Source organism: Achromobacter maghribensis, from assembly GCF_057334215.1.
In genome coordinates this window covers 624,396-677,858 of the sequence record NZ_JBHFII010000061.1, presented here as the reverse complement: position 1 = coordinate 677,858, position 53,463 = coordinate 624,396, and the positions used below count along the sequence as shown (strand labels likewise).

67 protein-coding genes and 1 tRNA gene (1 of these 68 cut by a window edge) are annotated in these 53,463 nt (G+C 62.7%); 20 read left to right on the top strand and 48 right to left on the bottom strand.

What is annotated here, in order from left to right; translation table 11 throughout:
• Window positions 1–297, top strand: partial view of an MFS transporter gene (locus tag ACE039_RS29190; protein ID WP_485824077.1) — the 3' portion only. The gene continues 975 nt to the left of window position 1, outside the view; the window shows 297 of its 1,272 coding nt (coding positions 976–1,272); its start codon lies beyond the left edge, outside the window; the stop codon is at window positions 295–297.
• On the opposite strand, the gene ACE039_RS29185 is transcribed toward ACE039_RS29190, so the two are convergent.
• Together ACE039_RS29185 and ACE039_RS29180 are read right to left on the bottom strand one after the other, a co-directional pair.
• Window positions 257–889 carry an FMN-binding negative transcriptional regulator gene (locus ACE039_RS29185; protein WP_448711576.1) on the bottom strand — a complete coding sequence of 211 codons (633 nt, stop codon included), beginning with the start codon at window positions 887–889 and terminating at the stop codon, window positions 257–259. The genes ACE039_RS29190 and ACE039_RS29185 overlap by 41 nt on opposite strands.
• Before the next feature lie 124 nt (window positions 890–1,013).
• On the bottom strand, window positions 1,014–1,208 hold the full coding sequence (locus ACE039_RS29180; protein WP_105557440.1) for a hypothetical protein: 195 nt from the start codon (window positions 1,206–1,208) through the stop codon (window positions 1,014–1,016).
• A gap of 78 nt (window positions 1,209–1,286) precedes the next feature.
• Between ACE039_RS29180 and ACE039_RS29175 the strand changes: the two genes are divergently transcribed.
• The 5 genes from ACE039_RS29175 to ACE039_RS29155 all read left to right on the top strand — a co-directional run bounded on the left by ACE039_RS29175 (window position 1,287) and on the right by ACE039_RS29155 (window position 5,084).
• Window positions 1,287–1,523, top strand: coding sequence for a hypothetical protein (locus ACE039_RS29175; protein ID WP_485824076.1), 237 nt, complete (start codon window positions 1,287–1,289; stop codon window positions 1,521–1,523).
• Between the two features lie 91 nt (window positions 1,524–1,614).
• A complete protein-coding gene (locus tag ACE039_RS29170) occupies window positions 1,615–1,782 on the top strand; it encodes a hypothetical protein (RefSeq protein WP_199196813.1) in 168 nt (55 codons plus the stop codon).
• Window positions 1,779–2,396, top strand: a complete 618-nt coding sequence (locus ACE039_RS29165; protein ID WP_485824075.1) for a YiiX family permuted papain-like enzyme — start codon at window positions 1,779–1,781, stop codon at window positions 2,394–2,396. Before ACE039_RS29170 ends, ACE039_RS29165 begins: the two co-directional genes overlap by 4 nt.
• Before the next feature lie 24 nt (window positions 2,397–2,420).
• Window positions 2,421–3,410 (top strand): Lnb N-terminal periplasmic domain-containing protein, encoded by a 990-nt coding sequence (locus tag ACE039_RS29160; protein ID WP_485824074.1) that lies wholly within the window; start codon window positions 2,421–2,423, stop codon window positions 3,408–3,410.
• Window positions 3,411–3,419: 9 nt separating this feature from the next.
• Entirely contained in the window at window positions 3,420–5,084 is a 1,665-nt protein-coding gene (locus ACE039_RS29155; protein WP_485824073.1) for a hypothetical protein, read from the top strand.
• Window positions 5,085–5,098: 14 nt separating this feature from the next.
• Here the strand turns inward: ACE039_RS29155 and ACE039_RS29150 are convergent, their stop codons facing one another.
• From ACE039_RS29150 to ACE039_RS29030, 25 genes are all read right to left on the bottom strand, one after another.
• Window positions 5,099–6,661 carry a sensor domain-containing diguanylate cyclase gene (locus ACE039_RS29150; protein WP_448711584.1) on the bottom strand — a complete coding sequence of 521 codons (1,563 nt, stop codon included), beginning with the start codon at window positions 6,659–6,661 and terminating at the stop codon, window positions 5,099–5,101.
• A gap of 163 nt (window positions 6,662–6,824) precedes the next feature.
• On the bottom strand, window positions 6,825–7,289 hold the full coding sequence (locus ACE039_RS29145; RefSeq protein ID WP_485824072.1) for a carboxymuconolactone decarboxylase family protein: 465 nt from the start codon (window positions 7,287–7,289) through the stop codon (window positions 6,825–6,827).
• 219 nt (window positions 7,290–7,508) lie between these two features.
• On the bottom strand, window positions 7,509–7,775 hold the full coding sequence (locus ACE039_RS29140; protein WP_313457173.1) for a hypothetical protein: 267 nt from the start codon (window positions 7,773–7,775) through the stop codon (window positions 7,509–7,511).
• A complete protein-coding gene (locus ACE039_RS29135) occupies window positions 7,759–8,253 on the bottom strand; it encodes a hypothetical protein (RefSeq protein WP_485824071.1) in 495 nt (164 codons plus the stop codon). Before ACE039_RS29135 ends, ACE039_RS29140 begins: the two co-directional genes overlap by 17 nt.
• Window positions 8,243–8,722 (bottom strand): hypothetical protein, encoded by a 480-nt coding sequence (locus ACE039_RS29130; protein ID WP_485824070.1) that lies wholly within the window; start codon window positions 8,720–8,722, stop codon window positions 8,243–8,245. Before ACE039_RS29130 ends, ACE039_RS29135 begins: the two co-directional genes overlap by 11 nt.
• A gap of 109 nt (window positions 8,723–8,831) precedes the next feature.
• Complete coding sequence (locus ACE039_RS29125; protein ID WP_485824069.1) at window positions 8,832–9,494, bottom strand: tail fiber assembly protein; 663 nt, start codon at window positions 9,492–9,494, stop codon at window positions 8,832–8,834.
• Complete coding sequence (locus ACE039_RS29120) at window positions 9,479–11,896, bottom strand: tail fiber protein (protein WP_485824068.1); 2,418 nt, start codon at window positions 11,894–11,896, stop codon at window positions 9,479–9,481. Before ACE039_RS29120 ends, ACE039_RS29125 begins: the two co-directional genes overlap by 16 nt.
• Window positions 11,896–12,561: a baseplate wedge 1 family protein gene (locus ACE039_RS29115; protein WP_313457186.1), complete on the bottom strand. Its 666-nt coding sequence runs from the start codon at window positions 12,559–12,561 to the stop codon at window positions 11,896–11,898. The genes ACE039_RS29120 and ACE039_RS29115 overlap by 1 nt, the downstream gene beginning before the upstream one ends.
• Complete coding sequence (locus ACE039_RS29110) at window positions 12,561–14,012, bottom strand: hypothetical protein (RefSeq protein ID WP_448711594.1); 1,452 nt, start codon at window positions 14,010–14,012, stop codon at window positions 12,561–12,563. The genes ACE039_RS29115 and ACE039_RS29110 overlap by 1 nt, the downstream gene beginning before the upstream one ends.
• A gap of 23 nt (window positions 14,013–14,035) precedes the next feature.
• Complete coding sequence (locus ACE039_RS29105) at window positions 14,036–14,404, bottom strand: contractile injection system sheath initiator (protein WP_105557427.1); 369 nt, start codon at window positions 14,402–14,404, stop codon at window positions 14,036–14,038.
• Complete coding sequence (locus ACE039_RS29100; RefSeq protein ID WP_105557426.1) at window positions 14,404–15,099, bottom strand: Gp138 family membrane-puncturing spike protein; 696 nt, start codon at window positions 15,097–15,099, stop codon at window positions 14,404–14,406. The genes ACE039_RS29105 and ACE039_RS29100 overlap by 1 nt, the downstream gene beginning before the upstream one ends.
• Window positions 15,096–16,034 carry a phage protein gene (locus tag ACE039_RS29095; RefSeq protein ID WP_485824067.1) on the bottom strand — a complete coding sequence of 313 codons (939 nt, stop codon included), beginning with the start codon at window positions 16,032–16,034 and terminating at the stop codon, window positions 15,096–15,098. Before ACE039_RS29095 ends, ACE039_RS29100 begins: the two co-directional genes overlap by 4 nt.
• Entirely contained in the window at window positions 16,021–16,353 is a 333-nt protein-coding gene (locus tag ACE039_RS29090) for a phage baseplate plug family protein (RefSeq protein WP_448711598.1), read from the bottom strand. The genes ACE039_RS29095 and ACE039_RS29090 overlap by 14 nt, the downstream gene beginning before the upstream one ends.
• Window positions 16,350–16,937 (bottom strand): phage baseplate protein, encoded by a 588-nt coding sequence (locus ACE039_RS29085; RefSeq protein ID WP_448711599.1) that lies wholly within the window; start codon window positions 16,935–16,937, stop codon window positions 16,350–16,352. The genes ACE039_RS29090 and ACE039_RS29085 overlap by 4 nt, the downstream gene beginning before the upstream one ends.
• 9 nt (window positions 16,938–16,946) lie before the next feature.
• Window positions 16,947–19,319, bottom strand: a complete 2,373-nt coding sequence (locus tag ACE039_RS29080) for a tape measure protein (RefSeq protein ID WP_485824066.1) — start codon at window positions 19,317–19,319, stop codon at window positions 16,947–16,949.
• Between the two features lie 2 nt (window positions 19,320–19,321).
• Window positions 19,322–19,471, bottom strand: coding sequence for a hypothetical protein (locus tag ACE039_RS29075; protein ID WP_199196821.1), 150 nt, complete (start codon window positions 19,469–19,471; stop codon window positions 19,322–19,324).
• On the bottom strand, window positions 19,468–19,953 hold the full coding sequence (locus ACE039_RS29070; protein ID WP_485824065.1) for a phage tail assembly chaperone: 486 nt from the start codon (window positions 19,951–19,953) through the stop codon (window positions 19,468–19,470). Before ACE039_RS29070 ends, ACE039_RS29075 begins: the two co-directional genes overlap by 4 nt.
• On the bottom strand, window positions 19,953–20,381 hold the full coding sequence (locus tag ACE039_RS29065; protein WP_105557420.1) for a phage structural protein: 429 nt from the start codon (window positions 20,379–20,381) through the stop codon (window positions 19,953–19,955). The genes ACE039_RS29070 and ACE039_RS29065 overlap by 1 nt, the downstream gene beginning before the upstream one ends.
• Window positions 20,382–20,394: 13 nt before the next feature.
• A complete protein-coding gene (locus ACE039_RS29060) occupies window positions 20,395–21,753 on the bottom strand; it encodes a hypothetical protein (protein ID WP_485824064.1) in 1,359 nt (452 codons plus the stop codon).
• 60 nt (window positions 21,754–21,813) lie between these two features.
• Window positions 21,814–22,338, bottom strand: a complete 525-nt coding sequence (locus ACE039_RS29055) for a phage neck terminator protein (protein WP_485824063.1) — start codon at window positions 22,336–22,338, stop codon at window positions 21,814–21,816.
• A gap of 88 nt (window positions 22,339–22,426) precedes the next feature.
• Complete coding sequence (locus ACE039_RS29050) at window positions 22,427–22,708, bottom strand: hypothetical protein (protein ID WP_105557418.1); 282 nt, start codon at window positions 22,706–22,708, stop codon at window positions 22,427–22,429.
• Window positions 22,705–23,166: a hypothetical protein gene (locus tag ACE039_RS29045; protein WP_485824062.1), complete on the bottom strand. Its 462-nt coding sequence runs from the start codon at window positions 23,164–23,166 to the stop codon at window positions 22,705–22,707. The genes ACE039_RS29050 and ACE039_RS29045 overlap by 4 nt, the downstream gene beginning before the upstream one ends.
• Complete coding sequence (locus tag ACE039_RS29040; RefSeq protein ID WP_485824061.1) at window positions 23,163–23,846, bottom strand: hypothetical protein; 684 nt, start codon at window positions 23,844–23,846, stop codon at window positions 23,163–23,165. The genes ACE039_RS29045 and ACE039_RS29040 overlap by 4 nt, the downstream gene beginning before the upstream one ends.
• Window positions 23,833–24,666 carry a YdaU family protein gene (locus ACE039_RS29035; RefSeq protein ID WP_105557415.1) on the bottom strand — a complete coding sequence of 278 codons (834 nt, stop codon included), beginning with the start codon at window positions 24,664–24,666 and terminating at the stop codon, window positions 23,833–23,835. Before ACE039_RS29035 ends, ACE039_RS29040 begins: the two co-directional genes overlap by 14 nt.
• On the bottom strand, window positions 24,663–24,902 hold the full coding sequence (locus ACE039_RS29030; protein WP_105557414.1) for a transcriptional regulator: 240 nt from the start codon (window positions 24,900–24,902) through the stop codon (window positions 24,663–24,665). The genes ACE039_RS29035 and ACE039_RS29030 overlap by 4 nt, the downstream gene beginning before the upstream one ends.
• 71 nt (window positions 24,903–24,973) lie before the next feature.
• Between ACE039_RS29030 and ACE039_RS29025 the strand changes: the two genes are divergently transcribed.
• On the top strand, window positions 24,974–26,047 hold the full coding sequence (locus ACE039_RS29025) for a S24 family peptidase (protein WP_485824060.1): 1,074 nt from the start codon (window positions 24,974–24,976) through the stop codon (window positions 26,045–26,047).
• 135 nt (window positions 26,048–26,182) lie between these two features.
• Here the strand turns inward: ACE039_RS29025 and ACE039_RS29020 are convergent, their stop codons facing one another.
• Window positions 26,183–27,547 (bottom strand): glycosyl hydrolase family 28-related protein, encoded by a 1,365-nt coding sequence (locus ACE039_RS29020; protein ID WP_485824059.1) that lies wholly within the window; start codon window positions 27,545–27,547, stop codon window positions 26,183–26,185.
• A 117-nt stretch (window positions 27,548–27,664) separates the two neighbouring features.
• Window positions 27,665–28,522, bottom strand: a complete 858-nt coding sequence (locus ACE039_RS29015) for a hypothetical protein (RefSeq protein WP_485824058.1) — start codon at window positions 28,520–28,522, stop codon at window positions 27,665–27,667.
• 370 nt (window positions 28,523–28,892) lie between these two features.
• Here ACE039_RS29015 and ACE039_RS29010 point away from each other — a divergent pair, with 370 nt between their 5' ends.
• The 4 genes from ACE039_RS29010 to ACE039_RS28995 all read left to right on the top strand — a co-directional run bounded on the left by ACE039_RS29010 (window position 28,893) and on the right by ACE039_RS28995 (window position 32,756).
• Window positions 28,893–29,924 (top strand): XRE family transcriptional regulator, encoded by a 1,032-nt coding sequence (locus ACE039_RS29010; RefSeq protein WP_485824057.1) that lies wholly within the window; start codon window positions 28,893–28,895, stop codon window positions 29,922–29,924.
• Window positions 29,925–30,403: 479 nt separating this feature from the next.
• Entirely contained in the window at window positions 30,404–30,946 is a 543-nt protein-coding gene (locus ACE039_RS29005) for a hypothetical protein (protein WP_485824056.1), read from the top strand.
• Window positions 30,947–30,995: 49 nt separating this feature from the next.
• The gene (locus ACE039_RS29000; protein ID WP_485824055.1) at window positions 30,996–31,661 is read left to right on the top strand and encodes an SOS response-associated peptidase; all 666 of its coding nucleotides are present in this window, start codon (window positions 30,996–30,998) and stop codon (window positions 31,659–31,661) included.
• A 450-nt stretch (window positions 31,662–32,111) separates the two neighbouring features.
• Complete coding sequence (locus ACE039_RS28995) at window positions 32,112–32,756, top strand: DUF6988 family protein (protein WP_485824054.1); 645 nt, start codon at window positions 32,112–32,114, stop codon at window positions 32,754–32,756.
• Between the two features lie 48 nt (window positions 32,757–32,804).
• Here the strand turns inward: ACE039_RS28995 and ACE039_RS28990 are convergent, their stop codons facing one another.
• The 11 genes from ACE039_RS28990 to ACE039_RS28940 form a co-directional block, all read right to left on the bottom strand.
• Window positions 32,805–33,014: a lysis system i-spanin subunit Rz gene (locus ACE039_RS28990; RefSeq protein WP_485824053.1), complete on the bottom strand. Its 210-nt coding sequence runs from the start codon at window positions 33,012–33,014 to the stop codon at window positions 32,805–32,807.
• Entirely contained in the window at window positions 32,974–33,273 is a 300-nt protein-coding gene (locus ACE039_RS28985; RefSeq protein ID WP_485824100.1) for a hypothetical protein, read from the bottom strand. The genes ACE039_RS28990 and ACE039_RS28985 overlap by 41 nt, the downstream gene beginning before the upstream one ends.
• Complete coding sequence (locus tag ACE039_RS28980) at window positions 33,252–33,746, bottom strand: lysozyme (RefSeq protein WP_485824052.1); 495 nt, start codon at window positions 33,744–33,746, stop codon at window positions 33,252–33,254. The genes ACE039_RS28985 and ACE039_RS28980 overlap by 22 nt, the downstream gene beginning before the upstream one ends.
• Complete coding sequence (locus tag ACE039_RS28975) at window positions 33,743–34,027, bottom strand: hypothetical protein (protein ID WP_485824051.1); 285 nt, start codon at window positions 34,025–34,027, stop codon at window positions 33,743–33,745. The genes ACE039_RS28980 and ACE039_RS28975 overlap by 4 nt, the downstream gene beginning before the upstream one ends.
• A gap of 84 nt (window positions 34,028–34,111) precedes the next feature.
• Complete coding sequence (locus ACE039_RS28970) at window positions 34,112–35,302, bottom strand: acyltransferase family protein (protein WP_485824050.1); 1,191 nt, start codon at window positions 35,300–35,302, stop codon at window positions 34,112–34,114.
• A gap of 47 nt (window positions 35,303–35,349) precedes the next feature.
• Complete coding sequence (locus tag ACE039_RS28965; RefSeq protein ID WP_485824049.1) at window positions 35,350–35,760, bottom strand: hypothetical protein; 411 nt, start codon at window positions 35,758–35,760, stop codon at window positions 35,350–35,352.
• Window positions 35,761–35,980: 220 nt separating this feature from the next.
• Window positions 35,981–36,526, bottom strand: coding sequence for a hypothetical protein (locus ACE039_RS28960; protein ID WP_485824048.1), 546 nt, complete (start codon window positions 36,524–36,526; stop codon window positions 35,981–35,983).
• Window positions 36,516–36,902, bottom strand: a complete 387-nt coding sequence (locus ACE039_RS28955; RefSeq protein ID WP_485824047.1) for a baseplate wedge 1 family protein — start codon at window positions 36,900–36,902, stop codon at window positions 36,516–36,518. The genes ACE039_RS28960 and ACE039_RS28955 overlap by 11 nt, the downstream gene beginning before the upstream one ends.
• Complete coding sequence (locus ACE039_RS28950) at window positions 36,839–37,564, bottom strand: oxidoreductase (protein ID WP_485824046.1); 726 nt, start codon at window positions 37,562–37,564, stop codon at window positions 36,839–36,841. Before ACE039_RS28950 ends, ACE039_RS28955 begins: the two co-directional genes overlap by 64 nt.
• On the bottom strand, window positions 37,557–37,967 hold the full coding sequence (locus ACE039_RS28945; RefSeq protein WP_485824045.1) for a phage terminase large subunit: 411 nt from the start codon (window positions 37,965–37,967) through the stop codon (window positions 37,557–37,559). The genes ACE039_RS28950 and ACE039_RS28945 overlap by 8 nt, the downstream gene beginning before the upstream one ends.
• A complete protein-coding gene (locus tag ACE039_RS28940) occupies window positions 37,936–38,487 on the bottom strand; it encodes a helix-turn-helix domain-containing protein (protein ID WP_485824044.1) in 552 nt (183 codons plus the stop codon). Before ACE039_RS28940 ends, ACE039_RS28945 begins: the two co-directional genes overlap by 32 nt.
• A 64-nt stretch (window positions 38,488–38,551) precedes the next feature.
• Between ACE039_RS28940 and ACE039_RS28935 the strand changes: the two genes are divergently transcribed.
• The 4 genes from ACE039_RS28935 (at window position 38,552) to ACE039_RS28920 (ending at window position 41,023) form a co-directional block, all read left to right on the top strand.
• On the top strand, window positions 38,552–38,845 hold the full coding sequence (locus tag ACE039_RS28935; RefSeq protein ID WP_485824043.1) for a hypothetical protein: 294 nt from the start codon (window positions 38,552–38,554) through the stop codon (window positions 38,843–38,845).
• A 420-nt stretch (window positions 38,846–39,265) separates the two neighbouring features.
• A complete protein-coding gene (locus ACE039_RS28930; protein ID WP_485824042.1) occupies window positions 39,266–39,496 on the top strand; it encodes a hypothetical protein in 231 nt (76 codons plus the stop codon).
• Window positions 39,497–39,632: 136 nt separating this feature from the next.
• Window positions 39,633–39,887 carry a hypothetical protein gene (locus ACE039_RS28925; protein WP_485824041.1) on the top strand — a complete coding sequence of 85 codons (255 nt, stop codon included), beginning with the start codon at window positions 39,633–39,635 and terminating at the stop codon, window positions 39,885–39,887.
• 311 nt (window positions 39,888–40,198) lie between these two features.
• Window positions 40,199–41,023 carry a tyrosine-type recombinase/integrase gene (locus ACE039_RS28920; protein WP_485824040.1) on the top strand — a complete coding sequence of 275 codons (825 nt, stop codon included), beginning with the start codon at window positions 40,199–40,201 and terminating at the stop codon, window positions 41,021–41,023.
• Between the two features lie 15 nt (window positions 41,024–41,038).
• On the opposite strand, the gene ACE039_RS28915 is transcribed toward ACE039_RS28920, so the two are convergent.
• Window positions 41,039–41,114, bottom strand: a tRNA-His gene (locus ACE039_RS28915).
• A 220-nt stretch (window positions 41,115–41,334) separates the two neighbouring features.
• Here ACE039_RS28915 and ACE039_RS28910 point away from each other — a divergent pair.
• Entirely contained in the window at window positions 41,335–42,792 is a 1,458-nt protein-coding gene (locus ACE039_RS28910) for a phospholipase D-like domain-containing protein (RefSeq protein ID WP_485824039.1), read from the top strand.
• Between the two features lie 32 nt (window positions 42,793–42,824).
• On the top strand, window positions 42,825–43,739 hold the full coding sequence (locus ACE039_RS28905) for a LysR family transcriptional regulator (protein ID WP_485824038.1): 915 nt from the start codon (window positions 42,825–42,827) through the stop codon (window positions 43,737–43,739).
• Here the strand turns inward: ACE039_RS28905 and ACE039_RS28900 are convergent, their stop codons facing one another.
• The 4 genes from ACE039_RS28900 to ACE039_RS28885 all read right to left on the bottom strand — a co-directional run bounded on the left by ACE039_RS28900 (window position 43,740) and on the right by ACE039_RS28885 (window position 47,345).
• The gene (locus ACE039_RS28900) at window positions 43,740–44,531 is read right to left on the bottom strand and encodes an enoyl-CoA hydratase (protein ID WP_485824037.1); all 792 of its coding nucleotides are present in this window, start codon (window positions 44,529–44,531) and stop codon (window positions 43,740–43,742) included.
• 9 nt (window positions 44,532–44,540) lie between these two features.
• A complete protein-coding gene (locus ACE039_RS28895) occupies window positions 44,541–45,512 on the bottom strand; it encodes a Bug family tripartite tricarboxylate transporter substrate binding protein (RefSeq protein ID WP_485824036.1) in 972 nt (323 codons plus the stop codon).
• Between the two features lie 20 nt (window positions 45,513–45,532).
• The gene (locus ACE039_RS28890) at window positions 45,533–46,714 is read right to left on the bottom strand and encodes a CaiB/BaiF CoA transferase family protein (protein WP_485824035.1); all 1,182 of its coding nucleotides are present in this window, start codon (window positions 46,712–46,714) and stop codon (window positions 45,533–45,535) included.
• Window positions 46,715–46,916: 202 nt separating this feature from the next.
• Window positions 46,917–47,345, bottom strand: a complete 429-nt coding sequence (locus tag ACE039_RS28885) for a PaaI family thioesterase (protein ID WP_448711620.1) — start codon at window positions 47,343–47,345, stop codon at window positions 46,917–46,919.
• A 182-nt stretch (window positions 47,346–47,527) separates the two neighbouring features.
• On the opposite strand from ACE039_RS28885, the gene ACE039_RS28880 reads away from it, so the two are divergent.
• A complete protein-coding gene (locus ACE039_RS28880) occupies window positions 47,528–48,400 on the top strand; it encodes an NAD(P)-dependent oxidoreductase (RefSeq protein ID WP_485824034.1) in 873 nt (290 codons plus the stop codon).
• Between the two features lies 1 nt (window position 48,401).
• Here ACE039_RS28880 and ACE039_RS28875 read toward each other — a convergent pair whose 3' ends face one another.
• A complete protein-coding gene (locus ACE039_RS28875) occupies window positions 48,402–49,664 on the bottom strand; it encodes an MFS transporter (RefSeq protein WP_485824033.1) in 1,263 nt (420 codons plus the stop codon).
• A 232-nt stretch (window positions 49,665–49,896) separates the two neighbouring features.
• The gene (locus ACE039_RS28870) at window positions 49,897–50,466 is read right to left on the bottom strand and encodes a helix-turn-helix domain-containing protein (protein WP_485824032.1); all 570 of its coding nucleotides are present in this window, start codon (window positions 50,464–50,466) and stop codon (window positions 49,897–49,899) included.
• 43 nt (window positions 50,467–50,509) lie between these two features.
• Between ACE039_RS28870 and ACE039_RS28865 the strand changes: the two genes are divergently transcribed.
• Window positions 50,510–51,397 carry a DMT family transporter gene (locus tag ACE039_RS28865; RefSeq protein ID WP_485824099.1) on the top strand — a complete coding sequence of 296 codons (888 nt, stop codon included), beginning with the start codon at window positions 50,510–50,512 and terminating at the stop codon, window positions 51,395–51,397.
• A 26-nt stretch (window positions 51,398–51,423) separates the two neighbouring features.
• On the opposite strand, the gene ACE039_RS28860 is transcribed toward ACE039_RS28865, so the two are convergent.
• Window positions 51,424–52,080 (bottom strand): GntR family transcriptional regulator, encoded by a 657-nt coding sequence (locus ACE039_RS28860; RefSeq protein ID WP_105557403.1) that lies wholly within the window; start codon window positions 52,078–52,080, stop codon window positions 51,424–51,426.
• Window positions 52,081–52,295: 215 nt separating this feature from the next.
• Here ACE039_RS28860 and ACE039_RS28855 point away from each other — a divergent pair, with 215 nt between their 5' ends.
• Complete coding sequence (locus tag ACE039_RS28855) at window positions 52,296–53,282, top strand: Bug family tripartite tricarboxylate transporter substrate binding protein (RefSeq protein ID WP_310030240.1); 987 nt, start codon at window positions 52,296–52,298, stop codon at window positions 53,280–53,282.
• Window positions 53,283–53,463: the final 181 nt, after the last annotated feature.

Sequence of the window (53,463 nt, the reverse complement as noted above, 5' to 3'; positions counted from 1 at the left end):
TCGGGGATCGGTAACGCAACGTCGTTGCCGCCCCTCATCGCGCAAACCGAGTTCGCGCGCGAAGACACTGTCCGCGTCGTGCCGCTGATCGTGGCGCTGTCTCAGGGCGCTTACGCCTTCGCGCCTGTCTTGTTCGGGTTTCTGCGCGCCGCGCTGGAAGCGACAGGGCAATCATTGGTGGGCTTTCTGGCTGTAGCCGCCTTGCTGCAAGCCGCCGCCATCGCCTGCTTTGCCGCCGGGCTGGGCGCCAGCGCCTTCAGGCCAGCCCGCCCCGCCGCGCCACCAGCCCGGCCATGACGGCGCCGCCGGCCTCGCTGGCCAGGCCTTCCGCCACGCCTTGCCGGTCGGCCGCCGTCCGGTTCTGGCTGACCTTCCATTTGCCTTCGATGCGGGAAATGGGGATCTCCACGCCAATGATGGCGCGCATCTGCGCAGCAATGAAATCGGGCGGCGCCTGATCCACGCTCCAGGGCTGTGTGCGGGCCTTTTCCTGGCTGTCGGTCAAGGCTTCCAGCTGCGCGCGCAACCACGCGGGATCATCCTGGATCACCGGCGTGCCCCACACATGCACCGCCACGAAATTCCAGGTCGGCACGACTTTGTGCGTCTCGGCCTTGGTGGCGTACCAGGACGGCGTGATGTAGGCCTGCGCGCCATGGAAGGCCACCAGGCATTCCTGGCCCGCTGCCAACTGCGCCAGTTGCGGATTGGCGCGCGCCACGTGCAGACGCAGCACGCCATGCGGACCTTCGGGATAGAGCAAACAGGGGATGTGGTTGGCCATCAGCCCGCCCTCGCCGCTGGTCATGATGACGCCTAGCGGATGGGCGCGGATGAAGTCGTGTTGAACGGCAAGGTCATCTTCTCGAAAGGCGGACGGCAGATACATGATGGGCGGTCTGTGTGCTGGGAAAAAAACAACATACCGCCTTCGTGGCTCCATGCACAGGGCCATCGGGATTCAGTTTTATGGAGCCAGGATACCGGCGGCGACATGGACGGCAGCAATCGGCCTACCGTCGGACGCGTTCGTATGCCTGGTTCATGCGGTCGCGCGCCTCAGTTTCTCGCGCGTACGCGCGGTCGTAGCTGGCCAGGCACCCCGGCGTGGGATTCGGCCATTTGATCGCGGCGATCGCTGCGGTGAGCTCGTCGCGGGCGCGCTGCCATTCCTTGACTGCGGCATACCATTCCTTGGCGGTGTCCATAGTTTCCTCCCTATGTGCACGCTTTCCATCGTAGTCCCGCCCGCGCACGCGCGCCCACCCGCGGCCACGGAAAGATGGATGAGCTCCATTTTCCGAGAGGGTTTACCCAACCTCGCCCCGGCTCCGAAGAACGCCGTGTCCCCTGAGGGGTTGATCGCGGACGCTTTCAAGCACGACAGCGATCCGCGGATCCGCGATAACATGCGCCGCCGCATCACACCGCCACCAGCGCCGCGGGGATCGATCGGGCAAGCGCCGCAAGCGGGGAACATTCCCGGCGCGCTGGCGGTCGAACTCCCGAACTTTTTCTCTTAAAAATCACGATGTGATGAATATTGACGTCAACCCTCACTTACTCACGGCCACGGCTAATGCTACTGTTCCGCCTGTGCAAGGAGTACATGCAATGGATCAGAAAACTAAGCCCTGGGCTTTTCCCAAACCCCATCCGGAAAACACCCCACGTGGTGAGCGCAACAAGCAGGAGTTCGACGCTCCCGCCGAAACCAAAAAACCTGCAACAAAACCCCGCAGCAAAAAAGAACCGCCGGCTGCGAGCCGGGTGCGTTCATGACGCTGCCAGCCTGGTCACGCGCCGCCGCTCTGGCCGCGCTGTCCTCGCTATCCCTGGCCGCCTCGGCCGCCCCCGATGTGCAGACCGGCGACCTGGTATTCCAGCAGTCCCTGTCGGCGCAAAGCCTGGCCATCCAGCAAGCCACGCACTCTCCCTACAGTCACATGGGCATGATCGTGACGCGTCAAGGCCGCCCCTACGTGCTGGAGGCGGCGGCGCAGGTGAGCTATACGCCGCTTGACCAATGGGCCGCGCGGGGCGAACGCGGCCACTACGTTGTCAAGCGCCTGCGCGATGCCTCGCGGCTGACGCCCGCTGCGCGTGAACGGCTGGCGGCGGCGGGGGCTGCTTATGAGGGCAAGCCTTATGACCTGGTGTTCGCCTGGTCGGACGACAAGATCTACTGTTCGGAGCTTGTCTGGAAGATCTATCAGCGCACGCTGGGCGTAGAGATCGGCGCGCTTGCGCCGCTCAAGCGCTTTGACCTGAGTTCACCGGCCGTGCAGTCCAAGATGCGGGAACGGTACGGCAAGGACATCCCCTGGGATGAGCCCATCATCTCGCCGGCGGCCATGTACGAATCGGACCTGCTGGCAACGGTCGCCGACCGCTGACTCTTCCGGGAGCCTTTGATCTCCATGGCCGCGTCTCTCTTGATTGGTATCGTCATCACATTGACTGCCGCATGGGGCGCGCTGGCGCTGTGGATACGCGCGCCGGTGCCGCGCGTTGGGCGAGGCGCGCTGACATTGGCCTGGCTGGCATCGGCGCTTGCCGCCATCGCCGCGTTCGCATGGCCTGCCTGGCAACCCGCCTGGTATGTGTTTGCCGTGGCCGCCGTCGCGTTGCTGGTGTGGTGGCACACCCTGCGCGCGTCCAACGACCGCGACTGGATACCCGAAGTCGCGCGGCAGACGCATGGCGAGATCGACGGCAACCAGGTCACGCTGCACAACGTGCGCAATTTCGACTGGCGCACCCGCACCGACTTCACGCCGCGTTGGGAAACACGACACTACGCGCTGGACGAGCTGCAATCCGTGGATGTGGCGCTGTCCTACTGGAACCGCCCCGCCATCGCCCACGCCTTGGTGTCATTCGGCTTTGGCCACGATCGCCACGTGGTGTTCTCGGTAGAGATCAGGCGCAAGCAGGGCGACCTGTTCTCGGAGATCGGCGGCTTTTTCAAGCAATACGAACTGAGCGTCATCGCGTCCACCGAAGAAGACAGCCTGCGCGTACGTACCAACGTGCGCGGCGAAGACGGCTACCTGTACCGCATCCACATGCCGTTGGATGCCGCGCGTTCGCTGTTCCTGGCGTATGTGGACAGCGCCAACCGGCTACGGCATACCCCCCGCTTCTACCACACGCTGACGGCCAACTGCACGACCATCGTGTTCAAGATGGCGCGGCGCATTGTGCCGGGTCTGCCGCTGGACTTTCGGCAACTGGCGTCGGGTTATCTGCCGGAGTACCTTTACGATCTGCAAGTGCTGCGCGGCGCCGACAACGCCGGGCAATACCGCAGGCTGGGCCGCTACACCGAGCGCGCCCGCGCCAACGCAACGCCCGCGACGTTTTCGCGGGACATCCGGCATGGCTTGCCGGGGATTGACGCCCAGTAAACGACCGCGATGACCACGTTCATGGACCCGACGCTGCGCGGCAGCGGAAAAATCACCGGCGTGTTCTTCAGCGCGGAACAAGACGTGGTGGCGGTCGCTTCGGAATTCGCCTTGCTGGCCAACCCGCGCGCCCGCGCCGCCTACGGAGGCCGGGCGATGCGCTATCGCGTCGCGCTATACCGCCGCGACGCCCCGGCCCCCTTCGCTGCCTTCGACGACCTGCGGCTTCCCGTTAACGACGTCGCCTTCCACCCCGGCAGCACGATGCTGGCCATTGGCGCGGGCATTTATGACGGCGGCTTTCTATTCGAGGGCGATCTCATCGTCTGGGATTGGCGGCACGCGCACGCCCGCCGCCCGTTCAAGCATGTGCCTGAAGTGGTGCGGTGCCGCTACAACGCGGCGGGAGACCAAGTGGAAGCCTGGGTGCGTCCGTGGGACGAGGAATGGGGCCTGCCGTCCGACGATCCCGACGCGGCGTTCGACACCTTGTACATCGTGCACGCAACGGTGCCGGATACATCAAGCGCCGACTTCCACCCGACGGACCTGGAGCTGGATCCGACGCACATCGCGCCCCGCGATGAACCACCGGCCGACCTGCGAACACCCGAAACGCGCCTGATGGAATGGTTCGGCATCAGCCATTGGACAAGCCGGGGCGCCATTAAAGACGTCGCCTGGCTAGACGAAGACCGCTTCGCCGTCGCGCACGAAGGCTGCCTGCTTGAAATCTATCACCGCAATGGAGATCGAATCGCCGCCTACGACGGCCCGGGGCACGGCGCGGAGATCCTGCGCGGCGCGGGGGTTCACGTCCATGTCGTAGAGACGGCGGATCATCCTGCCAGCTACGGCCGACAGGACTCGCGGCTGTACACGTTGACGGACGACGGACTGCGCCAGACGCGGGCCTACGACGGCGAGTTCACCTTTTCGGCCACGCCGCAAGGCGCGCTGCTGGGCCGTCAGAACCGCTTTCGGGTGGCGGGCGGCCGTGCCCGGGATGTGCTGGTGGACCTGGTTTCCGGCCAGGAACAGCATCTTGATCTGGGTCATTTCGATTGCTTCAACCACTACATCGGCATACGCGGCGCGCCCTGGCTTTTCTTCTTGCAGGGCACGCCGGCCAGTTCACACGAACACAAATGGCTATGCATCGCCCAGCCTGACGGGGCCGTGCGCCGGCTCTGGCCCCTGCTGGCTCCCCACCGCAGCCCCGCCAGCCATGCGATGGAACTTTGCGGCTGCTACGTCGACGACGCGCTGGGCGCGGGCGTGATCGTCTGCGGCAAGCACTACTCGCCCACCGTCGACAACGCCTACGCGGGCTTTCTCTATCGCAAGCCGCTGGATCGCAACCGCGAGCTCTGGCGCCTGCCCACGCGCGCATCGGCCAGCGCCGTTGTCCATCTGCCGGAGGCCAACCTGATCGCGGCGGCGTTCCTGGATGGAGGCCTGCAACTGATCGATGCGCAGACAGGCGCGCTGCGGCTGGACGCCCGCGTGCGCCTGGACGGCGTGCCCACCCTGATCATGGCCATGGACGCCGCCGGCGGCACGCTGCTGGCGGGTACCGTGGACGGCAGAATTGCGGTGGTCGAAGCCAGCGCGCTATGCGCCCGCGCAACGGACCGCCCGCCGGAGATGCCTGGCATGGTGGATCTGGACTGAGTCTGGCGCGCCGCCTAGACCGTCCAGGCCACCACCTTGTTCCGGCCAGACGTCTTGGCCTGATAGAGCGCCTGGTCCGCGCATTTCAGGACGGTGGCCGAGTCGCTCCCATCGTCCGGCCAGCGCGCCGTGCCGATCGAGATGGTGACGTGGCCCACCTCGCCCGGCATCCGATGCGCCTGGATCGCTTGCCGAATTCGCTCGGCGACGTCCCTGGCCGCTTCCTTGGATGCGCCGGGCATCAGCACCAGGAATTCTTCCCCACCGACCCGGCAGGCAGCATCATCTGCCCTGACCGAGTCGCGCATGATATCCGCCAACGCCATCAACACCTGGTCGCCCGACGCGTGGCCGAAGGTGTCGTTGACGCGCTTGAAATGATCCAGATCCAGCGCCAGCACCGCGAAAGGCTCACGCGTCGACATCAAGCGCGAGATTTCGCTGGCGACGCCTCGGCGATTCAACAGCCCCGTCAACGGGTCCGTCATGGTTTCGGCATTCAGCTTGCCAATCTGTTGCTGGTGCAGCGCCATCGTGAAGCCAACCGCTTCCCGCAGTTGTTCAGCCTCGAAGTAGTTTGCCTTTGCCGACTGGATCAACGGCCCCGCTTTCGCATCGTCGCCAGACTTCATCGCACGCGCCAGGATGGCCAACGGCCGCGCAATCCAATACCCCATCGCGGACACCATCAGCAGCATGACGATCGCGGCAGGAATCGAATACCAGAATATTTGCCACATCAGCCCGTGCAATGGCTCCAGCGTCGCCACTACAGGCCGCTGGACCACCACGCCCCAGCCGCCCTGGCGCATGCGCGCATATCCGGCCAGCATCTCCGCGCCCACACTGTTGGTGACCGGCATCGAGCCCGACTCGCCACGCAGCAACGCCTGCACGACGTGGTTGTTGCGCTGGTCCGTCCCGATCCACTTCTGCTCATGGTGGTACAGGATCTTGCCGTCCGCGCCGACCACATAGACATAGGAACCATCGCGGTAAAAGTGCTCCTGCAGCAGCTTGTCCAGTTCGGTGTTGCGCTGAAGATAGATCGCCGCGCCGACAAACCCCAGGTACTTGCCCTTCACGTCCCTGATCGGCTCCGTCAGGACGACCGTCCAGATACCCTGCAAGGACAGGAAGGGCGGCGTCACATTTCGCTCTTGCGCCACGCCCCGAAGGTCTATCCTGGAAGTGCTAGCGCCCTGCGCTTGCGCACCTGGCAGCAGCGTCGCGTAGCCGATCATTTTGCCGGTCGCATCCACCATACCCGCCGCGATGACGCCGTCCGTCTGCGCGGCCAAACGCAGGGCCTCTTCGTCCAGCGCCTTCGGGCTGTCGATGATCCTGGGCACCCGATGGGCACTGGCTTTCAGCTGCTGTTGGAGCGAGCTGATGTATAGGTCGACCACCTCGGCGAGTTTCACCGCATAGGCGCGGTTCGCCTCCAACGTCGTGGCGACAAGTTGCTCTTTCTGCACGTTGTATGCCGCAAACAACGCATTGGCGAAGGCCACTGTGGCGCTGAAGACGGACAGGGCGACGATAAGATGCAACAACGTGATCCTGGGCTTGCGCAAGCGGCCTCCTGATGTCCCGTACTGAAATGTCGTGGACCGAACCCATCCGGCCCACTTTTTTTATCAGATACGTTCTAGCATCCCGCACGCGGATCATCCATCGGGACAAGCGCAGCATGAATCAAAAAACAACAGGTCGACATCAAGCCCTTGCGTCCGGGCGCTAACCCTTCTCCACGGCGGCGACGGCAGCCGGCGTGGCGCGGAACGAGACGCCCAAACGGTTGAACGCGTTCATCAGCCCGATCGCATAGGTCAGGTCGGCAAGCTCCTTCGCGCTGAACGCTGCCGCCGCGGCGGCGTAGTCTTCGTCGGGTACGCCGGTTTCAGACACACGCGTGACGGTTTCAGCCCAGGTCAGCGCCGCTCGCTCGCGGCTGCTGAATACCGACCCGGCTTCGTGCCAGACCGGCACCAGCACCAACTTGTCGACGGCCAGGCCTGACTTGATCAAATCGCGGGAATGCATGTCGATGCAATAGGCGCAGCCGTTGATCTGCGAGACCCGCAAATAAACAAGGTCGATCAGCATTTTCGGCAAGCCGCATTTCTGCAGGTAGGCATAGACGGCGCCAAAGGCTTTGTAACCGTCGGGGGAGGCACTGGCGTAATCAAGGCGGGCAGTCATGGGGGGCCTGGGGATGGGGGTAAAGCGCTATCGTGCGCTTTCTTGGACCATAACCATAGGGCCATAATCGACATTAGCGACTAGACCATGCCTCACCGCCCTTGGCACAGGGCCCGCCAGGTCGCATTTCCGTCCCGGATCTGCCGCCGGATCTCGGCGGGCGTGGCATCCACTTGCGCAGTATTGCTGAAATAGACCGGCCGCGCGTGCTCACAGTATTCAACGCCCACCCGGGCCGGCGCCGCGCACCCAGTCACGCTTAAGCTCATCAGCAATAGCCGCGTCATCCAGGCGCGCCGTCTCGTCCTGCACATGTTTCACCTCCTGGCGGGCGCGATGGGCCTGCCGGTTGATCTGGTCGTCACGATCTTCACGCTCGGCGCTGCGTCCCGCTGCACGTCCCCGCACATACGCCACGACCAGCAGCACGATCGCCCCGCAAACGGCCATTGCGCCAGCGTTGAGACGCTTAAGCCATGCGAACATATCGCTCTCCCGTCGCGGCAACGGCCTGGGCATGCAGCGCAGGCCATGTCTGCGGATGCGGTTTGCCCGGACGCCACGTCCGCAAGTAAAGCGACCAGGCGCCCGACGAATCACCGGCTGTAGGCAAGGGCTTGGCGTCGGTCCAGAGCAGCAGGCGCGCGAAGGCGCAGGCGAGCACATCGTCGGTCTCCAATACCGGATAGACAGCCTCTGCTGCCGGCGCAACTCCGCGGGCCGCGCAGACCAGCCGTGCCGCATCCCTGCTGGCCGGATGCGCCAGCACGCCGCGCACGCCGCCCCCCTGTTCGAACTGCCAGAATCCCCGCGCCGGGCCGCCGATCTGACGGCGGTGCAGGAATCGGCTCTCTTGCAGGCCGATCGCCAGCAGCATGACGCGCGCCTCTGGCGAGTCCATCCGCGCGGGCAACAGCGTCAACGCCGGATCCATGGCGGTTCGAGTGATCACGTCAAGGTCCATGCCTGTCTCCCCCGTCCCGCCTTTCGCCCCGCCTTTCGCCCCGCCCTTCGCCCCGCACGTTGGCGCGCACTTCCGCCAGCCACGCCAGCACGCCCTTCTGCCGCATGCTGGCCATCCAGCGCATATAGGCGCCCAGCACCCACCATGCCGGCAAGCCCGCTAGCAGCATGCTGGGGCCAAGCACGTAGAACTTTGCAAGCAAGGCGTCATCGCTGCCCGCGCCGTGATGCGCCAGCCAGGTCATGGCATCCATCAGCCCGGGCTTCCAGGCGATGACTGCGCCGGCCAGCGCGGGCCCGAACAGGAAGGAACACGCCACGGTGGATACCGTACGCACGGTGAATTCCCTGACATTGCGCGGCGGCATGATCAAGAGGCCCAGCATGGCGGTAATCGCTGCAGGGATGCCGTATGCCATGGCGACCTTCAAGGCGGCGAGGCCTCCCAGGCCTGTAGAACCGGGTTCCATAGAGGGGTTGCTCCTGTAGAGGGTGTGCAGGATTGCCTCCTGTAGGGACGAAAAAAAGCCCGCGTTCTGCGGGCTGGCGGATTAGCACATCGTCGACGCGATGATCCAGTCAGCCGGGCACGGCCGGCCATTCGGCTTTCTGGTCCGTAGGATCGACGCGTGATACTTCCACGCGATAGCGCCTCCATCGCTGCAGTAGGTCCAGTTCTTCCGGCGTGGCCATATCCAAGCTTTGAGCCTCTTGAAGCAGCACGATCTGCTGAAACGCGTAAGCCAGTTTTTCCGCCTTTTCCGCGAGCCGCTGGCGCGTAATTTCAGCGGCAAGCAGTGATTCATCAGGAATCCAGGCCGAGCCACTCCAGACACTCCAGTCGTTGGGACGCGCCTCGAGCGTCAACCATTCCGGAAATGGGCCAATGCCGTCGTATCGTTGCCCGTTGATCTCTGCGCCAAGGTGATACGGTTGACCGTCATTGACGGAGTAAAGCGTGCGCTGCCGAAGATCTTCCACACTGGTCCAACCGCCCCCCTCTGCAGGGCGATAAAGCCGCCCGAACTCCAGCGTATCCGGCGGATCGCGGTCTATGGCGCCCCCCGGAATCAGATAGTGTCCGGGCTCATCGAGAGGAGAGCTGTCAGCCATGACCGGCCCTATGAAGTAACCCATCTCGTCCAACTGAGATACTCGCTTTTGCGGCCCAATATTTTCCATAATCGCCTCTTCGTTCGTTCCACTTTCCTTCATATGGCCTCCGTTCAGTATTTGATGCATGCCAAAAGGGCAATATTCCGTGGTCGCGATTCGTTGCCTCCGTCGTACTGGATGGCGATGTTCGTCTTGCTGCTGAACGTGTTTGGCATAATGGGGTCGTCCACGGAGAAATGACTTGAGTTGTCGGTCCCGCGGTCAGTGTCCATCGTGTTCACCGGCACCTGATAATTCAGCAGATGAACATGGCCGGGGTCCACGACGCCGTGAACGTGTGCCAAATTCTGGCTACCCTGAAACGTTCCTAACGCACGGCTGGCATCTCCACCACGTCCGTCATCCCACCCTCGCAGAAATTCTGCGCGCAAGTCGGGCAGCACAAAAGTGGTCGTCCCGTTACCCGCGCCCCAGGTTGTGCCAATAGAGGTAAAAAGAGCGGCGTAAGTTGTGCGCGAAACAGTCGCTCCATTCGCCTTCAACCAACCAGCGGGTGCAGTCGCACGCCCAAAATAGGCGACCATGCCGGCCCAGGCATTAATGGAGTTACTGTCGACGGTCACGATCTCTTTCCAGCCTGACCATACGCCGCTGTAGTAACCCCGGCTAAAAATTGCACCCGTGTTGTAGACCGTGTATTTCTGTGTCGCAATCTGGGTTCCCCCCGATTCGACCAGAAGCGTTCCTGCCAGGGAAATGGGATAGTTGCGCGCCAAAGTGGCATTGGCATTTGTGGACTGACCGTAGAAGCCCGGAGCCATCACAGCGTTCAAATCCAGAGTTCCCAGTGGGTTATCGGCACCGAGACCGAATGCACTACCCACCGTAAGAATCCGACCTGGTGTAATGTCGTTCGGCGTCGCCTGCGTGTCCAACTCATGGGAATGGCTTGTCGTCGTCACGGCGTTAGTAGTTGCCGCAGTCAGTCGAGAAGGCATGCCAAGCGACAGCGTACGATTTGCCGCCAACGTGCCCCCCCCGCTCAGCCCGTTCCCAGCGACAATGGACACAGCCGCATTGGCCTTCAAGTTCATCGCGTCCTGCAACCCGTTGACCCGCGCGATATCAGCACGCCCAAACGCGAGATTGCCACCCGCTAGCGTCTGCGACACAGTTTCAAATGCGGTAACCGGCTCGACTTTCCAGCCGGCACCCCATGCTGCGAGCGTGGCCCCCGCCGTGTTGTACTTGGCCAGGACTTCGGACACCGTCACGCTCGGATACGACCAGGACTTGGTCGTCTCACCCAGCCAAATGCATAAGCTGCCCGTCGCGTCCGCACCGAATCGGACGGGAAGATCGGACACTGCGCTCCCTGCCAATATCGTCGCGCCGCAACGCCCCCACACCTTCGTCGTCTGAACGTAGCCGTGAATCAAAAGGGAAACGGGCGGCACCCCATCCAAGTATTCGAATATGTCGACACGAAGGCGCAGCATCGTATTTTCCCCGATAGCGGCCGCAGGCAACGTGATCTTCATCGCGCCAGCGACCGTCGCAGTGTGGGACGAATACCCGCCGCCATCAGGCAACAGCACATGCGCCGTGCGCGCCGACGACACATTCAAGCCATACTGCGCGCCAATCGACGCCCCCGCCCCCAGCAACACGGGGCCGGTGACGTCACCACCGGCCTTCGGCAAGGCCTGGATATCCTCCAAAACCTGCGCCGGCGTGCGCGACGACAATGCACCGGTGCCAGCTCCGAGCAGATAAGCCCCAGCCGCCACCGTCGCGACACCCGTGCCGCCTCGTGTCACCGGCAACGTCCCGACATTCGCCTTCGACACGTCCAACGCGGTCACATTAAGCGCCACATTGCCCGATCCATCGAAACTCACGCCGCTCGCCGTCGCTCCGCCCGTGACCGAAAACGTGCGTGCAGTGGCCAGCTTCGTCGCGGTCGCGGCGTTGCCGACGGCGATCTCTCCTGCGGCCGACACGCGCCCTTTTGCATCCACCGTAAAGGTCGGCACTGCGTTCGCGTTGCCGTAGCTGCCCGCCGTGACGCCGCTGGGGCTTAACGTCAGCCCCAACGACAGGTTGGCCGAGCCGTCGAACGATCCGGAGCCGGTCGCGTCGCCCGTGGTGGCGATGGTTCGAGGGGTCGCCAGTTTCTGCGCCGCGCCCGCCGTCAACGTCGAGGCGGTTCCCGACAAGCGCGCCACCGGTACCGTGCCTGCTTTCAGGTTCGTGGCGTTTAGATTCTGTTGCGCGTAACTCAGCGCATCAAGGCTCGTGGCCGCCAGCGGCCGGCCCGTCACCGCGGCGAGTCCGTCAAGCTGCTTGTAAAGCCACGCCAGGCGTTCGTCGGTCGTTTGCTGGACCTTGTTGAACTGTTCAACGGAAGGCGGAACGGATCCGATGAACGACCAACCCGTCTTGTACTGCAGGTCGGTGATGCCTTCGGTCAGGCCGTTTTGCGCCCAGGTCGATTTGAAGAGGTCGAAGAAAGTAGGGTCTGCCATCAGTAGATACCTCGCGCCAGCACGCCGACGCCAAAGCCAAAGAAACCTTGCTCGCGGAAGCCGAAGGGCTTTTCGGTCGAGCCGGTGATGAGTTGCACGCCGACGCCGGCGGCTTGGGGCACCCACTTGTAGGGGTTGGCCATGAGTGGGTCATTAGGACCGGGAATCCGGCTGACCCAGATACGGATCTTTGCGTTGCCTGCGTTTTGCACGAGGACGCGGCTCACGTCGAAAATCGGCTTGAGCGAACGGGCGATCTCCGGCGTGGTGCCGTGCCCGTTGTTCAAGGCGATCTTCCAATACAGCAGCTTGCGGTACTCGGTATCCAGCAGCGTGGTCGAACCCGCAACCGGCTGCTCGTTGGCACGCCGGAAGCGGGCGTCCGCGAAGCCGCCGACATTGGGTTGTCCCTGGAACCCGAAGAAGCGGATGTAGATCGCTTCGTCGATCACCCGGGGCAAGCCCACGATCTCGCCGATGCCGTCCAGCTGCCTGCCCACCGCCGTATCCAGCCAGCGATCTTCGTACAGCGCGCGCAACGCGCCTTGCAGCCCGTCCGCCGGTTTGAGCAGTGCCTTGACCAGCGCCTCCAGCCGCCGCTTGGCTTGAAACTGGCCCAGCCAATGACTCCAGGCGATCTGCCCATGGTTCTGGTGCAGATCCATCACGTCACCCCGATGCGCGACAGGTCAAACGCGGCCACCTGGAAATCCTGGATCGCCACGTTAGCTGCGCGAAAGTCGGCGGGTGCCGGCGTGAAGGCCGGGTTCGTCGAGAACGCCAGTGCCAAGTCCACAGAAGCCAGCCCCGGCGTGCGAAAGATCGCGCCGTAAAGCCGCTGCAAGATGACGTCTTCGCCGATGCCGAAACCCTCGCCCACCGACGCCAGGCTCTGGGCGATGCGCTGAAAACCGTCGGGCGGAAAAGCTTGCTCGGACGGAGGCAGCAGCGTCGTGGCGCAGCGCACCCAGAGGTAGACGCGTTCAGGCCGGTCGAAGCGGATCAGATGGTTGGCGCCGTCCTCATCCTTAACGACGACCTGGCGTTGACCATGGGTGTCGATGCCCGCCGCCACCACGCGAAAGATGGCGTCGGCCACCTCGTCGTCCAGGCCGCCATCGGCCACCACGTGCACGCTGTGCGGCGGTCGGCCCAACGCGTCGGGCACGTCGGTGCTGTTCATGAAAACTTTCACGACGCGCACGCCCGCCACGCGGTCGCGCACGTTGGGCGCGATGCTGGGCAGCGTGGCCGCACCCAAGCGGAACAGGCCGGTCGTATAGCGCGCCCGCAGCTGGGCGGCGTTTTCCGCCAAACGTCCCGCCACGCCTGCTTGCAGGTTGCCGACGGCGTCCCAGCCGTCGACCTGCGTGACGATGCCGTTCAGATCGCCCACGGCGGCGCCTTCGTCGGACGCGTCTACCGTGCTCATCAGGCCAGGCGATCCCAGACGAACCAGGGACAAGCCGCCGGACCACGCGAAGGATGCCGCTTGCCGCCCGTCCGTGTGCAGCCGCACCGAGACGCCGTCGCTGGACACCGCAAGCCCGCTGGCGGTCAGCGCCGCTACCAAGCCCGCCAGCACCTGGGGCAAATTCGCCGTGGCGCCGCTGGTGTAGGCGTAATCCGCGCCGTCGATCGACACGGTATATGCCGTCCGCGGGGCGACGGCCGGTTGCAGCGTTACGTCCGCCGCGGCGCCCGGCAGGATTTGCACGGCGCTGTCCAAGGCCCAAAGGTTCTGGCTGACGCGATGCCGCACCTGCGCACCGGCCGGCACCGTGGTTCCAGCGCCGCCATACAGCACCACATAGGCCCGCGAGGGCTCGTCTCGATAGCGCGACACGCCGGTAAACGACACGGAGCGGTCCAGCGAAACGCCCGTCGCCGACCCCGGATACATGGCGTAGTAGACGCCTTCGGCCTGCTCCCACAACGTGGCTTCGCGTTCCGCGAACGTGTCGATCAGCAGGCCGGTAATACTGTCCGGGCGGGTTTCCACCGCCCCATTGAATCCGGCCGATTGCATGCGAGCGCGCAAGTCGGCCACGATTTCCTGACGGATTTCGGGCAGGCGCGGTCGGACGAACCCGTCCGGTGTGACACCGTAGGCCATAGTTACCTCGACAAAAATAGGGGTTAAGACGTTTGCAGCGAGACCACGCGTTCCAGCCGCCCGAAGGTGGTGTCGGCCTGGTACGTCACCCGCAGCAGGCGCAACTGCCGTTCCAGTTGCAGTTGCATCGCGCTGACCTGGGTCACGCCGGGCACCGCGCGGATCCGGGCGCGGAAGATGGCTTCGATGCCGGCTCGGTCGGGCGACTTCACCAGCACGTCCTCGAAGTACGGAACGCCGAACGTGGTGTCCAGAAACCACTCGCCCATGAAGGCCAGCAAGGTCGTCTTGATCTGCTGCGCGATACGGTCGGCGCCATCCACGAATGACGCGCGGCCAAGCAGATCCAGGTCCAGGTCGTGATCGGCGGATAAGGCAAGGTCCAGGGCCATCAAAGCGGCCCCTCGGTGGTGCCGCCCGCGTAGGCGTGACGATGCGCATCGCCGATGTTCTTGCCGTTATGGGTGACCGCGCCGCCTTCATAGGCCACGCCGCCGCGAATGCGCATCGACGCGCCGCCCTGGCCGCCCTCGCCCGCCATGCCTTGCGTATAGGTCAGCGGCCCGTTGATCGTGACCGGCGTGTTGAAGGTGGCCTGTTCGGCTTGCACCGTCCAGGTCTTGACCTGAAACGTCAGGTCTCCCGCTGGCGACAGCTTCAGCGTACCCGGCCCGTACTGGATGCTGACGTTCTGCGTGTCGGCCGCCATCGTGCCCGGCCGCAGCAACGGCGAAGCAAACGCGTCGGACAAATCGAACTGGCGCGGATCATCCGGCGGACCGTTATCGCCTGCCAGCCAATTCTCCAGTGCGCGGGCCGAGAACGACAGCTTGATCGCATCGCCCGCAGCCAGCGGCACCGAAATCAGCGCCTGCGCGCCGCGCACATCGCCCACCGGCCAACACACCGGCACGCGCACCACCTGGGGCGGCAACAGGACGTCGCCATTGGCCAGCCGCTTGGCCAGCGTGGGCCGGGCCGTGACGAACGTGCCGTCATACGTGACGACTTCGCCGGGCAGCGTCGTGTAGACGTCCGCCAGTTCCGTGGCGATCAGCCGGCGGATTAGGGTTACCGCGTCGCTCATGACTGCTCCTTTGTGGATGAGGGGTGGGTGTCGACCAAGGTCAATTCCGTTTGCCAATCTCCGGCTTCGCTATCGCCCGTATGACGCACGGTTTCGACGCGTTGAAACGCCTCTACCGAGCGGCTTTCCAGCTTGACCAGATCACCGGGACTGATCGTCGGCAACAGCAGCGACTTGACCTTCCAGCCGTCGCGCTGTTGTTGGGCGCTGGCGGGCGTGGCGGCGGCGCCCGACATGCCTGCACCGGCCCGCCCCGAGGCCTTTCCTTTCGACTTCGCTTTTTCCGTGGCGGCTTCCCGCGTGCGTTCCGGCTGCCCCAGCAAGCCGCTGTCCAAGGCCAGCACGACGGCCTGGCGCCGCGTAGTGCCCAGCCGCTGGACCACCTGCAGTTGCTGGTTCTGGATCGACCATTCCAGTCCGGTGCCCTGCGTGACCTTGTGCAATGCGGTGCGCGCCGCGCCATAAAACGAAAAGCCCTGCTCCCAGCGGCGGTCGGGCACGTCTTCGGCCATGACCAGCGGCAAGCCCATCTGCCGCGCAATGTCGCGGATGATGTCGCGGGCGCGAGCGCCCGGGCCCAGGCCGATCGACACCGCCGTATCGCGGACTTCGATATAGCCGTCCTTGACCGTCAGTTCGGTCACGACATCCGGCGGCCCGTAGCGGGTGTACGCGAACACGATGCTGCCCGATGCCATCAGCAGCGGACCGCCCTCTTCGGCGTAGCCCGCATACAGCACGCAACGCAAGCCGGGCTCTTCCAGTGTGCGGCGCGTTTCCGCGGCCAGGTTGTACAGGGTGATCTTGCCGTCGTTAGGCTCTTCCGCCGCAGTCTTCGCGATATTGAACGTGATGCGGATCGGAGGCACGATCTCCAGGCCCTGCGCGCCGCTCTTGCCGACAAGCAGGCGGTAGACGCGGTCAAACCTGGCCATCGGCCACCTCGTCTGCCGTGATGTACAGCAACGCCACGTCTCCGGACGGCAGCGCCGATCGACTGATGGCGTCCCGGCGGTCCGGCGCCAACGCCACGAGCTCGCCCGGGGGCACGGCCAGATGACGGTATCCCGCCAGCAAGCGCGTGTCCGGCACTACCGCGACACCTGCGACGATCAGTTCGTTGTAGGCGTTTTCGACGGACAACACCCATTGCTGCGCTTCGCTGTTCCAGGACAGCCGCAAGAAAAACGTCAAGCCATCCAGCTCCACTTCCATGATGCTGTCATTGGCGTCGGGCACGAGTATCTGGATCATGCGTTCAAGATTCCTGACGAGTTAAAGGTGTCGTGCTGCTTCGGCGTGGCGGGTGCGCCGTTCTGCTTGCCCGCGTTTGCCTTGGTCGTACCGGCCTTCCCCGTAGCGCTGCCCGAGGTTTTCTCGGGCGGGATATCCGCCTGCCGCAACGTCACCTTGCGGATGCGCTTGAAGTTGGCGGATAGCTCGAAACGGTCGCCTGCACTGTTGGTGCGTCCGATGGAGCAGCTTTCCATCACGAAATCCACATAGACATCCAGCCCGGTCGTGATCGTGATGGGCAGACGGTCCGCATGGATCTTGCGCAATGCGTCCTTGGCGCCGATCAGCTTTGACCGGCTGGCGCCCAAGGCCGCGCCCCGAAAGCCGCCCAGCAGGCTGATGTCAGCGGCCGTCACCCACCCGGTCAGTGTCAGTTGCTCGGAATCCTGGGCCACGTGGTCCGTGACCGGCGGACCGTCTTCCACGGCGAATGACGTTGCGCGGCTGTTGAGTTGCGTCGTTTCGTTAACAAGCGCATCCAGGGGCAAGGTCCCGATGCTGCTGCCGCCATTCCATCCGAAGATCATGGAAACAAAGTTCATGAGGGACTCCTATCGGGGGCTTTCGACGCCGGGCGTCAAGTCGTGCATGCTGCGCAGGCTTTGAAGATCCCTTTGCTGACCCTGACTCACGCCATCAGCAACCGCATTCCTCACAACCGGCGGATCACCTGAAGGCACATTGACGACGATATTGTTAAGGCTTTGGAAGTTGACTGGCGTGCGAGGTCGAGTCGGACCAGCACCGATCACGGAGGCGGGCGGTACGACAAACCCCGTCGCACCGCTTGCCGTCGTCAACCAATCGGGGGCCGCCTCCGGCGACCAACCGTCCATCACCGACGCCTGGTCGCCGGCATCCTCGCCTGACTGCCCAGGCAGCAAACCCTTGAACCAGTTTTTTGCGGCGCGGACTTTGTCGATCACCCAGGTCTGGATGGCGCGGCCGATCTCTTTGACGGTGGCGACCATCCGGCCGCCCATGCCCGAGAAAAACGTCCACAAGCCGTTGAACGCGCCCGCCCAGTGCGCAATGGCGCCGTCCCAGTCACCCGTGAAGGCTGCGATCACGCCACTGACAAGACGGCTCCAGAATTCCCAGATGGCGGCGATGTATTCGATCACCGGGCCCAGGAAGGAATCGTGGGCCATCGCCATCAGCGCGTCCCAGGATGCCGAGACGTACGCCGTGATCACATCCCAGTTTTCCCAGATCTGCCACAGCGCAACGGCCAACATGCCGATCAACGCAATGATCCGGCCGATCGGCGTCATGGCGAAGGCGTTCCAGAGCATGGGCACGACGACGCTTGCCAGGTTCAGCAAGAATGCGCCGACCGGCGACAGGATCTGCCACAGGCCGTAGATCAGTACGGCAATCGATCCGAAGCGTTGGATCCATGGCCCCAGCGCCTCGCCCGCGCCACCCAGTATGTCCTTCACAAACACCAGCACGGATGACACGGCATCGAGCTCGTCCTGCCATTCCTCCACGCCGCCGATCCAGCCGCCCAGTACGGATTCGCCACCCGCCAGCCAGTTGGCGATGTCTTCGCCGATCAGATAGATCGTGGTCAACACTGCCGCCATTCGCAGCATGGGCGCTATCGACCGGCTCCACACCGACAGCATCTGCATGGCGCCCGCCGGCCCGCTGCGCAGCGCCATCGCGGAATCCAGCCCGAGCGCGGCGCGCGTGGTCGCGATCAGCGATTGAAACAGGCCGCCCGCCATCGCACTGGCCCGCCGCAGCCCGTTGCCCAGCGAGACCAGCCCGATGCTGGCGCCGGTCAGCGCAAGCAGTTTGGCAACTGTGTCGATGTTGTCGGCCAGAAACAGGATAGACGTCGTGACTCCATTCAACACGCCGCGACCCGCCGGCAACGCCTGGCCCAGATAGCGCTGCATGGCGTCGTTGAACACCGTCATTGCTACGGTGATGGATGCGGGTGCACCGTCGGCCTCGGTGCGCATGGTCGGCAACTGCGATTGCAACGCGGGCAACGCGCGGTCGGTCGTGATCTGGCCGCCCTGCACTTCAGCGCGCAACTGGCCACGGCTAAGGTTCAGCCCAGCGGCCAACGCGTCCTGCATGCGCCGGGGCAAGGCGTTGAATTGCGCCACGTCCAACCGGCCTTGCTCGACCACGTTCAGCAGCGCGGCCACGATGCCCTCGCGGTCCCGCGCGGACGTTTGCGACAGGCGCATGCTCAACGCCACGGCTTCGGTGATGCCGGTGGCTTCCTGCCGCGTACGTCCATGGTCTTGCAACGTTTGCACGGACCGCACGTACGTGTCGACGTTGTCGGCATACGGCATGCCACTGGTTCGCGACACGCGGGCAAGGTCACGGCCGGCTTGAACTGCGTTCCCGTCCGCCCCTGCTGCTTGCCCCAGGCGCGCCTGGATCTGCACCCACGCGTCGATGTCGCCAAGGACGCGCTTGAGCGGCGACGCGCCCAGCGTCAGCTCGACAACGCCGCGCAGGCCGCCCAACGCCGCCGCGTGTTGGCGGGCGGCCGGAATGCCTTGCGGCCTGGGTCCGGGAGGGGAGCTTGCGGCTTGACCCATCGCGGGTTGACCGTTTGCGGGTTGACCATTTCCGGGTTGACCGTTTGCCGTCCGCTGGCTTGCCATCTGGCCAACCGTCATCCGCCCGACATTCATCTGCGCGACCGTCATCTGCGCGACCGTCATCTGCGCGCCGGGCATCTGCGCGCCTGCCGATTGCCCTCCTTTCGCTTGCGACGCGTTCACCACACCGGGCAACACGCCCGCCAGCGCCTGGCGCATCGCGGCGCCCGCCTTGACGCTTGCGTCCGCCATGGCCTGCAACGCCGACTCGAAAGCCTGCCGATAGGCGTGCAGCCCGGATTGGTCCATCTGGTAGCGCAACAGCGTCACCACCTCTCGTACAACGATCATCGTTACCTCGCCTTGTTATCTGCCGCAGCCTGCGCGGCCTGCTGAGCATCCATCAGCGCGTTAAGCTTCAGGATGTCCAGCAGATCGACGTCGCCGCGCTTGACGGCATCCAGGCTGACGTAGCGGGCCAGGATGGGCCGCCAGATGATCAACTCCCGTTCGAAGCCTGCGTCGAACCGCCCGACAGGCTCGCCAACGTCGCGCGGGCCGGACCAAAGCGGCCGGCCCAACGCGCCAAAGGGCCGGCGAAGTTGTGCTCAAGAATGTGGAACAACAACTCCAGAATCTCGGCGTAGTCGCCAAAGGCCAGCCCGCGGTGCGCGGGCGTCAGCTTCTGGGGCTCGCGGCCCGCCAGTTCGAAGCTGACCAGCTCCGGGTCGATCAGGCGCTCGGCCCAGCCCGCTAGCGCGTCGCCGCCCAGCTTCGCCGACAGTTCCCGGAACGCATTCAGCATCGCGCTTTCGTCGCGGCCTTCGCCGGCGCCGTCCGCGCTGAACACCGAGGTCAGCATCGACCCCGCGGCCGGCAGCACTTCCTTTTGCAGGTCGCCCAACAGCTTGAGCTGGCGGAACGGATCAAAGCGGGAAACGCGGAACACCGTCGACCCGATGGTCACTTCCTTGGTGGCGCTCATCAGGTGTTGCCTCCGATGACGTTGATGGCCGGGCCGGTTTCGATCGTCCATTCACGGCTGCCGACCTTGGCGCCGTAGCCCGCGTCGGGCATCTTGACGATCCACGCGGAATCCGACGCGTGCAGCGACGTGCCGCGCAGGTCGGTCACGGATACCGGTACCGCGCCATTGCCCTCGGTGGCGCGGTCGGCCTGGTGCAGCGCCGTCAGGGCGGCGTTGCTGGCGCTGGTCTGCATCAGCGTCAGGGTGATGCGCAAGCGCGAATCGCGCGACATGGAACGCGCCACCTCGCCATCGACACCGACGACGGAGGCAATGCCTTCGCCGATTTCGGTCACGGTGACAAAGGTATCTTCGGCCAGGCCGGAGATGGGCAGCGCGCCCATCACGATCTTCACCTGGTTGGGTGCGTAGGTTTTGACGGACATGGATAGACCCCGATTACAGTTGTTGGTAGGTGAGGTTGCCCTTGATTTCGGCAACATGGATGGCGCCCGCCAGGCGGGCGCTGAACGTCAGGTCGCGCAGGATGCGATTGGCCTTGTCGTTCGGGGAAACGCTCGCGGCACGCGGCACATTGATCACGAAGCCCGGGATCTTGCGGCCCGCTTCATCGATCTCATCGGGCGCCACCAGGCCGCGGCTCTGGCCCAGCAGCAGCGCCTGGCGGATGCCGTTGACCAGGATCTGGATACCCACGTCGGTGTAGGGCACCTTGCCGTTGGCGTTGATCAGCTGCGAGGCAACGTTGATCTTCACTTGCTCGGCCAACCAGTCGCGGCCACGGATCACATCGATCCATTCGCCAGCGGCGACCTTGCCGTTTTGCGTCACGGCAAAGTTGCGCATCTGCTCGAACGTGTTGGCGTTCTTCGCATGCGCAGCCAGCGCCTGGCCTTCACTCAGGCTGTCGTACGTCACGCCGGAGAGCCGCGTGTTGGCCCAGGTTTCACCACCCGGATAGAAGGTGAAGCGGTTGGCGGCGACGGCGGCGTCCAGCGCCTCGCTGTCGGCCTGGCCGTGGAACCACACGTGCGTGCGGAAGTACTGCTTCTGCTGGCAGCGCGACGCGATGTCGTTGGAGACGGCCGCGTCGATGATGCCGGCCTGGGCGCTGGATACGCCGAACAGGCGCTCGTTCGATTCCACCCATTCGGCGGCGTCCAGCACATCCGCTTCGACGCGGCTGGCCAGCGACACACCGTACCAGTCGCCGTTCTCGCGCAGGCAGGCGTTCAGCGCGGCCGACGGCGTTTCGGTGCTGGCCGGCGCGGCCAATTGCAGGTTGCCCTTCACGGCGATGGCCAAGGCCTGGCCGGACACGGCGGTGGTCACGGCTACGTCGGCCCCCGTGGCGGTGGCCGTCACCGGTGCGTCGGTCTCGGCAATCGCGGTGGCCAGGGCCGTTGCAAGGGTCTGCGGCGTGCTGTCGGCGGCGCCCGTCACGTTGACGTCCACCTTTTTCACGGCGCCATTCGCGTCGCGCCAAGAGAGCGACACGGCGTAGTCGGCAACGGCGGCACGCGTCACGGAAATGCGCGAAGCATCCACTTGACGACGACCGACAAAGACCCGGGCCACGGTCGGAATTTGCTTGAAGGCATCGCGCACCGCGATGTACAGGGGATCGGTCTGCGCAATGCCCATGTCGAGCAATTCGCCCGGTTCGGTCACCGCTAGAACGCGGTTCACGGTCAGCGCATGCGCGCCCAGGATCAGGATGTCAGAGAAGTTCTGCTCCTTGATCGCCGTGGTGTTCAGCGAGATCGCCACATTGACGATCCGGTCGATTTTTGCCATTTGCGGCTCCAAAAAAAAACCGCCCAAAGGCGGCGGGGACAACGTGATGAAGACCTGACGCTAGTTCGTCGTTTCGGTCTTCGCGGAAAAAGAAGTGTGCAGGACAGGCAGCAGCCCACCTGTGGTCGTGATGGTGCCGGTCACTGTTTCGATGACGCCAACAACATCCGTGTAGGTCTGCGCGTAGCGTATTCCCAGGTCAAGCGCGCCCAGCGGCTCGCTTGCCGCACCGGCTGTTTCGCGCGGCACGCGTTGCACGCGGCCGGCCTGGAACAACGCCAGGCCCAGCGCTTCAGCATGATCTTCATGGACCGGGTGGCGCAGCGTAAGGCCCATCTTGTCCAGGATGCGATAGGCGGCGGCGCCCACGCTACGCAACTCGACGGTGGCATCGCGATGGTCATGCACCGGCTGGTTGCCATCGGCGTCGACCTGGCCGGTTTCAGCAGGCCCGGCCTGCACCCAGCGCACCGCCAACGCGATATAAGGCGGCGGTGGAACTGCCGACGTATCGTCGGAAAGCACCACCGGCACGCCGCCTGCGGCAGCCGTCACCAGCGTAAGGATTGCGTCTTCAGGCGTCATGGCGGTCAATTTTGGTCTCGGAAAAAACAAAGCCCGCGAACCGAGTCGGTTGGCGGGCTGCATTTCGTGTGGGCGCAATGCCCCGCGGCTATTGTCTCAAATCCGGTCCCAAATGGGCATGGTTTTTATGAAGTGCATGTCCCAATTGCTGCCAGGAATACGTGGCCGATTTCGTGTTGCCGCCGCAGCGCTGCACATGGCCTGCGTCCAGCAGATGATCCAGCACCCGGCGGGCGCCGCGCCGCATCGCCTCTTGCGATGCAGGCGCCAGGGGGATGCCGCGGCTGACGTGACGCAAGATCTCGGCCATTCTGAATTCCCGGCCCGGATACGCCGCCAGCAGATCGATGACCTCGTGCGCGTACTTCATTTGAACGTCCTCCATACCTGTTGCTTGAAACTGCCAAGTGCCACCTTGTAGTACGGCAGCGTGATACCGATGACGCGGCAGGCCTTGCCCTGGCGCAGATGTCCGGGCAGGTCACCGTAGTCGGCGCGCCGCGTATATTCGGCTTGCACTACCCGCCTTTCGACGAGCGGCAGCGCTTCATACAATGCGTTCACTCGGCGTGCCCGTTCATGGTTCACCGGAATCCGCACGGGCTCGTCGTCATCGTCGTGGCCCGGCTGCGGCGGAAACTCGCATAGGTCCGGCGCATCTTTCTCCATGCGTCGAGGCCCCGGCCAATCTCCCTCCCATTGCGCCCGCGCCCAATTGCGAATTTCGTCTTCCACCCAACGTGGCAACCCTGCTTCCATTTCAGACCTCGTCCCTGTTGTGTTTTGGCCATCACCCGCACGGCGTTCGATAGCGGCTCTATTGCTCATATGCGCTCCGGATTGGCGCTGTGCCTGGCATGCGTCAGCATCTCGGCGATTGCTTTGGTCGGATGCCCGCCCAGCGCGATGCGCGCTTCCCATTTCTCGATCCATTCGCGGTGCGACCGGCTGCGCGGCTCCAGCAGCTTTCCCGCCCCCATCTTCTTTAACGCCGCCTCGGCCTGGGCGCGCGAGGCCAATGTCTGGCCAGGGGCTGGCAGCGCCGCGCGCGGCTCGGGAATGTCGGGCCACGCCCCTTTGCTCAGTTCCTCGGCCAACGTTCTTTCCCAGCGTGCTTTGATCGCGCCGTAATTGCTGTTCAGCAGATCCACGGTGCTCACGCGCACTGCGGCCCAATACACGGCGGGATGCGACCAGTTGCCGATCTCGCCCCGGCGACGCGCGGACACGCCACGCACGGCTTCGTGATAAGCGACCTCGGGCGTCAGCCACGGGCAGCACAGCTTCAAAAACTCCGGAAGGGTTGGCGGCCACTCGCGAGTCAGGCATGCGGTCAGGCCGCGCCTGACATGCGATTCGCCCAGCCCCGCCAGCTTCTGGTTCCACGAGTCCTTCAGCTCACGCGGCGTCAACCCTTCCCACTGCTGCGCGAACTTCGCGCCATACAGCAGATGCATCTCGTGGACGACCAACGCGCCTAGCTCGTTTGACGCTTCAGCGACTTGCATCGATCACTCCCATGTCGATCTCGCTGCGCGCCCGGCCTTCGGCCAGGACGCTGCGCAATTCGGATGACCAATCCGCCCGCTGCCGCCCCCGGGTGAGCGGGGCCTCCTGCCGGTTGCTGCGTGGCGGAAACAAGCCCTGATATCCGCTAGCGATGCTATGGGCGATCACGGCACTAGGCGCGATGCCCTCTGCCTGGTAGCCCGCAAGCTGTTGCAGCTGCCGGCGCGCGCCCTCTTCCGTAATCGGCTTCTTGCGCGCTTTGCGGTCCGCGACCCAGCTGACCCAGTCTTCACGCGCAAGCCAAGCCGGCAATGCAATCGCCGAGGCATCGAATCCGGAAGCCCGCTTGCAATGCGCCGTGGCGGATTTTTCCTGGCTCTTGGTTCCTGGTTCTGGTTCCTGGTTAGTTGGCGCCGTGTTCAACGGCTGTTGAACACCTGGGTCCTGGCCCGCTTCGCCCGGGCCCCCTTCCGCATCGCGGCGTTGGGCTTGCCGCGCCCGCTTTGCGGCGCTGGCCTTGCCCGCGACAGATTTCGCTTCCTTGTTGCCGTGATAGCGAGCGATCTCGGCATCGCAACGCGCATGGCGCCAGCCGTGCTCCGTGTCCGTGAAGAACTCGTTCAGCACCTGGAAGACGGCGGCCTGCTCCTCATCCGACCGCGCAATCAGCAGCCGACACAGCTTGTCGACGTCGCGCGACAAGGGGGCCTCGGTGTCGTAATAGAGTTCGATCAAGTCGCGATAGACACTGCGCTCGATCCGCGTGAGGTGGCGCGTCGCGCTATTGAAATCACCAATGTGATGGGGGTAGTAGTTCATTCCGCCGTTGTCCCTTCGGCCAGCTCCGGCCAGATTCGAATGCAATCGGCGGGACGCAGGTCGCGCCGGGTGACCACGCCGCAGGTGGCTTGCTCGATCAGGGCGCAATGCTTGACCGGGACGGGCCTTCGGCCCGTGCGCCACTGATAGATCAGCGCAGGAGACACCCCTACGCGTCGAGCGAGCGCTGCAGCGGTAAGCGCTCCATCCCGGCCGAAATAATCATGTAGATTCATCGCCAAAACTATAGCTACGCTACAGTTTATTAGCAAGCCATGCTATAGTTTTATTTGAATAGCATTGCTATATGAAAATGTGGACGATCGAAGAGGAAGCCGCCGCCCTGCGCGCACGCTTTGAAGGCGTGAACCGCGCGGCATTCGCTCGCGACCACCAAGTGAAGGGCGGCCAGGCGATGATCTACCAGCACATCACCGGCCGGCGCCCCATTGGCATCGAGGCCGCGATGGCTTACGCGGAAGGCTTCGGCTGCACGCTGGCGGCGATCAGTCCGCGCTTGGCCGCTGAAACCAGGAAGGCAGCGTCACTGTCATCGGGTGCGCCACTCGCCGCTCCTTCCGCAGACGCCCCATGGCCATTTCCTTCCGTGCCTGCGTCATTGATTAAAGGGTTGGCGGAAGACCAACTCAAGCGCCTGGAAGGCGCGTTGCTTCTGGCGTTGGGCCAGATGGGCATAAAAGCCAAAGGGGCCACGGCGCAAGCCAAGGCGTATCACGCCAAGCGCGGGTCCATCATGGACATGGCGGCGGCGGTGGACGAATTCCCCATGGCGCCCACCGCGCCCGCCCCTTGGGATGCCGACGGGCTGACGACCTATCAGATCGATCGGGCGCAGGCGTTGCGCATCAGCACTGCGGCCAACGTCGGCCATGTCGCCAACGCCGGCTACTCCGCCAACGACCAGGAGTTCATGCCCATCCCCGAACTGGATGTGCGCCTGGCCGCCGGTCGGCTTGGCATCGAGAACTACCACGAGACCGAGATCGGCGAGATCCTCTTGCGCCGCTCGTTCCTGGAATCGTTCAAGCTGCCGATCAGCCGCATGAAGATCGTGTACGCGCAGGGCGACAGCATGGAACCCGTCATCCGCAACGGCGGCCCGATGCTGTTTATCGAGGACCCGGTGTCCGACCCGCGCGAGATCGACCCGCGCACGGTATACGCCATCAACCACGGCGGCAAGATGATCGTGAAGTGCATCTCACGCGGACGCGAAGGCGCCTGGCTGGCCAAATCGCTCAACCCCGCGTACGCGCCGTTTCCGCTGGAAAAGGAAGATGGGTGCGAAGTGCGTATTGTCGGACGAATCCTGTGGTCGCCCTATGATCTGCGCAATGGCGTGGATGAGCGACTGCTGTAGCCCAGCATGAGGTCTGACGGAAGCCAGTCACATCAATCACCGGTGGGGCGCAGCCTGTCTGCGATATCTCCAAGTTCAGAAGAAACAGACGCCTAAGCGCCTGTTTTTGGGGCGCATTCAAGAAGGCCGCGCTGGTTAGAAAAGTTCCTCGACCAACAATGATCCGTCCGTCACGCGCGCAACATTGCCGTCACTGCTCGCAAACATCACGCTAACGGTATATGTGCCAGCACCGGACACGTCAAAGAGCGCTTCCGAGTCAGTCGCTTGCAGATACACGTTGGAAGGCACCTCACGTATCGTGCTTTGATCGGGAACGCCGTTCAAGGCCAAAATGAACTTGGCTGTTCCACCATTAAGCTTGCCCACCCTCCCGGAAAACCGAGCGCGAAGCTTGGCACCGGATTTAACGTCGCCAAGAACGGCTGAAAACGGCCCTGCTTGAACGTACGAGGCACTTGTGGTGTCTACGGCCGTATTCTTAAGCGTCTTCTGCGCGATGTCGCGCGTGCGCCAAACGCGTTTCCCTTGCACAACCTCCACGCCAGAATGTGAACGAGCGCTGACATACGGCATAACGGGCAGCGGCGCGCCGTCCCCTTCTTGAAAAATGGAGAAGGTATTGCCCAGCGACCCGGAGATGCCGCCCACGGGATTTTTCGAACCCATATTCTGGAATACGTTCTCCATGGGAAAACGCGTGTCACCAGACCATGGCTGAAAAAACACCGACCAGCCGTATGACGGCGCATTTGCCGGAATCACCTGCAGGCCTTGGAACATATTGTTGTCCGCGCCATGTAGGTAAATCCCGCTGGACAGCGCCGACCCCCCGTAGAAGAAAGCCCCGCCGATAAAATCGTTGTTCGCGGCGTCCGGCTGACCCGTAAGAGATTTGGTTTCGGAAACACCGGAAGTCAGCATGATCCCTTGCGCGTTGGCGCTTGCAGGCAACACTCCATAACAATGAAGAAAGACGTTGTTGCCGCACCCGTACGCGCAAGCTGGGGGAAACTGCGATCTGGTGGTCAGCACATAGCCGGTCTTGGTGTACGCCTTCGCCATCACCGCGGTAAACAAGCCATCTGCCACATGGTTCACAAGCAGCCCAACACCGGCCTTCGCATTGCAATTCAGCATCATATGTTCAAGACCCACCGCATGAAGCGGTCCAGCAAGAGACACGACGGCGGCGCTGTCACTAGCCGGACCGTCATAGAGAATTTCGGTCGCACCTCTTTGCTGCACGAAATCTTGACCGTCATGGCTCCCGAATCCCTCGCCGACAAGCCGAATTCGGTGGTCCCGAGTTGAGACTTGTGTATCCGTACCGTCGCCGACGACGATAGATTGGCTTACACGGTACAGGCCGCGGCCAAAATACACTGTGCCTCCGCCTTGATGATTTGCAGCAGCGATTGCCGCCATGATCGCCGGATAGCTGTCCGCAGTCCCCGTCGGATCAGCACCAAATTCCACGACATCGATTGCACCGCTCATATATTCACCTCATATTATTTATGATAATCAAAACACCTGCATGCTGAGATATTGGCGGCCCAGCCCCGGTGGCCTGCCTACGCTATAAATATGCGCAACGGGTGAGCCGCCGCCGTTTTACGGGGCGATCGTTTTCTGATACCAATGAATATCCCACAGATTGGGGTCTGGGCGACCGCCGCCTTGCGATGAAGCACTGCCGAAATACAGTTGATATGCCGGAAGCCACGGATTGATATTTCCATATGAATTCCGAAGAAATGCCGCAAATGCATTCCAACTGTTCCCGGTATCCGCCGAGGTGACGTTGTCTACGGTCTCCCAGGTTCCTGAATCCATGGTCCCCCACCTCATCCGATAAACGTCCAACCTGCCTTCATCGTTCAGCCGATTCGTGACCATATACACCTTGTCTGTGGTGGCGTCGTATGCAAAATCAGCGGCCGTAATGAAGCTGCCATAGACCCCCTGCTCGGAAATCTGGTACTGATAATCCAGATTCAGACCATTGGGAGAATGAAATAAGTGATAGTGCTGCGGGCCACCCACGAACTCCTGGCGCAGCACAAACAACCAAACCGCTGCCCCGCCTGTACCGTTGATCGCGACTTGATGGCCAATCCCATAGGCTTGCCCATAGCTCTCTCGGTAGATGGGAGTGGGGTGTTTGACCCAATTTATCTTGTCATTCGAGAAAGCCACGCCGATACCGTTATTGACGCCGCCACTGGTCCCATCGCTTGTCGCGGTGTAATACATGGCGTACTGGTAGTGCGTTGAGCTACCGACCGGATAGACAAAACTCCCCTTGACCACGCTCGGGTCGCATGTGTGAGCCGAATCCCAGCCATTGCTGCCCTGATTGCCAGGCTGCAGGACATTGTGAATCGGCCCATATGTCGGCCCCGACACATCGACGTTTCGGTAGTAGATATTGTCGGCATTGTTTCCCGATCCGCACCACCATATATCCATGGAATTCCCTTCCCTTATGACTGCGGGGGCGTAGTCATATCCGGAACGTTGAAACAGTTGTCCGGATTGCGAAGGCGGTAGAGCGAGGGTTGCGCTGCAGGGAATCAGTAGCGTCAAGCACGCCAAGATCTTTCTTATCGGTTTCATACATTCCTCTTTTCACGTTGATCGATTGGACTTCCACATATGGCCAGGCCGGGCGACTCGAATAAACGTCTTATTGCATTTACGTTCGCAGTTGCGATGGGCATTTCCTCGATCGCTTGCTGGTCAAGGTCAGCCGACTTCCTTCGGCGGACAACCCATTTAAGCGCAATTGCGATTAGAATTCAAGCGCCATTGCGCTTAACGTCCGTATCACAATTGCGATATGACAGCTCTAAAAGACCGCCTTGTAGAAGCAAGGACCGAATCGGGCCTGTCCCAAGCTCAGTTGGCGAAAGCCGTGGGCGCGGGGCAGTCAACCATCGCAAGCATCGAAAACGGCCGAAACAAGGGCTCCTCCTTGTTCCTGGATTTGGCACGCGCGCTGAATGTGAACGTCGAATGGTTAATGGACGGCACGGGCCCAAAGCGAGACGCAAAGAGTTTCCCCCTTGTCGATCGTCGGAAAATTGAAGCGCCCTGGCCCTTTCCCGACATTTCCGAACAAGACATACGCGCGCTACCCGCAGCGCATATCGACGCGCTACAGGGCGCGCTGGCTTTGACGATCGCCCAACTGAAACTTGGCGTGAAGGTGGCTGTACAAGTCAGCGCAGCCCGCGGAAATCTGAACGGCACCGGTACCCCGGCAGATGAGTTCCCGATGGCTAACACACCGCCGGCAAATCCGTGGGAAGGCGGCACCACCACTAGACAGGTTGAGGACAGCCTGCGATTGCGCCTCAGCCAGGCTCCCAACGTCGGCCACGTTCCGAGGGCGGGCTATTCGGCGAATGAACAGGAACTCATGCCTGTTCCAGAACTGGACGTGCGTCTAGCTGCCGGCGAACTCGGCATCGAGAACTACGAGGAAACCGCGATTGGAGAAATTCTGTTTCGCCGCTCGTTCCTGGAATCGTTCAAGCTGCCGATCAGCCGCATGAAGATCGTGTACGCGCAGGGCGACAGCATGGAACCCGTCATCCGCAACGGCGGCCCGATGCTGTTTATCGAGGACCCGGTGTCCGACCCGCGCGAGATCGACCCGCGCACGGTGTACGCCATCAACCACGGCGGCAAGATGATCGTGAAGTGCATTTCACGCGGACGCGAAGGCGCCTGGCTGGCCAAATCGCTGAACCCCGCGTACGCGCCCTTTCCGCTGGAAAAGGAAGATGGGTGCGAAGTGCGTATCGTCGGGCGAATCCTGTGGTCGCCTTATGATCTGCGCAATGGCGTGGATGAGCGGCTGCTGTAGCCACCATCCCGTGCTTGGAATGTGTGGCTTTCGCCGGCTTTCACGCAGCACTTCAGGCGGGGAGGCTGATCAAACCGACCTTGCAGGAAACTAGAACTGGTGCGAATTATTAGAATTATTGTGCCGCACAAAAGAAAAAAGCCGCTATAAGCGGCTGATTTCTAAGGAATTCTTGGGGTGGCTGATGGGGCTCGAACCCAGATTGTAGGGGAATGGTGGGGTTTGTCGGGAATCTATGCTGTTGATTTCAAAGGAATCGCAGTTTTATCGTTGCCCTACATATCCCATATTCTTCCCTGAATTATTCCCCGGGACGCTCTACTTTCATCCAGCCGTATCCCACTTCAAGCCCATGCCCCCAACGCTCGGCGGGTGCTGGACCTGTACCCACTGGCACGGCGAAACCACCAACCAGGGACGCAGGCCGTACTGCCCATAAAATGGTGATCCCAAAGCAGCAAGAACAAGAGGCGGTCGACATGTCTACCTACGAGCACGATCCTGCGCTTCGATTCACTGGAATCATGCCGTCCTCGTCGGATATCGAAATTAATCTGCTAAAGGGCCATCTTTTAATTGAAGAAGTGCTAACTGCTGTTGTTCGCGCCGGCGTGCGCCGACCTGAGCATTTGAACTTTAAGCGCATGCAGTTCTATGCCAAGGCGAAGTTAGCCCGCGCAGTCTTCAAAGGTTTCGACGAGCCATGGGTTTGGAAAGCAGTCGGATTGTTAAACGATGCCCGCAATTCTCTAGCCCACGGCCTTGATTCCTCCGAGACCGCCGATCTCATTCGACAATTTGAGGCTTACGTTCGGTCCCAGGAGGAATTACAGGGAATGATCGGCTTTGATGAAGACGCTGAAATGGTAGAACATGTGCGCTGGGCAATCTTTGCCGTCTTCTCCCGCCTTATCGTCTATGGGCACGTTCGGGAACCGCGTGCGAATGCTCTGGCAGAAGCACTTAGAAATTGGCAGCCGAAAACTGAAGCAGCCCCTGCAGACCCAACAGATCCAGCCTAAGTCATCGGGTCGCATGCCCCCTATACAGGAGCCACTTCAGGAGGGTTCCATGTGCAGCCACTACCAGACCTTGAAGGACGCCGAGTTACTGCTCAAGAAGTTCGGCGTGCGCGACAAGACTGCCGCTATCGGCAAGTACGACATGTGGCCGCGCTATCAGGGCGTGTTCGTGCGCCGGCCGGTGGAGCATGACGCCGGCGATGAGGCGGTGTCTGAGCGGGAAGCCGTCGTAGGGCGGTGGGGCCTGATCAGCGCAATGACGAAGGCCGACGGCCTCGACAAGGCGGGCAAGTTGTCCACCTTCAACGCCCGCAGCGAAACAGCGCCCAAATCCTTCACCCTCAGCAACGCCTGGCGCCGTGCCCAACACTGCATCATCCCAGCTGATGCCATCTTTGAACCTGATTGGCGATCGGGGTCCGCGGTGGCTACGCGCTTCACCCGAGCAGACGGCGCACCCCTTGGCATTGCCGGCATCTGGGATCGGTACCGGGACGAGGCTGGCCAGTGGCATGAGAGCTACACCATGCTGACCATCAACGCGGACGATGACCCGCTATTCCGCGACTACCACCAGGCAGGCAAGGAAAAGCGCATGGTCGTCATCCTGTCCGAAGGCGCCTATGGCGACTGGCTTACAGCGCCAGCAGCCGACAGCCGGGACTTCCTGGTGCCCTTTCCCTCGGACAAGCTCGTCGCCACGCCGATGAAGTGACCCCGTTTTTGCTGCAATATACTGTTTTTTTATCCAGCATTTAGGCAGCAAGTGACGCTCTGTACCGTCACCCGCACCCATTGCTTGGGCGAAAAGCGCCCTGACCGCGATCCAGGCCCCACCATCACCGGCACCGTCCGCATGTACTCGATCATGCGCGATGACTTGAAGAGGTACATGCGCGTCATGACTATGGACAGCCGCCACATTCGGCGCGACCAGGAATAGCCCTATTCCAGACTTATTGCATCCAGATCTGCTGACCTTCGCATCCGACCGCGGAATGATGGTCTGCGGCTTTGAAGAAATCGACGGCAAGCGCTATTACCAAGGATGGTGGATGCAATGGGTGCGAGAATAACGGCTCGCATCAGAAGCAGTTTTTCTAACTCCAACCCCGAGCATCGACTTCCCCCGGCGGCGAACGAAGCTACAGATACGGACCACGACATGGAAGAAGGGACAAAAGCGCTACACAAGCTGGTCAAGACATGGCTGGATCAAAGCCGGCTCGTAATTCGAGAGACTGGGGCACCACTAGAAGGCGATCGATTGCTGACAACCTTTGGCATGTTACATATTTCGATGGAACATCAAGATGCCATGGAACAGCTGATAAAGGGCGAGCGATATTTCAGTGCGGCAGCGTTGCTCCGCCCCACAATTGAGGCATTGCTCAGAGGTCTGTGGCTAAGTAGGTGCGCGACAGATGAACAAATCAAAGCCCTCCTCGCTGATGGTAAGGAGCCTCCTGGGTATCTCCATATTGCCAATGCGATCATAGGCGCAGAGCCCGCATATGGACGTTTGCGTGGATTCTTGGATGCAGCGGTGCCTCAGGAAGTCAAACATGACTTTACTCACGGTGGAAGAATTCAATTGGAGGCGAGTCTAGCCCAGCTGACGAGTGACGCCGGGTATGTTCCCTTCTACACTCACACGCTGCTTCAGCACATTGCGCTATACAGATTCTTTACCTGCGTAGAGATGTTGCATTTGATTAAATCCGAGACTGCTAGCAAGAAGCTGCGCGCATCCTTTTCTGAGTTTGAATCAGAGGCTGTGAATTACCCGGTGAACGGCACTCCACGTTAAACCAAGTCGATTAGCGCAGTCGCGCCTGGCACGCTGCCAATTGGGCCGTCACTCGCTGGATTCCAGCCCGGAGGGCGAAATAATTCGATCGAGCAGCGGATCAAGTTCGGCGCGCGCTCCATCACCCACGCGGGCGCCGGCTCCGGCTTTGGGCACCCCACTGCTGGAGGCGGGGCAGGAGGCAGCGAGGTGCAGCCGCTGGCGCCCAGCATCAACTTCAGCCCGTAGGCCGTCGTCCTGAACTTGCGCATTGCGCATCCCCTCCATAAGCGGCCCGTTCGGCCTTGGCATTCCGTTCATTGATCTGGCCGACCTCGGCGACGCGCCGCTCAAGAATCTCGCGCGCCTGACGCTGTGACTCGGCGACGAGGGTCGCCTGATCGGACTTCATGGCGGATATCTCGGCACCATATCGCCAGCTCTGCGCCTTCCAGGCTGCGCCGCCCGCAACGATGGCGCCCACCACCAGAGCAGCGGCGTACCCCTTCCAGCCGATCAACGCTGTAGACAGCCCCATGTGTCCACCTCCCTGCGCGTAACGAGGCCCGGCAGCGTCATCAGCATACCGCCCACGCGCCCTTTCACCCAGCGGTCCAGCTCGGCACAGCCGCCGGCGTAGTCGCCCGCATTGAACTTGCGCCGCATGGTGGACTCGGCCAGGTTGCCGGCGCCCAGGTTGTACGTGAAGTCGATCAAGGCCGCGCGCTGCCAGTCATTCAACGGGACGGTGATCAGCCGGCGCACGGCGCGGTCGGCAATGGCAAGATCCGCATCGCGCCACGCGTCACACTCCGCGTCCGTGTAGGTCCGCTTCGGGTCGATGTCTGAGCCGGTGTGGCCATCGCAGACCGTCAGCACGCCCACGGGGTCGATGTACGGCTTGCCCCGATTCTTCCCCGGCTCGAAGTGCGACACCAGCACGCCAGCAATCGCGATCGATCCGGCGCCGGCCGCCGCAAGCAACTTGCGCTTCAGACTATCCGAGATCATTTCCAAATCCCCTTCACCGCCGCCACCGCAGCTGTGGCCGCGATCGCCGTAGCGATATATCCGATCGGTCGCGCAAGCCGTCCCAGCCCCTGCAAGACCTTGAACCCACCGGACAGCGCCGCAAAGGTGTCCACGATGTCCTGTGTGTTTTGCCGGATCGTCTCGATAGAGTCCGTGTTCCGCGCGGTGGCTTCCGCGTTGTGGGCCATGTCTTGCTCCATTTGCACGACGCGCGCGTGCAGTGACTTGATGAACGCATCGGACGGATGTTCGTCAGCCATGGTCTTTCCTTTGAAGCGACAACATCGCGTCCCCTATAGACGTAAAAAAACCCGCCGTAGCGGGTTGCTTATTTAGTTCTGACTTCACGCGCTTTGCGCCAAGTCTTGACCGGGCTTTCCAGATGTCGGCGAAGACTCCCGTGAGGGGAAGATTCGTTTGGCAAGCTTGATGCAGGGCTCATCGACCAGCCGTGTAAATACGATGGCGACCACGATCGTGGTTGGGAAGGCTATAGCAAATGCCATCGCGGCGGCCGCGATCCGACCAAATCCTTGGTCAACCACGAACCACAGGTATGAGCCGCAGGCCACACTTAAGATGATTGGTAGGTGGACGAGATAGAGCGAATATGAGATCCGACCCAGAAACTGAATGGGGCCGCTCCTCAACAAGCCCGAGAAGGCACCCGATTTGACGGCATACACGAGCATGGCACCCCCCAGGACGGCAAATACCCCGTTTCGGTCTGGCGCCGCAACCGGGATATATCCGAGCCACCCATACAACCAAGAGCTGTCGATGCCGCCAAGGTACAAGCCAATCACCGCCAGCAAGTACAACACACCGCGGCGCCTTGAAGCTGGCAGATCATTGAGGTGGGTTCCAAGCAAAAAAGCGAGATACGCAACCCACTCGCCGGGCGCGAATGACACTGTGAGGATGATGTAGATCGCCGCCCCGACCACTTGGCTGCGCCGACTCAGGGTAAGGCAACGATATGCCAAGATAAGCAGCGAGCCGATGAACTCGATCCGCATGGTCCAGAAGACCGGGTTGTATGAAACTTCTCCGCGAAAAATCGCGCCGAACAACCCCTCTCTGACAGCTTGGAAGAAGTTCGGCGTTACATTCCACATGCCTTTGAGCCACGCAGACGATGTTATGGCGGCGACATCGACCGAGTGATACAGCCCCAGGCTCATGAGGCCAAACGCGGATAGCGCGCTCCCAAGAACTGGGCCCGCCAAGCGAAAGTACCGACGAGCAGCCAAAGACCGGGCGATCGCCAAATCCTGCTTTTCGACCAAGCTCTTTGTGAGAACGTAGCCACTCAGGACGAAAAATATCGATACCGAGAAGCTGCCGTTCCAAAGTACGGAAATGGCCGGCGTGGCCAAGATGCTCTCCACGCGACCGTAAATCGCTCCCGGCGCTGCGACCCAAGCAAAGTAATGAGTGAACGCAGCGGGAAAGAACGCCAGGATCATATGAGAGACCACAACGCTAACCGCTGCTAGCCCCCTAAGCCCATCCGCACTGGCGTCTTTTGCCACCCTTTCACTCCTCCGATGTGGCTCGCATTATATAGGTACCGAAAGGTCTATTCGCCCAGGGAAAACTTGGGCATTTGGTGCAACAGTTCGCTGTCTGTCGGGATGGATATAGACTCGTCGTCCAGGAAACTCAGCAGCTCGTTTGCCTTTTCCCACACCAGGCTACGCCAAGCGCGCAAGGCCTGCCCTTCTTTCTGGAACTTAGGCACAGCCGGCTCATCAGCGAAAGTGATCGCGATGTTGATACTCTCGTACCCAAGCGCTCGCGCCTGATCATCAAGGAGCTTTTGAACAGCCCCGGTCTTGTTGGCTTTGATCTGATCTGCGGTCAGTGGTTGGCTCACAAGTGCCAATGCTTCGCTTTCATTGAGAGGGGTGGCGCCTATTGGAATGAGGTCGTCTTGGGAACCGTCATCTTCATAAGCCATGACGTCGTCGTGATACTTAAAATATTTCATGATTACTCCTATCGAAGTTCTGCCCAGCCCAACAAGGTGCCTTGGGTAACGTTCAATCGGTAAGTCAGCCCAGGGGGCACAACCCCAGTACAACTAAGGCTCCAATTTCCTGGCGTCCCGTTCGTCACAAGACTGTTGCTGCTCAACCCCGGGCCGCTTCCGACCAGCAGTGCCACCGCAACGGTACTGTTCGCCACGGAGCCGGTGACGCTCGTGGAGATCATGATTGGTTTGCCGGTGCTGTTGGTGTAGGTGACTCCCGCAGCCCGGCTTGCCGTAAGATCGATCCATGTCTGTCCGTGACCGAATGCCTGGCCAAACTGGACCGCATGCGTCGCTTGCGTCCCAGCGCCAACGGAAACTGCGGCTGCATAGCCGTCGAGCCAACCCGCTCCACCTGTATCCGATTGCCGGTATTGTTCTCGGCAGTGCTGACCCAGATTCCATTAAGGCCCGCTTTCAGAAGAATGGCGCCTCGCGGGTAGCCGCCCGCTGCGGTGGCGAATGCCGCGTCATACACGTAGCCTCCCCCGGGCTGCGCCCAACGCACAGCAGAACTCAGAAAGTTCAGGATGCCGTTGAAATCCTGACCATAAGGTGGCACGCCGCCAGCGGCCAACGGGGTCATGGTCAGAGGGGGAAAGCCGTCAGTGACCGACGCCAACCCCGGGGTAATGCCGATCTGCGATGCCACCGGAATGGTGTTCTTCGCGCCGCTGTTGGCGAACGGGACGGCGGACTTGGTAGGTGCGTTGCTAGCTTGCATTGATAAGCCCCGAAGATGTGAAAAAGACGCCGGAACCGAAGGGCTGCATCAGCGCCTCGTTGAATCCGAAGGTATTGGGTAGGTCGACTTGCAGGACGTTGGCGAGGACGGCGGCGGGCTTCGGGATCGCACCCGACTGGGTAAGAATTGCGATCTCGTACGGTTCAAGCGCGAACTCAAAGACGTAGCGAAACTCCATCTGGCCAGTATCAGAGACGTAGCAGCGCCCCCGCCCGGCAAAGAGGTTTGTCGGCAGCCGGTTCAGGCTCGGTGACTTGCAGTCCGAGATGTTGGCCAACGCCTTCACCAGGATCAGCTTGCGGTAGGCGTCGTCCGCCAAGCGGTAGGTCTGCGAAGACGTCGTTCCAACGTACATAGGGGCTTGGCCGAATGGCTGCCCAAGGTTTCCATGTTGCCCTGCCAGGTGGAAGTGCCTCCAAACGATCCGGAGCCTTGCTGCACCGTGCCGTTCAGGACGATCTGCGGGGAATTCAGCGAGCACTGTGTGGCAGCGTTCATCTCGATGTTCGGAGCCTGAATCGTTACCTTGGACGGGGACACCACGTTGATGCCGCCCGCGGTGAACTGCACATATTGCACCGGGGAGCCGTTCAGCAATCCATCAACGTACAGCCCGTCAGCCATGTCGTGCGAGCGCCACGAGCCGGGGTTTGCCTGGCCCTTGGAACACTTAACCGACGAAATATCCCGGCTGGCGAACACAGCGATGCCTACGTCGCCCACCTTCGGGTCCAAGATCACCGCGTCGGTGCCCCCCTGTAGCCGGAAGTACGGCAACTGATGAAGAACCGCATGCGGAACCGCATTGCCGGCGCCGTCCAACTGATTCACCAGCGGCTGCACGTCGACAAACCCGACGGGCTCAACGCCGCCCGCATTGGTCACCGAAACCACCCGCACCAGAGTAGCCGTGCTGAGCCGCGCCAGTGCTTGGCCAATGACGAAATTCAGTGCGCCATACTCGTCGCCGCCCTCGGCCGCGCGTGCTTGGCCTGCGTATCCGAATTGCTCAGACATTGATCTGCCTTTGACACATGATTTGGGAAAGCCACGCGCCGCCGGGCGTCTCCGCTTCCAACGAGTGGACGATGCTGATAACCACCCATTCGCCGTGAGCTGCCTCAATCGAACTGGTGACCTGCACCAGACCACCCAAGCTCAGCTCGGGCGTGAAAAGTACGGTGAAGGCAATGCCGCCTCCGGTGAAAGTCGGGTAGACCGATTCTTCGATCTTGTTCTGGAACTGGCGCACGCAAAGAATGCGCAGCCGATAGTTACTCGCCAGGAACGTAGCGAAGCCCGCCGCATCCCAGGACTTGGACGACGCGCGCCCACCGTACAGAACCCGATTGCGCGCAGGCTTGAGCCAGAATTCGCGCAGAGCCGGATTAAGCGTCGGTGCCGACAGCAGAGCGTCCATAGAAATGTTCCAACCCCGCGGGCACTTCGTTCTGGCCCCGGTTGGCCTCGTCCACCGCGTCCTTGTTGGCGCGCAGCAGGTTCACGGCAATCTCACTTGAATCGTTCGCCACTCGGGTCAGGGCTGCGATTCCCTTCAGCGTTTCGACGCTCCCACCGTCAAGCGGCGCGGCGTCATCAATCTCTGCAACCTTCCCGTGAGCGATGCCAAGCAGGCGGTGCGACGTGGCAGCGCCGTATCGGGCTGCGCTGGCCAAATGCTCCGAGATCGCCTTTAGGTCATCGGCAAGTGAACGGGCGGCAATCTGTTCAGAAACGTTCAGATTCGCCATCGCCCGATCAGCCGCAACCAGTTGATTAGCCGCGGATTTAATCGTTTCTGTGTGTTTAGAAAACCGCGTAGAAATGGCGCCCTTGCTCACCCCGAATTCCCGGGCCAGGGATGACGTCGATTCACCCGCTATCAGACGCTTCCCGATAGACTCCCATTGGGCATCGGTGAGTTTTGACGGCCGACCCATATCTAGCTTCTCTTGTTAACGTGCCTTTGATAAAGTGCGCGGGCACCTTACTTGGAGCTTAGAAATGCCTACATTCTTTATCCGCGTGGAAGTCTATGAAAGTGAAGACTTCGATTACACAGATCTTCATGAAGAACTTGAACTTCGTCAGATCCAACGCACGGCCGACCTTTCAGGCCACGAGGTGTTTCTGCCCGACGGAACTTATGCCACGGTCGAACATGCCACAGCGGATGATGTGATGGCAGCAGTTTCCGCGGCACTTTCCGCTCTGGGCCGAAAGGCAGGGGTCGTTGTCGCACCAGTGGATGAAACGCTTGGCGGCCTCACAACCAACAATCTGCGCTCGGTTCTTTGACAAAGGAACGCCCATCCGACTACCCGCCGTAGCGAGCTAGGCGCAGCGGTTCTCGTCACGCTGGCCGCCGGCGACAAGACCGGAAAGAAGGATCCCGCGCATTTGCCCCTGCGCGGGCGCCAGGCCTGCTCAGGCGACTCATGGGGGCACCCGTAGGTTGTGGGGCCCACCCCTTGGCGCACCTGTGTGTGCGCTGGTTGGACCGATAGGGGCTTAACGGGCGGCGCCGGTCGGAGCCAGCGATTCGGGGCTATCCCCGAGTGCAGCGTTGGCCATTTTCGCTCTGCGGGTTGGTCGATTGCGGCGGATGTTCCCACGCGGCCGGCGACTGATATGCAAATGCCAAGGGCCTGAGAACTCGCGACTCAACATCTTGCCACTGCTAAACTGCAATCCCTATTTGATACATTTGGAGATGTTATGGCCTTTACAGCAACTCAGCTTCAGCAAATAGCGATGTCCGGTGGCAGTCTGGTTGTGGACGGTAGCAAATACACCGCGACTCAACTACAACAGATCGCCATGAGCGGAGCGGGCACAGGTTCAAAGCTTCACGTATCAAATGCAACTCGTTTGACAGCTACGCAATTGGCGCAAATTGCAATGAGCGGCGGCGCGAACGGCAGAGTGACTTTTGACGTGATGGACTAACTAATAAAAGGCAAGATTCGAGTTCGCTTAGGCCCAACTCCTTCAAGGCGCAAGAGCCCGCTCGTATTGTCCCGCCCGTTAGGCGCGAACAAGTCACAACTACCCGATGCTTTCGGGATTACACAAGGAGCAAAACATGCAACCGACGACAGGGCGCCTTATTGGCGGCAATCATCATGGCGAGCGATTCCAGCTTCCATTAAGCGGTGAGCATCTGGCATTTATCGAAACGGGAGATCGGTATTCTGCATTTATCATGGCCGCGCCGGATGATATCGAGGCGCGGAGCTACCTTATTTCAAAGGAGCTGCTCGACGAGCAAGGTCGTATCACCGATAAGGCGATAACTTACATCGCCGATAACGACTTGTGGAGTTGGGGAGCGGCTTAATAGCCACTTTTCGCAGCGGCAGCACGGTGCATTTCTTCAAGGCGCAAGAACCCGGGAGAATTGTCTCACTTCCTGTCCTACTTTCGGCGATGTCATGTCCCACTTGTGGGACACGGAGTATTCCGCAAAGGCGCCGCGGGCCGCTGCTGGTGCGCTTACCTGCGCAGAGCCGGCCTCCACCAGCGCATCAAGCACCCGCTGTACTGCCTTCCGGGCGGCGTCACGCTCGCGCGGCTCCAATGCCCTGCCCCTGGTCACATGACGCACCAATTCAATCATCCTGAAACTGCGCATCGGGTACCCGCCTTGGAATGGTCCCGCTGCGCTCGGCCAAGCTGAGCCACTTCCTGACCGTCGTTGCCGGCCGGCCCGATTTGTCTGGGAAGACGCTCAACAACTATGTGTCGGTCGTGCGCGAAGCCCTGGACCTGGCCGTACAGGACCGAGTCCTGACCGAGAACCCGGCCCTTGGCATCGCCCGGGCGAAATACCAACGCGAGCCGCCCGATCCGTTCAGCCGACCAGAAATGGAGAGCATCCGTGAATTGGTCGCACGGCGGTTTCCCGGCCAGGTTCACAATCTGATCGAGTTCTGGTTCTGGAGCGGGCTGCGCACGTCCGAAGTCTTCGGCTTGCAATGGCCGAACGTCGATCTGGTATCTGGGTCCGTCCTGGTGGCGGAAGCTCTGGTGCGGGGTGAGCGGAAAGACCGGACAAAGACGGCTGTCGCCCGCCAGGTCATCCTGAACAGCCGCGCGTTGAGCGCAATCCAGGCCCAGCGGCAGCACACACAGGTAACCGGAGCGGCGGTATTCCACGACCCGCGCTATGCGGCCCAGTGGGAAGATGAGCGCGCGTTCCGTCGGAGCTTCTGGACGCCAACACTGAAACTTCTTGGGATTCGCTACAGGCGGCCGTACAACATGCGGCACACTTACGCGACGGTCATGCTGATGGCTGGGATGACGCCGGCCTTCTGCGCGAAGCAGTTGGGCCACAGCGTGGAGATGTTCCTGAAAACCTATTCCAAATGGCTGGATGGCGATCAGAACGACCTGGAGATGAGTCGCCTAGAAACGGCGATTTCTCCCCAGAATCTCCCCGAGAAAGCAAAACAGACGCCTAAGCGTCTGTAATGTAAGGGGAATTCTTGGGGTGGCTGATGGGGCTCGAACCCACGACAACTGGAATCACAATCCAGGACTCTACCAACTGAGCTACAGCCACCTCTGGTACTGCTTTTTTGTACTACCCAGGCACCACTTTCGTCGCGCCTTTTTTCTTCGCCGCCGCGCTTCAGAAAGAAGCTGAACAACGAAGAGGCCGAACTATAGCATATTTTTTTGACGCGTCAAACGCCCTGCCCCCAATTTCTCTTGCCTGACTTTGCCAGCTTGCTATCCTTCCGCTTGGTTCCCCCTTGGAGGCCGTCTCTTACGCCATCGCTATGGATCGCATACACGCAATTTTGATCGATTATTGGCCTCATCTGGCTTTTGCCAGCAGCATCGTGGCCGGGACGGGCGCGGCGGTGCATGCCGCGATGACCAAGCAGGACGTGCGGGCGGCCATCGGCTGGGTGGGGGTGGCGTTGTTCTCGCCGCTGTTCGGGGCCCTGTTCTATTTCGTGGCGGGGATCAACCGCATCCGCAAGACGCGGTTGACGCAACAGCGCGACGAAGCGATGGTGGTGGATGCCGAGCAGGTCGAGACCCTGCCCGTGGACGTGGCGCCGATTTCGGGGCCGCAGTTCGCCTCGCTGAAGGTGCTGGGCGACCGGGTCAGCCGGTTCCGGCTGTTGGGCGGCAACGCGGTGCGGCCGCTGGCGGGCGGCGACGAGGCGTACCCGGCCATGTTGCAGGCCATCCGCGACGCGCGTCATGCGGTGGCGATGCAAAGCTACATCTTCGATAACGATCCGATCGGACGCGAGCTGGCCCAGGCGCTGATCGAAGCGCATGCTCGGGGCGTCCAGGTGCGGGTGCTGATCGACGCGATCGGCTCCAAGTATTCGCGTCCGCCCATCGTCCGCATGCTGGCGCGTGGTGGCGTGCCCGTCGCCCGTTTCATGACGAATCCGATGGGCGTGCTGCGCATGCCCTACGCGAACCTGCGCAGCCACCGGAAAGTGCTGGTGATCGACGGGCGCGTGGGGTTCACCGGCGGCATGAATGTGCGCGCGGCATTCGTCAGTGCGCTGGCGGGCGATGCCACCAACCACGACACGCACTTTCGCGTGGAAGGGCCGATCGTGACGCAGCTGATGTCGGTGTTTGCGCACGACTGGAATTTCACGACGCACGAATCGCTGCCCGCCAGGCCCTGGTTCGACCCGCATGCCGTGCCGCTTAGCGGCAACGTGCCGATGCGCTGCGTACCGTCGGGTCCGGATCGGGCGCTGGGCAGTTCGCACAACATGTTGCTGGGCGCGCTGGCCGTGGCGCAGCGCCATGTGCGCATTCAGTCGCCCTACTTCCTGCCCGATCAGACGCTGATCGGGGCGCTGGCCACCGCCGCGCGGCGCGGCATCCACGTGGACATCGTCATCCCAGGCAAGAACAATCTGCGCCTGGTGGACTACGCCATGTCGGCGCAGCTGGACCAGGTGGTGCGCACGGGCTGCCGGGTCTGGCGGGCGCACGGCGCCTTCGACCATTCCAAGCTGATGACGGTGGATGACGCCTGGGCGTATGTCGGCTCTTCCAACCTGGACCCGCGCAGCCTGCGGCTGAATTTCGAGCTGGACACCGAGATCTACGACCCCGCGGTGGCGCGGTGGATCGGCGACCGGATCGACGGGCTGATCGGCCACGCCCGGCTCGAGACCCTGGAAGGCTTGACGCAAGCGCCGTTCGCCAAGCGCTTGCGCAACAAGATCATCTGGTTGGCGACGCCGTATCTATGACAACGCAAAATCACCTACGGTAATCTTGCGCCATGCGCTACGAACTTACTGATCTCCGCCTGTTCCTTGCGATCGCCGAGGCGAAGAGCTTATCGGGCGGGGCCGGCACGGTCCACCTGACCGCCTCGTCCGCCAGTTACCGCTTGAAGAACCTGGAATTCGCGATGGGCGTGCCGCTGTTCAAGCGCGAGGCTCGTGGCATGGAGCTGACCACCGAAGGCACTTTCGTGCTGAAGCACGTTCGGTCGCTGCTGGCAGGCGTTGAACGCATGCACGGCGAAGTCAGCGGGTTTGCCAGCGGGCTGAAGGGCAGCGTCAAGCTGTTTGCGAACAGCAGCTCGCTGAACGGCTTCATCGTGCCCAGCCTGAGCCGCTTCCTTTCCGCGAATCCCAATGTGAACATCCTGCTGGAAGAGCGCTCCAGCAATACGATCGAGGCCGCCATCGCGGGCCAGGAAGCCGACATCGGCATCTTTGCCGGCCAGGCCAAATCGGCGGGCGTGAACGCCATCCGCTACGCCATCGACGAGCTCATCATCGCGGCGCCACTGAACCATCCGGTGGTGGAGAGTTCGCCGGTGCGGTTCCCGGCGGTGCTGGACCTGGATTTCGTGTGCATGAGCCGGGCCAGCAGCAACTATGTCTTCCTGCGCGACATGGCCAAGCTGGCGGGCAAGACCCCCAAGGTGCGCATCCACGTGCATACCTTCGATGCCGTGCTGTCCATGGTCGAGGCCGGCGTGGGCGTGTCGCTGGTGCCGCGCAGCATCGCCGCGGCCGCGCTGCGCGAAAAACGCATTGCGGCCGTGGCGATCAGCGAACCGTGGGCGCTGCGAGAACTGACATTGGTGACACAGGCCGGCGTGCCGCTGTCGCCGTTCGTCGAACAGGTCGCCGAATACCTGCTTGACGACCCGATCGTCGCGGCGACACGCGGGCCGGACTGATCAGCCCTTGCCTTTGCGCTTGCTTGCCAGGAATTCGTTCATGAACTTCTGGGGTTCGCCGGTATTGAACGCGGCGCCGAATTCCGCGACGCTGTCCTCGATGGCCTCATCCACCGACATCGTCTCCCAGCGGCGCAGCAACTTCTTCTGCTGCCGCAATGCCGCCGGCCCCAGCGCCGCGAAGCCTTCCGCCAGCTTGCGCACGGCCTGATCCAGTTCCGCTTGCGGCACGGCGGCGTTGACCAGCCCCCAATCCTGCGCGCGGCGAGCGTCGACCAGTTCCCCCGTCAACAGCATCCAGGCGCTGTTGGCCGCGCCGATCAGTTGCGGCATGAGCGCGGCATGGATCACCGACGGAATGCCGACCTTGACTTCGGGCATGCCGAACTGCGCATGGTCGGCGCAGATGCGCAGATCGCACGCCAGGGCGAATTCCAGGCCGCCGCCCAGGCACCAGCCCGGAATGCGGGCGATCACCGGCACAGGGAAGTGGCGCACGGCGTTGCAGAGGTCGCGCAGGTTGGAGATAAACCGCTGGGCGCCAGGCTCGTCCAACGCGGCCATCTCCGCGATGTCGGCGCCGGCCACGAACGCGCGGTCGCTGGCGCCGCGCAGCACCAGCACGCGCACCGAGTCATCCTCGCGCAGGTGGCGAAGCGCCTCGCGCAGGCCGTTGATCACAGGCGTGCTCAGGATGTTCAGGACCCCAGCGTCCTGCATGGTCAAGGTGGCGATGCCGGCGGCGTCGATCTCGGCGCTGGCGTGGGGGAAGGTCAGATTTCTGGTGTTCACGAGCGCTCCTTATTGCATTTTCTCGAACTTGATGTCTTCGACCACGGTCTTCCAGTGGCGATAGGATTGCGCGATCAGCGCGCCGAATTCATCTCGCGACATCGGGCTGGGCACGGCGCCCTGCTTTTCGATGGCTTCGATGGTTGCCGGATCGGCCAACGCCTGGCGCACGGCGGCATTTAGTTTATCCAGCACCGGCACGGGCGTGCCGGCGGGCGCGGCCAGGCCAAACCATGACGGATTGTTCATGGCGGGCAAACCCGCCTCGGCATACGTCGGCACGTCGGGCAAGACCTTCAGCCGCTGCCGGGCGGCCACGGCCAGCGGCCGAATTCGCTGGCCCTGGATCAGCGGGTAGGACGACGGAATGTTGTCGAACACCACCTGGACCTGTCCGGCGACCAGATCATTCAGAGCGGGCCCCAGGCCCTTGTATGGCACATGCAGCATGCGCGTGCCGGTGGTCTTCATGAACAACTCGCCGTTCATGTGGCTCAGCCCGCCGTTGCCGGATGAGCCGAAGGCATACTTGTTGGGATCCGCCTTCAGCAGTTTCAGGAACGCGGCCATGTCTTGCGCGGGCAACGCCGGGTTGACCACCAGCACATTGGGCACGTCGGCCAGGTTGCTGATCGGCGCGAAGTCGCGGACGGGGTCGTAGGCGCTTTTGGCGTAGACGTTGGGGTTCACGGCATGCGAGCTTTCGACCGCCATCACCAGCGTATAGCCGTCAGCGGGCTGCTTGGCAGCGTAGGCCGAACCGATGCTACCGCCCGCGCCCGGCTTGTTCTCGATGATGACGGACTGACCCAGCTGCATGCCGAGCTTGTTGCCAACGACGCGCGCGATGATGTCGGTGGTGCCGCCGACCGCATACGGCACGACCAAGCGGATCGGCTTGTCGGGATAGTCGGCGGCCGCCGCGCCCGGCATGACCAGGCAAGCCAGCAACGCGGCCAGCGGAAATTTAATCGGTGTCATTGTTGTCTCCTCGGGGTAGTTCAAATCGTGGCTGGCCGCGTCAGCACTGCGTCCGTGTGTTCGCCCAGCAAAGGCGGCGCCGCGCCCAATGCGCTGGCCGGCGTCCCTGCCAATAGCGGATTGCGCACCAGCCGCATCTCGCCCAGCACGGGATGCGTGGTGGTCTGAAGCAGTTCCCGATGCAGCACCTGTGGATGCGCGAAGACTTCGTCCAGCGTGTGGATCGGCCCCCATGGCACGCCGGCATCGTCGAACGCAGCGGTCCAGCGCTGGCGCGGCGCGGTGGCCAACGTGGCGGCGACCTGCGAACGAAGGCTGTCCATATTCATCAGGCGCGCGCTGTTGGTGGCATAGCGCGCATCGGCGGCCCATTCGGGATGCCCGGCCACGCCACAGAAGCGCGCGAACTGGCCGTCGTTGCCAATCGCCAGAATCAAGTACCCGTCGGCGCACGCGAACACCTCGTAAGGCGCGCAGTTCGGATGCGCGTTGCCGCTGCGCTTGGGCGCCACGCCGGAGACGAGGTAATTGGCGCCCTGGTTGGCATTCAGGGCCACCGCGACGTCAAGCAGGCAGATATCCAACGGCATGCCCTGCCCCGTCTGGTCGCGCTGGCGCAAGGCAGCCAGCACGGCGGACGTGGCGTACATGCCGGTCATCAGGTCCACGACGGCAACCCCTGTGCGCAGCGGGCCGGCGCCGGGCGTGCCATCCGGTTGCCCGGTGTAGCTCATCAACCCACCCATGCCCTGGAACACGTAGTCGTATCCCGGCTTTCCGGCCATGGGACCGGATTGGCCGTACCCGGTGATGGACAGGTAGATCAGGCGCGGATTGATGCGGGCAAGCGAGGCGTAGTCCAGCCCGTACTTGCGCAGTCCGCCTGCCTTGTAGTTTTCGACCAGGATGTCCGCGTTGGCGACCAGTTCCCGCACGCGGGCCGCTCCCGCTTGCGATGCGAAGTCGATTGCGACGGAATGCTTGCCGCGGTTGCAGGCCATGAAGTAAGCCGACATGGACGCGCCGCCGTCGTCCGACCGCAAGTCGGGAGGCCCCCAGCCGCGCGTGTCGTCTCCGCGTTCCGGATGTTCGATCTTGATGACTTCGGCGCCGAGGTCCGACAGGTTCTGCGTGCACCAAGGGCCCGCAAGGATGCGCGACAAGTCCACGACTTTGACGCCGCGCAAGGCGTTGTGAAGCATAGTGTCTCCGTGATCAGCCGCTTTTTTAAAAATTATGTCAGCGGCCCTGCATCACGAGGAGTTGAATGTTTCGAACGCTGCGTTCGCGGAATTTCAAAACGGTGCGCGTGCCCAGGGGGACGCGCCGCGCGTTCAAAAAGCGCGAACGCAGCGTTCGAAACATTCAAGGGAAGACGCCGTGCAGACCGCACGGCCAGATTGCCTAGCCGTCGGAAGCGGGTGTCGACGACGCGCGCACGGCGAACACCGCGTTGGCCTTCAGCATGACGCGCCCGGCCACCTGCAGCAGGCACGTCGCATAGATCAGCCGCTTGCCCTGCTTGTCGATGCGCACGTGCGCTTCAAGCCAGTCACCGGGCTTGACCGGGTTCAGGAATTCCACCGACATCTGCACCGTCACCACCGACACCTGCGCTTGCTGCGCGATCGTGAAGCCCAGGGCGCTGTCGGCCAACGTGGCCAGCAGCCCGCCGTGCGCGATGGCGTGCATGTTGGTGTGGGCCTGCGCCACGTGCATGGCCAGGACCGAATCTGCGCTGTGCCGGTATAACGCGCCAAGTTCGGCCAGATGGGTCATGAAGGGGCTACTGGGCTGCCAGGGCTCGAAGCCCGAAGGAATGGTGTCTGCCATGGACGCTCGCGAAATGGATCGGGGTCAGATCCTGAAGGGGTCGGAATAGTGGAGAGTACGCCGCAGTATCGCAAAGAAGCCGACGGCCGGCGAGGCCGGCGTCGCGGCCTGCCGCCGCCCCCGGAAGACGGAGTAAGATTTACGCCACAACACATCCCTATACATGGCAGGAGCAGTGGAAGATGGCGAAAGTCGGCATGGTTGGTATCGGCCTCATGGGCCACGGCATTGCAAGCAATCTGGTCAAGCATGGTCACACCCTCACCGTCCTTGAGCACCCGGGCAACCAGCCCCTGGACGCTCTGAAGGCCGCAGGCGCGACCAGCGTGGCCAGCGGCGCCGCGCTGGCCGCCGCGTCGGACGTGATCATCCTGTGCGTGACCGGCAGCCCGCAGGTGGAAGCCGTGCTGCTGTCCGCCGGCGGCGTGCTGGAAGGCCTGCGCCCTGGCACCGTGATCATCGATTGCTCGACCGCCATCCCCTCATCCACCGTGAAGGTGGCGCAGGCCGTGACCGAATCCGGCGGCCGCTTCCTGGACGCGCCGATGACCCGCACGCCGAAGGAGGCCGCCGAAGGCCGGTTGAATCTGCTGGTGGGTGGTGACGCCGCCTTGTTCGAAGAGTGCAAGCCGATCCTGGCCTGCTTTGCCGAGAACATCACGCACGCCGGCCCGGTGGGCGCAGGCCACCGCATGAAGCTGCTGCACAACTACGTGTCGCTGGGCGTGGTGGCCCTGCTGTCGGAAGCGGCCGCCTGCGCGCTGCGCTCCGACATCGATCCGGCCGTGTTCGCCGCCGTGCTGGCCAAGGGCGGCGGCGGCGGCGTGGCGCTGGAGCGCATCAAGCCGTACCTGCTGGAACAGGACCCGTCGTCGCTGCGCTTCTTCATGTCGAACGCGCAGAAGGACTTGTCCTACTACAACACGATGGCGGCGGAAGCCGGCGCCGTGCGCGAGATCGGCGCCGCCGTGCAGCACACGTTCGACCAGGCCGTCACGCAAGGCGGTGGCGAGCGCTACGTGCCCGAACTGGTCTCGCTGCTGAAAGACCGCTAAGTCAGCGCCCGACGGCGGCCGGCGTGCGCGCAAGGCCGCGCCCCGGCAGCCGCAGGGAAATCGCAGCGGCCAGCAGCAACAACACGCCTGCCGACCCGAAGGCGACCCAATGGGTGTGGAAGGTATCGAACGCCCACCCGCCCAGCCACGAACTGATCATGCCGCCCACCTGGTGGCCCAGATATGTCAGGCCATACAGCACCCCCACCAGGCGGATGCCGTAGACGTCGGCCAGGATCGCCGACGACAAGGCGATGCTGCCCGCCCAGACGATGCCGCCGATGGTGGCTGCGGCGTACAGCTCCCAGTGCGCCCCCACCATGACCAGCGCGAAGAAACCCAGGCCGCGAACCAGATAGATGGCGGCCAGGATGTTGCGCCGCTCGACCTGATCGGACATGCGCCCCAATACCAGCGTGCTGAAGATGGCGACCAGGCCGATCAGGCCGATGCCCAAAGAGCTGGTGGTGGCGTCAAAGCCGTGGTCCATCAGCATCGGCATGCCATGCGTGCCCAGCAGGTTCATGCTGTAGCCACAGGCGAACAGCCCCAACGCCACTTGCCAGAACGGCAGCGTGCGCAAAGCGTCGCGCACGTTCGGCGCCGGGCCGCGGGCCGCGGGCTTGGCGGACGGCTTGGCGTCCATGATCTGGTGCGGCAGCAGATCCGTATGCTCTGGCGCCGAGTCACGCATGATGAAAAGCGCGACCGGCACGGTCAGCAAGGCGAACAGCACGGAAAAGGCCAGCAGCGTTTCCTTCCAGCCCACGGCGGCGATCGCGAACGTCAGGGTGGGCGTCATCAGGGCAATGCCCGCCATCGATCCGGTGGACAGGAAGAACAGCGCCATGCCGCGTTGGCGGGTGAACCAGCGGCTGATCACGGGCGTCAGCGCCACGGGGCTGGTGAAGGCCAGCCCGACGGACAGCGCCACGCCGAACGACAGCAGGAATTCGATGGGGCCCCGCGCGAACACCGTCCACAAGGACGACGCCACGACGATGGCGGTGCCGGTCAGCAGCACGAACCGGGTGCCGCGCGTGCTGACGAGATAACCGGCCAGCGGCATGGCAAGCCCGTAACACAGCATGCCGACGGCGACGATGCCCGACAGCAGGCTGCGCGAGAATCCCAGCCCGTCCGCCATCGGCAGGAAGAACGGCCCGATGCCCATGCGCAGGCCGACGGTCAACAGGGTGAGTACCGCGGCGGCGCCGACGATGTTCCAGCCGAAATACCAGCCGCCCGACTCTTGCTTGTCCAAGTGCTTCTCCTCGATGTCTTCTTATGGCCGCTCATGCGCCAAGGCTTGCAGACACCGCTGGGGAAGCGCGGAAGGAATCCGCTATCGACACGGGTGGAAAGGGCCAGGCGCCAAACGGCTTGTTCTTGGCCGGTGACATACGCCGCCGGACGCGACATATTACTCCTGGCAATATGCCGGCGATGCGCGTCATCGCGGTTGCACCCCTATTCCGGTTCGGTCACCGGACGGGTTATCGAAGCACGTTGCGCACGAAGCGCACACGCGCGTCGCCGTCGTTGAAATACGCGTAAGGCTGCGCGCTGCTGTAGATGGCGAAATCATCGGCAGCGACGGATTGCGGCACGCCGGACAATTCCAGCCGCAGCGCGCCCTCTATCACATAGACCATCTCGTGCCACCCGTCCGGGTCGGGCTCGGCCAGATAGTGTTCACCGGGCGCCAGCGTCCAGATCCACAGCTGCGCCTCGCAACTGGCGGGGGCGGCGCCCAACAATACCGCCTGGCTGCCGGCCTGGTTGCCACGCCAGGCCATGGCCTCGATGCGGCGGCGTTCACGGTGGGGGTCGCTGACCAGGTCCACGAAGCCCACTCCCAGCGCGCCGGCCAATTTATCCAGGCTGGACAGGCTGATGTTGGCCGTTCCGGCCTCCACCCCCGCGATCATGCGCCGGCTGATGCCCGACGCATCGGCCAGATTCGTCTGGCTCAGCCCGGCCTGCTTGCGGATCCGCCGCAGGTTGGCGCCCACATGCGCCAGGACATCGCTTCCCGTAGGCGTAATGTGCAGTATATTGCTCATAATTTCGTAGCTATTGAAGTCAATCGTGCCACCCAAGACATCGATGTTCGCCCTGACGCGCCAGGAAATCGCCCTGGTGCTGGTCACCATGCTGTGGGGCAGCACATTCCTCATCATTCACATCGCCATGCAGCATAGCGGACCGCTGTTCTTCGTAGGCGTGCGATTTACCATTGCCGGGCTGGTGACGATGCTGCTGTTCCGCAAGCACATGATGGCGATCACCCGGTTTGAAGTCGGCGCCGGCATCGCCATCGGTGGCGCCTTGTTCCTGGGCTACTACCTGCAAACGCATGGCCTGCGCACCATTACCAGCAGCCAATCCGCGTTCATCACCGCCTTGTACGTGCCGATCGTGCCGCTGCTGCAGTGGGCCGTGCTGAGGCGCCCTCCCGGGCTGATGAGCTGGATCGGCGTGGCGCTGGCGTTCACCGGCCTGGTCCTGCTGGCCGGCCCCGAAGCAGGCTCGCTCAGCTTCAGCCCGGGCGAAGTCGCCACCTTGGCGGGTGCCGTGGCGATTGCCGCCGAAATTATCTTGATCGGCCTGTTCGCCAAACGCGTGGATAGCCGCCGGGTCACCGCGGTGCAGCTGTTGACGGCCGGGCTGGTGTCTTTTGCGCTGATGCCAGTGCTGGGGGAATCGATTCCCGCATTCTCGTGGCTGTGGGCCGGCGCCGCCATCGGCCTGGGCCTGGCCAGCGCCGTGATTCAGTTGACGATGAACTGGGCGCAGAAATCCGTGTCGCCCACGCGCGCCACGGTCATCTACGCAGGCGAGCCAGTCTGGGGCGGCATCGTCGGCCGCCTGGCGGGCGACCGGCTACCCGCATTGGCGCTTGTGGGCGCCACGCTGATCGTGGCCGGAGTGCTTGCCAGCGAAATGAAGTTCCGCCGCAAAAAGCCCGTGGATATTCGGTTGAACGAGGGCTGAGCAGGCCGCGCTGTCAGGCCGCGCTGTCAGGCCGCCTGTTCCAGGAACGCCTGCAAAGCGGGAACGGTATTCAGGACGTGCTGGCGCATGGCGGCCTCGCAGCGGTCGGGGTCGCGGGTCTGCAGCGCGTCAATCAGTTCCTGATGCGATTCGCGCACGCGCAACACACGGCCGGGCTGCGCCGCCCATAAGCGCATGTAAGGCTCCACCACGGAATGCAGCTCCGAGAGCTGGCGCAGCAGGCGTGGCTGCTGGCAGAAGCCGCACAGGTATTCATGGAATTCGCGGTGCGCGGTGGTCCAATCCAGGTAGTCGCCCGAGCCCTGCTCCAACTGGTCTAGCAAATTGGACAGGCGGCGGATGTGCTCGGCATTCATATGCAGCACGGCGTTGCGCATGGCCAAGCCTTCCAGCACGGACCGCATTTCAAAGACTTCCAGCATTTCCTGCTGGTTCAGTCCGCGCACCACGGCGCCACGGTTGGCGCGGATTTCCACCAGGCCCTCGGACGCCAATCGGCGCAAGGCGCCCCGCACCGGCATGCGGCTGGTACCGATCTCGCTGGCGACGACGTCGGGCACCAGGCGCTGCCCGGGCGCATAGCGGCCCAGGCGGATCTCGCGCTGCAAATGCAGGTACGCCTCGTCTTCGGCGCTGATCGCTGTCTTTTGAAATTGCAGCATCGTGGTCCCCGGGCTTGGAAAGCCGCCATGATAGATAAACGCAAAAATAACACAAACTGGATCCAGTGATCCATGGATGCAAACACCAATAGTCTGGCCAGCAGCCTTCCCGTCTAATCGTCTCCGGAGGGCGCTTCCATGCGTCCGACACGCCGGAACGGGCGGCAGACCCGCCCGGCAGCATTTGTTTTCCATCACGCGATCAAGGGGAATCCATGAAATTTCGTCTCATCCGAACGCTGGCCGGCGTCGCCGCCGTCGCGTTCGCGGCCCAAGCCGGCGCGCAAGCAAGCGCCCCCGCCACCGACTGGCCGCAGCATCCCGTGCGCATCGTCGTACCCTTCCAGGCAGGTTCCGCCACCGACCTGATCTCGCGCCAACTCGGCGCCGCGCTGGCCACGGAACTGGGCCAGCCCTTCGTCGTGGAAGCCCGTCCGGGCGCCGCGGCTGCGATCGGTAGCGCCTCGGTGGCCCGCTCGGCGCCCGACGGCTACACGTTGCTGATGGGCGGCCCCGCCGCCGTTGTCACCAACCGGTTCCTGCAGAAGCGCCTGGCCTACGACCCGGACGCCTTCGCGCTGGTGTCCATGGTGGCCTACACGCCCAACATTCTGCTGGCCAATCCGCAGCAGCCGTTCAAGACCCTGCCCGAAATGGTCGCCTACGCGCGCGCCAATCCCGGCAAATTGACTTACGCCTCGTTCGGCACCGGCACGACGTCGCACATGGCGGGCGAAATGCTCAAGTCCATCGCCGGCATCGATATCCTCCACGTGCCGTACAAAGGCGCAGGCGAAGCCATTCCGGCGCTGCTCTCCGGCCAGGTGTCGATGTACTTCGACACCATCATGACCGGCCTGCCGCAGGTCAAGAGCGGTTCGCTGCTGGCGCTGGGCATGTCCAATTCGCAGCGCTCGGCGCTGGCCCCGAACATTCCCACCATCGCCGAACAAGGCTACGCCGGCTACGACATCGCCCCGTGGTACGGCCTGGTCGCCCCCGAAGGCACGCCCGCGCCCATCCTCGACAAACTGAACCGGGCGGTGAACAAGGTGCTGGCCGATCCGACATTGCGCGGTAAGCTCGCCGAAGCCGGCGCTGAACCGCGCGGTGGCAGCCGCGAGGAATTCGCCGCCTTCATCAAGGCCGAAATCCCGCGCACCAAGCAGCTGATCGACCAAGCCGGCATCACCCCGCAGTAACCCTTTCTACGAGTTCCAGCATCCATGTCCTCCCCCTTCGATTGGTCTTTCCCGTACGCTTCCCGAAAATTGCCGGTCCTGGCCGCGAATGCGGTAGCGACCAGCCAGCCGCTGGCTGCGCAGGCGGGACTACGCATGCTGCTGGCCGGTGGCAATGCCGTTGACAGCGCCATTGCCCCCG

Coding starts and splice junctions, on each gene's coding strand:
- ACE039_RS29185 (WP_448711576.1), bottom strand. CDS start 889: ATGTATCTGCCGTCCGCCTTTCGAGAAGATGACCTTGCCGTTCAACAC.
- ACE039_RS29180 (WP_105557440.1), bottom strand. CDS start 1,208: ATGGACACCGCCAAGGAATGGTATGCCGCAGTCAAGGAATGGCAGCGC.
- ACE039_RS29175 (WP_485824076.1), top strand. CDS start 1,287: ATGAGCTCCATTTTCCGAGAGGGTTTACCCAACCTCGCCCCGGCTCCG.
- ACE039_RS29170 (WP_199196813.1), top strand. CDS start 1,615: ATGGATCAGAAAACTAAGCCCTGGGCTTTTCCCAAACCCCATCCGGAA.
- ACE039_RS29165 (WP_485824075.1), top strand. CDS start 1,779: ATGACGCTGCCAGCCTGGTCACGCGCCGCCGCTCTGGCCGCGCTGTCC.
- ACE039_RS29160 (WP_485824074.1), top strand. CDS start 2,421: ATGGCCGCGTCTCTCTTGATTGGTATCGTCATCACATTGACTGCCGCA.
- ACE039_RS29155 (WP_485824073.1), top strand. CDS start 3,420: ATGACCACGTTCATGGACCCGACGCTGCGCGGCAGCGGAAAAATCACC.
- ACE039_RS29145 (WP_485824072.1), bottom strand. CDS start 7,289: ATGACTGCCCGCCTTGATTACGCCAGTGCCTCCCCCGACGGTTACAAA.
- ACE039_RS29140 (WP_313457173.1), bottom strand. CDS start 7,775: ATGTTCGCATGGCTTAAGCGTCTCAACGCTGGCGCAATGGCCGTTTGC.
- ACE039_RS29135 (WP_485824071.1), bottom strand. CDS start 8,253: ATGGACCTTGACGTGATCACTCGAACCGCCATGGATCCGGCGTTGACG.
- ACE039_RS29130 (WP_485824070.1), bottom strand. CDS start 8,722: ATGGAACCCGGTTCTACAGGCCTGGGAGGCCTCGCCGCCTTGAAGGTC.
- ACE039_RS29125 (WP_485824069.1), bottom strand. CDS start 9,494: ATGCATCAAATACTGAACGGAGGCCATATGAAGGAAAGTGGAACGAAC.
- ACE039_RS29120 (WP_485824068.1), bottom strand. CDS start 11,896: ATGGCAGACCCTACTTTCTTCGACCTCTTCAAATCGACCTGGGCGCAA.
- ACE039_RS29115 (WP_313457186.1), bottom strand. CDS start 12,561: ATGGATCTGCACCAGAACCATGGGCAGATCGCCTGGAGTCATTGGCTG.
- ACE039_RS29110 (WP_448711594.1), bottom strand. CDS start 14,012: ATGGCCTACGGTGTCACACCGGACGGGTTCGTCCGACCGCGCCTGCCC.
- ACE039_RS29105 (WP_105557427.1), bottom strand. CDS start 14,404: ATGGCCCTGGACCTTGCCTTATCCGCCGATCACGACCTGGACCTGGAT.
- ACE039_RS29100 (WP_105557426.1), bottom strand. CDS start 15,099: ATGAGCGACGCGGTAACCCTAATCCGCCGGCTGATCGCCACGGAACTG.
- ACE039_RS29095 (WP_485824067.1), bottom strand. CDS start 16,034: ATGGCCAGGTTTGACCGCGTCTACCGCCTGCTTGTCGGCAAGAGCGGC.
- ACE039_RS29090 (WP_448711598.1), bottom strand. CDS start 16,353: ATGATCCAGATACTCGTGCCCGACGCCAATGACAGCATCATGGAAGTG.
- ACE039_RS29085 (WP_448711599.1), bottom strand. CDS start 16,937: ATGAACTTTGTTTCCATGATCTTCGGATGGAATGGCGGCAGCAGCATC.
- ACE039_RS29080 (WP_485824066.1), bottom strand. CDS start 19,319: ATGATCGTTGTACGAGAGGTGGTGACGCTGTTGCGCTACCAGATGGAC.
- ACE039_RS29070 (WP_485824065.1), bottom strand. CDS start 19,953: ATGAGCGCCACCAAGGAAGTGACCATCGGGTCGACGGTGTTCCGCGTT.
- ACE039_RS29065 (WP_105557420.1), bottom strand. CDS start 20,381: ATGTCCGTCAAAACCTACGCACCCAACCAGGTGAAGATCGTGATGGGC.
- ACE039_RS29060 (WP_485824064.1), bottom strand. CDS start 21,753: ATGGCAAAAATCGACCGGATCGTCAATGTGGCGATCTCGCTGAACACC.
- ACE039_RS29055 (WP_485824063.1), bottom strand. CDS start 22,338: ATGACGCCTGAAGACGCAATCCTTACGCTGGTGACGGCTGCCGCAGGC.
- ACE039_RS29050 (WP_105557418.1), bottom strand. CDS start 22,708: ATGAAGTACGCGCACGAGGTCATCGATCTGCTGGCGGCGTATCCGGGC.
- ACE039_RS29045 (WP_485824062.1), bottom strand. CDS start 23,166: ATGAGCAATAGAGCCGCTATCGAACGCCGTGCGGGTGATGGCCAAAAC.
- ACE039_RS29040 (WP_485824061.1), bottom strand. CDS start 23,846: ATGCAAGTCGCTGAAGCGTCAAACGAGCTAGGCGCGTTGGTCGTCCAC.
- ACE039_RS29035 (WP_105557415.1), bottom strand. CDS start 24,666: ATGAACTACTACCCCCATCACATTGGTGATTTCAATAGCGCGACGCGC.
- ACE039_RS29030 (WP_105557414.1), bottom strand. CDS start 24,902: ATGAATCTACATGATTATTTCGGCCGGGATGGAGCGCTTACCGCTGCA.
- ACE039_RS29025 (WP_485824060.1), top strand. CDS start 24,974: ATGAAAATGTGGACGATCGAAGAGGAAGCCGCCGCCCTGCGCGCACGC.
- ACE039_RS29020 (WP_485824059.1), bottom strand. CDS start 27,547: ATGAGCGGTGCAATCGATGTCGTGGAATTTGGTGCTGATCCGACGGGG.
- ACE039_RS29015 (WP_485824058.1), bottom strand. CDS start 28,522: ATGGATATATGGTGGTGCGGATCGGGAAACAATGCCGACAATATCTAC.
- ACE039_RS29010 (WP_485824057.1), top strand. CDS start 28,893: ATGACAGCTCTAAAAGACCGCCTTGTAGAAGCAAGGACCGAATCGGGC.
- ACE039_RS29005 (WP_485824056.1), top strand. CDS start 30,404: ATGTCTACCTACGAGCACGATCCTGCGCTTCGATTCACTGGAATCATG.
- ACE039_RS29000 (WP_485824055.1), top strand. CDS start 30,996: ATGTGCAGCCACTACCAGACCTTGAAGGACGCCGAGTTACTGCTCAAG.
- ACE039_RS28995 (WP_485824054.1), top strand. CDS start 32,112: ATGGAAGAAGGGACAAAAGCGCTACACAAGCTGGTCAAGACATGGCTG.
- ACE039_RS28990 (WP_485824053.1), bottom strand. CDS start 33,014: ATGCGCAATGCGCAAGTTCAGGACGACGGCCTACGGGCTGAAGTTGAT.
- ACE039_RS28985 (WP_485824100.1), bottom strand. CDS start 33,273: ATGGGGCTGTCTACAGCGTTGATCGGCTGGAAGGGGTACGCCGCTGCT.
- ACE039_RS28980 (WP_485824052.1), bottom strand. CDS start 33,746: ATGATCTCGGATAGTCTGAAGCGCAAGTTGCTTGCGGCGGCCGGCGCC.
- ACE039_RS28975 (WP_485824051.1), bottom strand. CDS start 34,027: ATGGCTGACGAACATCCGTCCGATGCGTTCATCAAGTCACTGCACGCG.
- ACE039_RS28965 (WP_485824049.1), bottom strand. CDS start 35,760: ATGAAATATTTTAAGTATCACGACGACGTCATGGCTTATGAAGATGAC.
- ACE039_RS28960 (WP_485824048.1), bottom strand. CDS start 36,526: ATGCAAGCTAGCAACGCACCTACCAAGTCCGCCGTCCCGTTCGCCAAC.
- ACE039_RS28955 (WP_485824047.1), bottom strand. CDS start 36,902: ATGTACGTTGGAACGACGTCTTCGCAGACCTACCGCTTGGCGGACGAC.
- ACE039_RS28950 (WP_485824046.1), bottom strand. CDS start 37,564: ATGTCTGAGCAATTCGGATACGCAGGCCAAGCACGCGCGGCCGAGGGC.
- ACE039_RS28945 (WP_485824045.1), bottom strand. CDS start 37,967: ATGGACGCTCTGCTGTCGGCACCGACGCTTAATCCGGCTCTGCGCGAA.
- ACE039_RS28940 (WP_485824044.1), bottom strand. CDS start 38,487: ATGGGTCGGCCGTCAAAACTCACCGATGCCCAATGGGAGTCTATCGGG.
- ACE039_RS28935 (WP_485824043.1), top strand. CDS start 38,552: ATGCCTACATTCTTTATCCGCGTGGAAGTCTATGAAAGTGAAGACTTC.
- ACE039_RS28930 (WP_485824042.1), top strand. CDS start 39,266: ATGGCCTTTACAGCAACTCAGCTTCAGCAAATAGCGATGTCCGGTGGC.
- ACE039_RS28925 (WP_485824041.1), top strand. CDS start 39,633: ATGCAACCGACGACAGGGCGCCTTATTGGCGGCAATCATCATGGCGAG.
- ACE039_RS28920 (WP_485824040.1), top strand. CDS start 40,199: ATGGTCCCGCTGCGCTCGGCCAAGCTGAGCCACTTCCTGACCGTCGTT.
- ACE039_RS28910 (WP_485824039.1), top strand. CDS start 41,335: ATGGATCGCATACACGCAATTTTGATCGATTATTGGCCTCATCTGGCT.
- ACE039_RS28905 (WP_485824038.1), top strand. CDS start 42,825: ATGCGCTACGAACTTACTGATCTCCGCCTGTTCCTTGCGATCGCCGAG.
- ACE039_RS28895 (WP_485824036.1), bottom strand. CDS start 45,512: ATGACACCGATTAAATTTCCGCTGGCCGCGTTGCTGGCTTGCCTGGTC.
- ACE039_RS28890 (WP_485824035.1), bottom strand. CDS start 46,714: ATGCTTCACAACGCCTTGCGCGGCGTCAAAGTCGTGGACTTGTCGCGC.
- ACE039_RS28885 (WP_448711620.1), bottom strand. CDS start 47,345: ATGGCAGACACCATTCCTTCGGGCTTCGAGCCCTGGCAGCCCAGTAGC.
- ACE039_RS28880 (WP_485824034.1), top strand. CDS start 47,528: ATGGCGAAAGTCGGCATGGTTGGTATCGGCCTCATGGGCCACGGCATT.
- ACE039_RS28870 (WP_485824032.1), bottom strand. CDS start 50,466: ATGAGCAATATACTGCACATTACGCCTACGGGAAGCGATGTCCTGGCG.
- ACE039_RS28865 (WP_485824099.1), top strand. CDS start 50,510: ATGTTCGCCCTGACGCGCCAGGAAATCGCCCTGGTGCTGGTCACCATG.
- ACE039_RS28860 (WP_105557403.1), bottom strand. CDS start 52,080: ATGCTGCAATTTCAAAAGACAGCGATCAGCGCCGAAGACGAGGCGTAC.
- ACE039_RS28855 (WP_310030240.1), top strand. CDS start 52,296: ATGAAATTTCGTCTCATCCGAACGCTGGCCGGCGTCGCCGCCGTCGCG.